Consider the following 57,671-nt stretch of genomic DNA (forward strand, 5'->3'; position numbering starts at 1 on the left):
TCTTCCCATGATCAACGTGACCAATCGTACCAATATTAACATGCGGTTTTGTTCGTTCAAACTTGCTCTTCGCCATCTGAGCTCTCCATTTTCCGTCCAAGCCAAGGACTAAGTTAAAAATTAATTACCAACCTGAAATTACGCGTATTTCTTTTGAATCTCCAAAGCAACAGCCGAAGGTACAGGCTCGTAATGATCAAACTGCATTGTATACTGTGCACGCCCCTGACTCATAGAGCGAAGGGTATTCACATAACCAAACATATTTGCCAAAGGAACCATTGCATTCACAACCGTTGCAATACCGCGCGCTTCAGTTCCCGAAATCTGTCCTCGACGAGAATTGAGATCACCAATAACATCACCAACATAATCATCTGGTGTAACAACTTCCACCTTCATGATCGGTTCAAGAAGCTGCGCACCAGCCTTCTTTGCTCCATCACGAAAAGCTGCACGAGCAGCAATTTCAAAAGCCAAAACCGAGGAATCAACATCGTGATAGCCACCATCAATGAGTGTCGCTTTTACACCAAGCATAGGAAAGCCCGCAAGAGGACCTGACCCCATAACACTTTCAATCCCTTTTTGGACACCAGGAATATATTCTTTAGGAACAGCACCACCAACAATCTTTGACTCAAAAATAAAGTCATCACCATCATGAGGCTCAAAAATAATTTTTACACGAGCAAATTGACCAGCACCACCCGATTGTTTCTTATGCGTATAATCAATTTCCGCCATTTTAGTAATTGACTCACGATAAGCAACTTGAGGCTGCCCAACATTTGCTTCAACCTTAAATTCACGGCGCATACGGTCAACAATAATATCAAGATGAAGCTCACCCATTCCAGCTATAATAGTCTGACCAGATTCCTCATCCGATTTAACACGAAATGAAGGATCTTCGGCTGCCAGACGATTAAGAGCAATACCCATTTTTTCTTGATCTGCTTTTGTTTTCGGTTCAATTGCAATCTCAATAACGGGCTCTGGAAATTCCATCCGCTCCAAAATAACAGGCTTCAAAGGATCACAAAGAGTGTCACCTGTTGTCGTCTCCTTAAGTCCTGCGAGAGCAACAATATCACCAGCAAAGGCTTCTTCAATATCCTCACGAGAATTTGAATGCATTTGAAGCATACGCCCCAAACGCTCTTTCTTCTTTTTCACAGTATTCTCAAGAGAAATACCTTTCTGAACTTTACCTGAGTAAATACGACAGAACGTCAACGAACCAACAAAAGGATCATTCATAATTTTAAAAGCAAGCATAGATAGTGGAGCATCATCTGAAGATTCGCGTGTCGTCTCAGTCTCAGTCTTCACATCAATACCACTAATTGCCGGAACATCAACTGGAGAAGGAAGATAAGAAACAACAGCATCCAAAAGCGGCTGAATTCCCTTGTTTTTAAAAGCTGTACCACAAAGAACCGGATGAAACTGAACTTCTACTGTCCCCCTACGAATGAGAGAAACAAGCTGTTCATTGGTTGGCATAACACCTTCCAAATAAGCCTCTGTCGCAGCTTCATCAACCTCCACAGCCATCTCAATCAATTTCTCGCGATATTCTTCAGCTTTCTCCTTTAAATCAGAGGGAATTTCACTTATCACCGCCGAGGCACCAATAGAACCATCCCACTTTAAAGCCTTCATTTCTACAAGATCAACAACGCCTTCAAAGTCATTTTCAGCACCAATCGGCAACTGCAAAACAAGCGCTTTAGCACCCAACCGAGAACCAACCATCTCCACACTACGATAGAAGTCAGCTCCTATTTTGTCCATTTTATTAACAAAAACCATACGAGGCACACGATATTTCTCAGCCTGCCGCCAAACAGTTTCCGTCTGAGGCTCCACACCAGCATTTGCATCCAACAAGGCTATCGCACCATCAAGAACACGCAAAGAGCGCTCAACTTCAATCGTAAAATCAACGTGCCCTGGCGTATCAATAATATTAAAGCGACGCTTCCGACCATCACGCCCTTCCCAAAACGTCGTTGTCGCAGCAGACGTAATCGTAATACCGCGCTCCTGCTCCTGCTCCATCCAATCCATCGTAGAAGCACCATCATGGGTCTCGCCAATTTTATGATTCTTACCGGTATAGAACAGAATACGTTCAGTCATCGTAGTCTTACCAGCATCAATATGCGCCATAATACCAAAATTACGATAATCTTCAATTTTATATTCGCGAGCCATTATATTTGCCTTAGTTTAAAACTTCTACCAGCGATAGTGAGAAAAAGCACGATTAGCCTCAGCCATACGATGAACATCTTCACGCTTTTTCACGGCAGAACCGCGATTATTAGCCGCATCCATCAATTCACCAGATAAACGCTCAATCATCGTCGTTTCATTCCGACCACGTGCCGCAGCAATCAACCAACGAATAGCAAGAGCCTGACGACGATCAGGACGAACATCAATCGGAACTTGATAAGTAGCACCACCAACACGGCGTGAGCGAACCTCAATATGAGGAGCAACATTCTCTAAGGCCCGATGAAATAGAGCCACAGGATCTGTTTTTACTCTTTTTTCTACAGAATCGAGCGCACCATAAACAATACGCTCTGCAACTGATTTTTTACCATCAAACATAATGGCATTCATAAATTTCATAATAACCAAATCACCAAACTTAGGATCTGGATTAATTTCACGCTTTTCTGCTCTATGACGACGGGACATTAGCTTTGTCTCTCAATATTATTTTGGACGCTTTGCGCCATACTTTGAACGACGCTGTTTACGATTCTTGACACCCTGCGTATCAAGCAAACCACGAATAATGTGATAACGAACTCCTGGCAAATCTTTCACACGACCACCACGAATCATCACAACAGAGTGCTCTTGAAGATTATGTCCCTCTCCAGGAATATAACCAATCACCTCAAATCCATTCGTCAAGCGAATCTTAGCAACTTTACGAAGAGCAGAATTAGGTTTCTTCGGCGTTGTTGTATAAACACGCGTACAAACACCACGCTTCTGTGGATTCGACTGCAGAGCAGGAACCTTATTACGTTTAACTGGCGCTACACGCGGTTTGCGAATCAACTGGTTTACGGTAGGCATGCAACCTTCCTCTTTTCGATCTATATTCGTCTCACCCAATCGGGCTTTTCTATTTCATTTCTATCCACTCCAACAAAATTGGAACAGATATCTAAGTCTACACACAAAATCGGGCACACCTGCAAATAACAGTTCACCCGACCACAAGCAGAGAAGGCAATAGCCTTTTGCACTAGCATTTGCTTTTAATCTTCTTAACACCTGTGAATAATCTTCCGGTTCATATCCAAAACACCTGATCACATCCACATCGGTTATGTCCATCTCTAATAGCGAGAACACTTACATTCGTCAAGAACTAAACAGCAGAAAGTTTTTAAAAATGAAAATAAATTAAATTTTAAAACTTTAAATTTGCTTTTACCGCTACTCTTGATAAATCAATTTACCATAGTAATATCCCTATAAATAAAAGAAGCAGCAATGTGACTGTAATAAAACATGAATGCAGTAAATTAAATTGAATTACATGCTTGATATCTAATGATGAGCGCCATGAAAATAGTAACGTGGAATATTGCTGGAATAAAAGCACGACATGAAACATTATGTCAATGGCTGCAGCAAAGCCAGCCGGACATAGTCTGTTTACAGGAAATTAAAAGTATTGATGAAAATTTTCCACGCGATGCAATTGAAAATTTAGGTTACCACATAGAAACACACGGACAAAAAAGTTTTAATGGTGTTGCGATTCTCTCTAAAAAAACACCGGATGAAGTGATCCGTCGATTACCAGGCAATGATAATGATGAGCAAACACGTTACATTGAAGCTGTTTATTCAACAAACAAAGGTGTTGTTCGTGTTGCATCTCTCTATTTACCAAATGGGAATCCTATTGAGAGTGAAAAATATTCCTATAAAATAGAATGGATGGAAAGATTATATACACATGCAAAATCATTGCTTGCGTATGAAGAACCCCTTATTCTAGCAGGTGATTATAATGTCATCCCCGCTCCATTAGATGCAAAAAAACCTCAAGAATGGTGTCAAGATGCCTTGTTTCTTCAAGAAACAAGAAAAGTATTTCAACGTATTCTTAATTTAGGTCTTTACGATGCTATCCGGAATGTCACCGATACTCCCTCCTTCAGTTTTTGGGATTTTCAGGCGGGTGCTTGGCCTAAGAATAATGGGATTCGCATTGATCATTTATTATTATCACCAGAAGCTGTTGATCAACTTATTTGCGCTCATAGTCAAACAGAAGTAAGGGGATATCAAAAACCGTCCGACCACGTTCCCGTTTGGATTCACCTTAATATCAATTAAGAAAGTCCAACCCCCATTATGAAACACCAAAAAAATTCCACTCAAACATAATAACTATGCTACACCATGTAAACAGTATATCTTAAACAGCTAAAGTAAAGATAAATGAATGGAGTCCATAAATGAAGAAATCATTATTAATGTTTATTGCAGCAACGGCCATTGGATTCACAAGCATCGCGCATGCTGAACATGATACTCTTGAAAAAATAAAACGAACAGGGGAAATTACTTTAGGTGTCCGTGAATCATCTGGTTTAGGCTACGCCCTTGGTAATAATAAATATGTAGGTTTTCATACAGAAATGGCAGAACGTATCATTGATGATATCTCAAAAAAAATTGGTAAACCAATTAAAATTCATTATCTTCCCATCACTTCTCAAAATAGAATTCCTCTCTTAAAAAATAAAACCTATGATTTTGAGTGCGGCTCAACAACAAATGATATTGCCCGCAGTAAAGAAGCAGCATTTGCTTATACGACATACATTGAAGAGGTCCGGATTGCTGTAAAGAAAAACTCTAACATTAAATCTCTTGACGATTTAAATGGAAAAACAGTTGCAACGACCACCGGTACAACATCTGTTCAACTTATTCGTAAAAACAAACGTGCAAAAAACATTCAGTTTAAAGTTTTAAAGGGGAAAGATCACGGAGATAGTTTTTTATTATTAGAATCTGGTAAGGCAGATGCTTTTGTTATGGATGCTTCAATTCTTGCTGGACATATTGCTAAATCAAAGAATCCATCTGATTATGTCATTCTTAATACTGTACTTTCAGTCGAACCTATCGCCTGTATGCTCAGATTAAATGACAAAAAATTTGAACAAACAATCAACGATAGTATCGTACGTCAAATTAAAGATGAATCACTTGAAAAGCTTTATAATAAGTGGTTTATGAAACCGATCCCACCCGCTAACACTGTTATGAACCTTCCCTTGTCAAAAAAAACAAGATATGCTTGGGATCACCCAAATAATAAGCCTCGAGAAAGCTACACAGAAAAAGATTTATAAAATTTAATAAAAAAGAACCACACTCTTTAAAAATTGAGTGTGGTTTATATTTTAATTCACTTTTTTATAAATTTGCCCTATGTAGATGCGCTTAGTTTATTGTCTTATTTGTGAATGACTAATTTGAGGGAATATCAATTAATGGACTTTTCTTTCCTTTGTAGAGATGACCTTACCCAAACACTGGTAACAGGATGCTTGGGAACTCCCGGCGTGAGTCATACCTATTTAGATACACTCCTCGATGGCTTAAAAAATACAGTTATATTGTCTATCACTTCACTTATATTAGCTGTATTGTGTGGTGTTATTATAGGAACAATGCGCACTTTACCAAAAACATCTATAATCAATTATATATTTCGCATTATCGGTACTATTTGGGTAGAGATTATGCGTAATATTCCCCTTCTTGTACAAGTATTTTTGTGGTATTTTGTTGTTCCTAAGATTTATCCACCAGCGATGAAATTTTCCCCCATTCTCTTAATAACATGCGCATTGGGATTCTTTACATCTGCACGCATTGCAGAACAGGTTCGTTCAGGCATTGAAGCGATTCCTTCTGGACAACGTTATGCTGCTATGGCAATGGGATTTACAACTTATCAAAGTTATCGCTATATAATACTACCACGTGCTATACGTACAATTATGCCGCCTCTTACTTCAGAAGCAATGGGCATTGTAAAAAATTCATCTATAGCATTCGCCGTTTCAATAAACGAGCTCATGCAATTTCAATACCAAGCAATTGAAGAGGTAAGCCATGTTTACGAAAACTATTTGCTTGTTACGATTCTTTATATTCTAATAGCCTTATTCGTATTCATTGTGATGACCGTCATTGAACAAATACTCAAAATTCCTAATTTTCAAACAAAGGGAAATTGAAAATGATGAATTTCATAAGCTCTCAGTTTGGACTTTATTTTCCTTTCAATTTTTCCGACTTTGATTTTTCCTTTTTTACCTTTGATGTATTTCGTTCTTACATTTTATCAGGTTTGCTCTTTAGCGTTTTTCTAACTCTTTTTGCAACGGTATTGGGGTTTGTTTTCGGCACCCTTTTAGCAATGATGCGCCTTTCTTCCATAAAACTTCTTTCTTGGTTTGCAATCGTTTACATAACAGCTATGCGTTCAATACCACTTGTGATGGTTATCTTATGGTTTTTCGTGCTTTTGCCTTTTTTAACCGGTACATCCATCGGTGCAAATAAATCAGCACTCATTACCTTTACCGCATTTGAAACGGCTTATTTTGCAGAAATTATGCGTGCTGGCATAAACTCAGTTTCGCAAGGACAAAAATATGCGGGACAAGCTCTCGGAATGACATATTGGCAAAGTATGTACATTGTCATTCTTCCTCAAGCCTTTAGGGACATGCTACCAGTTTTTTTAACACAAGTTATTATCCTTTTTCAGGATACAACCCTTGTTTATGCAATCAGTGGCAACAGTCTTTTAAATGGTTTTGATATTGCTGCTAATAATTTTGGTGTAAAGCAAGAAGCTTATATCTTAGCAGCTGTTTTCTATTTTGTTATCTGTTTTACACTGTCACAAATAGTTTTGTATTTACAAAAAAAAGTATCCATTATTCGCTAATAGGAAAAAAAATGTCTACTCATATGATCGAAATAAAAAATGTTTCTAATTGGTATGGCGAAATTAACGTCCTTAAAAACTGTACAACCAACATTAATAAAGGAGAGGTCGTTGTCGTTTGTGGTCCATCAGGATCAGGAAAGTCAACACTCATTAAAACTATTAACGCTCTCGTTCCTTTTCAAAAAGGTGAAATTTGGATTAACGGAGTACCAGTTCATTCAAAAAAAACGAATCTGCCTAAATTGCGAAGTCAGGTGGGAATGGTATTTCAACACTTCGAGCTTTTCCCCCATTTATCTGTCACAGAAAATTTGACAATTGCGCAAATCAAAGTCCTAAAACGAAGCAAAAAAGAAGCACTTGAACGTGGATTGTTGTATCTTGAACGCGTTGGGCTGATTGAACACAAAGATAAATATCCTGGTCAACTTTCTGGAGGGCAACAACAACGTGTTGCTATTGCACGTGCCTTAACTATGGATCCACTTGTCATGCTTTTTGATGAACCAACATCTGCTCTAGATCCTGAAATGGTAGGTGAAGTGCTCGATGTCATGATTAGCTTAGCAGAAGAAGGTATGACGATGATTTGTGTAACCCATGAAATGGGGTTTGCACAAAAAGTCTCGGAGCGTGTTATTTTCATAGATCAAGGAACAATTCTTGAAGACTGTTCATCTAAAGAGTTCTTTTCTGATCCACAAGCGAGAACACCAAGAACGCAAGAATTTTTGTCTAAAATCTTAAGTCATTAGCCGTTATATTATCACAAAAAGCTATCTCTACTGTAAACTTAGACACAAGACAGTAGAGTTTAATAACGGATGAGAGAATGTAAAAATATTACAATCAGATGTTTAAAAACTGTTATTTTTTAAAATATCAGCAACCAGTGAAATTGCTGTACGTCTCTCAAATTCATTACAAAGAGCAAAAGCCTGTTCTTGCAAAGGGCGAATCCAATTTCTGTCTTTTACATTAGCTTTTTCATAGGCAGCAGTTAACAATGCTGCCCCACGGACAATTTTTCCTTCTTGAAGCAGCATATTTCCAAGCATTGCTTGGGCGGAAGGATTTCCTTTTTTTGCTGAAAGTTGAAACCATCGTGCTGCTTGTATAAGATTCTTCTCCCTTCCCTCTCCCTTTAAAAATATTTTTCCTAAATGATACTGAGCTTTAGAATTTCCATAGTTCACCGCAGCCTGCATATAAAGATGAGCAGCATAAGAAGGATCAGGTTTCACAGGTGATTGAGGAATACCTTTTTTTATATATCCCGCAAGTTTAACCAATGCATCAGAAACATAACTTTCATCCTCTGAACCAAGATCAGTGCCTTTTTCAACAATATATGCAAAAAAATAATATGCCTTATAATCATTTTTAGGGACACCATCACCATTTGCATAGATAGAGCCTAGTTTCCAATTCGCACCAATATGGCCTCTCTTAGCCGCACGACGTAATGCTGCAATAGCCTGATTTATATGCCCATCTTTATAAGCAGACATACCACGTTTAAAAAAATAAAACGCACCATCATTCGCTTCTTGCAAGCTATTGACATCTATTGCATAAACAGTCGAAAAAAATCCCCCTAAAATCACAACAATAGTGGCTTTTTTCCATATCTGAAACCTATTAACCATTTCCCCCCTATCTCAATTTTAATGATTATATCTGTTACAAATTTCTTTGTAGATATTTAAACCCTTTTTCTTAGTAAAAAGCACACGCGATTTCAAAATAAAAATTTTAAAAGAAAAGATCAATAAATAAAAACCATCCAAAATGTTCGATAAAATTAAGTATCCATTTTTATATATAACAAATTGATTTTTAAATATAAATCATTATCCTATATTTTGTAACACCTCCTTTAACATTCTAGGATTTATTGATTTTAAAATTTTATACGTATAAGTAAAAATCGCTCAATAAAATAACGTGCATTAAACAGCAACTTGAGAACGAAGAGAATACATGATGAATGGTAAGCATTTAAGTATAAAAAACAATACGAAAGATAGATAAATATAATGATGATCGTTAACTTATAACTTCACAACTGCCTTACCACCTTAAAGATGAAGTTTTTTGCCACCGTCAATCTATAAACAATACAGCTTTTTGCTTAACAGATTCCACCTAACATCATTTCACATGGAATTACTTCATACTTTATACACAAGCCCTACCTCAGAATACTCACCATTACATACAACAAAAATACCACATGTGTAATTTTACATGCCTTATATTGCTACTCTAAATGATGATGTTTTACAGTAATAAAACAACGTACTGATTTATAATGATAATTTACTTTTTTGCATATTGAATGAGTCCCTCGAATATCGTAAGATTCTCTTATTCAAAACCTGTTCCATGTTGAATCAATCAAAACCATCCGCTTGCACATTACAAGCAGAGAGAGCTATGTGGATAAAAACTCTGTGTAAGAAAGAACTAACAATGCCTCTCATGAACGGTCTTAAGTGCCAAGTCCTTGTCCGGATTGGGGCGGGATAGCGCCACAGCGCTTGTTACTTTACAAGCGTAAAGAAGGGGAGCTCAATAGATTTACCGTTATACTATTCATGATCTCCGTCATGAGATAGGCTTGGGTACCTTAAAAGATGTTTTTTTAATGATAAACAGAAAACTATGGATTTCAGTAGAGATTTTATGATCGTTCATGAAAAACTAACAAAAGAAAAAGTCTCTTTAAAGAAGATCTATACCAAACCTAATGGTATGAAATCATCCACAAAAAAGTAAAAAGTTGAAATCAATCCAACCGCTCTAAAGCAACAAATATCTTCTTCTGCGCTGCACGCAGTTCTACAACCCTGTTCCGTTCACGCTCAACAATTTCTGCTTTCGCATTTGCTATAAATTTGGGGTTGTTTAACTTAAGCGATATTTTCTCAATATCTTGTTCAATTTTACTGACATCTTTCCTCAAACGAACACGTTCAGCCTCCAAATCGATCAACTGTCCTAATGGTAAACAAAAAACAGCCTCTCCCAAAATCATTTGTGCCGACACTTCCGGAACTTTATCAGAGAAATCAATAACTTCAATACGCGATAATTTTTTAAGAAGTGCATCATAACGCTTCACACGCTCTCGCGTTACTTCCCCTCCTTCAACAACAACAAGAGGTGCTTGTGTTGCCACTGGAATATTCATTTCAAAACGTACAGACCGAATCCCTGTAACGACATCAATAAGCCAATTAATATCATCAGCAGCTTCTTCATCTATCAATGTTTCCTCTGGCCATTTTGTCAATGCGAGCATATCCTCACGCTTGATGGCTTGCGTTTCTGTAAGAGACCACAACTCTTCCGTCATATGAGGCATAAAAGGATGAAGAAGTTTATAAACTTCATCTAAAACCCAAGCAGTACAAGCTTGAACCTCATTTTTAGCATCTTCATTTTCCCCCTGAAAAATAGGTTTGAGAAGCTCCAAATACCAATCACATAATGTATTCCAAACGAAACGGTAAAGTGTGGCAGCAGACTCATTAAATTTATAGTGTTCAATACCAGTCGTCACTGCTGAAATCGTTTTAGATAACTCTGTTAAAATCCAACGATTAAGCGCCAATTTTGCTTGTTCTGGCTTAAAAGTTGGATCATGCTTCACACCATTCATCTGTGCAAATCGGGTAGCATTCCACAATTTCGTAGCAAAATTACGATAACCAGCAATACGAGAAGCGTCAAGTTTTACATCACGACCTTGTGCTGCCATAATAGCTAAAGTAAACCGAAGTGCATCAGCACTATATTGATCAATAAGCTCTAAGGGATCAATAATATTTCCCTTTGATTTTGACATCTTCGCACCCTTTTGATCCCGAACAAGAGCGTGCACATAGACCGTTGGAAAAGGAACGTCACCCATAAAGTGAAGTCCCATCATCATCATACGAGCAACCCAGAAAAAAATAATATCAAATCCTGTCACAGACAAAGATGTTGGGTAAAAAGTAGATAATTCAGTCGTTTTATTTGGCCATCCTAATGTTGAAAAAGGCCAGAGAGCTGATGAAAACCAAGTATCTAAAACATCCGGATCACGGATTAATTCAACAACCTCACCATAATGAGCATAAGCTGAATCTAAAGCCTCTTTTTCACTTTTTTCAACAAAAACCGTCCCATCAGGACCATACCAAGCAGGAATCTGATGTCCCCACCACAATTGGCGAGAAATGCACCAAGGTTGAATATTTTCCATCCAATTGAAGTAAGTCTTTTTCCAGCTATCAGGAACGAACCGCGTTTTGCCTTGTTGAACAGCCTCTATCGCTGGCTTTGCTAATTCAGCAGCATGAACATACCATTGATCTGTCAAAAACGGCTCAATAAGAACACCACTGCGATCTCCATGAGGAACCATATGGGTATGATCATCAACAGAGGCTAAATATCCCTGTTCTTCCATCAAAGAAACAATCTTCTGGCGCGCAACAAAACGATCAGATTTATCGAGATTTTCTACTAACATTTTTAATTCATCTGACAAAATCAAACCATCAAAAAAGGCTTCATTTTCACGGAGAAAAATCTCGGCTTTTTGGGTAAAAATATTGATCAAGCGTAAATGATTACGCTGTCCTACTTCAAAGTCATTAAAGTCATGAGCTGGTGTGATTTTTACAGCACCACTTCCAGCTTCAGGATCAGCATGCGTATCACCAACAATTAATAACCTACGACCAACAAGTGGCAAAAGAGCATTTTTACCGATAAGATTTTTATAACGCTCATCTTCAGGATTAACAGCAATTCCTGTATCACCAAGCATTGTTTCTGGTCGTGTTGTCGCCACTGTTATAAAAGTTGTCGCATCATTTGGATCAAAAATTTTACCCTCAAGTGGATATCTAAAGTGCCACAAATGTCCTTGAACTTCTTTTTGCTCAACTTCAAGATCTGAAATAGCTGTCAACAATTTAGGATCCCAATTGACGAGGCGCTTATCCCTATATATCAACCCTTGCTTATAAAGCGTGACAAAGACTTCACGAACTGCCTGCGACAACCCCTCATCCATTGTAAACCGCTCACGCGACCAATCACATGAAACCCCAAGGCGACGCAACTGGTTTGAAATAACGCCTCCAGTTTCATAACGCCACTCCCAAATACGCTCAATAAACTTTTCTCTCCCCATTTCTTGACGCGTTGGCTCTTGGCGTTCTGCAAGTTGACGCTCTACAACCATTTGTGTAGCAATCCCAGCATGATCCATACCAGGCTGCCACAAGACGTTTCTGCCACGCATCCGCTGAAATCTAACTATTATATCTTGAATTGTCGTATTGAGCGCGTGCCCCATATGAAGTGAACCCGTAACATTAGGAGGTGGAAGCATAACGCAAAAAGGTTCTGCACCGCTTTTAGAACCAGCTCCCACTTTAAAGGCCCCACGAGTCTCCCATCTCTTTGCAACCCGTTGCTCTATAGAGGCAGCATCATAGTTTTTTTCTAACATTCTATCCATCCATAACGCCGCTGAAAAACACAATACATGATCAAATCCCGATCAAAAACCCGTGATTTTCAGCCATTCACTAGAAAGCTCGCAAAATCGCAAACAAAATTCTCATAAAATGAAAAACATAAAAATAATTAAGATGATTTTTTAATCGCTTTCACAATCTCTTCACGCAAAATATCTTCCAGCAAAATAGGCAATTTAGACTGTAACCATTCTGCTATAGCCGGACGCAACACATCCTTTGCAATCTTTTCTGCAGAAGAAATACAATATGCAGACAATTCCACATGACCATCCCCTCTAGCTTCTGACTGTGATTTCCTTATCTCATCTTCATATTCTTTTGCTTTATAAACAGAATTCCGTTCTTCAGAAGAAAGCTTCATCTTTTGCATATCCATACCAACTGTATTATTCTCTGCCTCTATATCCTCTTTCTCTTGCGTTATCTTCCCCCCTTGATTTTCAGAAGAAAGACCAATACGATCAGCTAAAGCTTTCATAGCATCATCAACCGATAAGGTTGTATCATAAATACCTCCTGATGCAGCTTCTGAACGACCTTCCGAAGCATTCACTGCAACATCTTCATTTAAAAAGTGATCAGATTGAACCGCATTTTCTTCGATTATTTCACGAATAGATGTTAAAATTTCATCCATACTTGGCTCACGTAAAACGCTTGAACTCTGTACCATACTTTACAACCTCTCAAAGACGCAACAACAAATAGAATCATACTTTCAGTGTATGCAAAAGAATCATAAGATCAACATGCCTCTCGGGATATTTTCAAATATGCTTGTCATAAAGAGGACGCTACACACAATTTTCTACACTTATAAAAATAACATCTCACCGTTCTATTTTTAAACATACTCAACTATTGATTTACCAATCTTTTAAAAACTAAAATAATTTAAGATTAAAGAAATACTTTTATGTATTATCGGATATATTTAATTGTTTTTAAACCTAAATAATTTGCAGTCAATCTACCAATAGAAGATTGAACACTATAGCTTGCCACAACAGCATTACGCTCCGCCATTGCAAGCGCAATCTGAGCATTAATCAATTGAGTACGAGAATTTAAAACATCCAGCGTCGTTGCTTGCCCTACGCGATTTTCTTGAACACGGCCTTTCAGAGCAATTTCAGCAGCACGAACACTTTCACGGTAAGCAAGAACAGATGAGCGTGCGCCCTCCAACTGAAACCAAGCAGAGGTAAGTACTTGCCTAGTATTACTATGCGCCAAATCGAGTTGAAGCTGCGCCTGTCCAAGCTGTTCCCTTGATTGACGAATTTGCGCAGACGTACGCCCTCCTTCAAAGATTGGGACACTTACTGACAATCCTATTGATTTAGAAACTCCATCCTCTCCAGCACCGCTGTAGATTCGATTATAAGATGCTGTTGCAGAAAAATCAACTTTAGGGAGCAATGCTCCTTCTTTCGCCTTTACATTGTAAACACTTGCATCGACTAAATATTTAGCATAAAGGATTGCTGGATGCATCACAACGCTCATTTGGTAAGCCATATCAAGGTTGACGGGAAAATCTTTGGCTAGGGGTGGGCGTTTTAACTTTTCAGGATCAGAACCAATAACTTGTCGATACACTGCCTCTGCTGCTTTTACATCAGCACGAGCAAGACTCAGCTCTGAAACAGCCACAGAACGTGCAGCTTGAGCTTGAGCAAGATCAACATGCCCTCCTTCACCCACATCAAATTTTGCTTTATTGGAACGAACTTGTTCTTCAAGAGCTGCCAAATTTTCTCTCCGAAGATCGGCAACACGACGTGCGTGATAGACATTAGCATAAGCGGTCACTGTCTCCAGAAACGTATTTTGTTCAACATTACGAAGATATTCACGCTGAGCCTGCAACTTAATTTGAGCTGAAGAAAAGATATTTTGCGTGATAAAACCATCAAATAATCTTTGATTTAATCTCACGCCTATAGATCCAGAAGTGACATAAGGACCTGTAAAAGACTTATTCCGACCATAGTTCCCAACCCCCTCAACTTGTGGCAATAACCCTGATCGGGCAATGACAACATCATCACTGGATATACGGACAGCTGCACGTTCACTATTCAACTTAGCATTATGCTTATAAGCCTTAGAAAAGGCATCCATCAATGTTTCAGCACAAACAGTATCTGATAGTAAAATACTCAACCCCAGTAATAAAGACACCTGAAACTTTTTGTTTACTCTAAACACAATACACACAATAACAAACCCCAAATAAATTACGAAATTATCTTTTATTCACAAAACAAACAAGCACTAAAACACAAAACCAGGTGTTTTTAAAAAGCAAGGAAGAGGCTTTACAGCGAGGTTAAAAGCACAACGTGCCGAAATGATCCCATCTTCTTTTATATAGATTTGTGCAACAGCAGCATTTCCGTACCCTTCAACCACAACAAGACGTCCACAGTCTTTCATTTGATCAAAGATACCTTGTGGAATAAAATCAACAGATCCCTCAATGAAAATCACATCATAAGGTCCCTCAACGGCATATCCTTGCTCTAATGGACCATGAACGACAACCACATTATCACATTGATTACGTTCTAAAGCTTCAAGAGCACGTTCAAAAAGAGATTTATTACTTTCCAACGCAATCACAGACCCTGCAAGTTTTGCAAGCAACGCTGCACAATAACCACTATTTGCACCAATATCTAAAACAACATCTGATGATTTTACAGCGGCAAGCTGTAGTAATTTCGCTAGAGATGCAGGTTTCATCAAATAGCGTGCAGGAACCCCATCTTGTACTGGACATAGAACAATGTCGGTATCAAGATAACTTAATACTTTCATATCTTCCGATACAAAATCTTCACGAGATACCGTTAAAAACGCTTCAAGAACTGATAAATCCGTTACATCAACTGTACGAATTTGATTGTCAACCATTTTGCGACGAAGCTCAGCAAAATCTGCAACCATAACGAATATTTTCTCCTAACCTACAAAAAACAAACAAAACAGCGACAAAGATGGACGAAGATCTCTTAAACTATGAGCGTTACGAAAAAGGGTGCTCCAGTCAACAATTAGATTTTAACTGTATGATCTCTCATAAAAAAATGTCTTCACAACTATAGAGGGAAATAATCTATTTTCCTATACCTCATCTCCCCTAAAAGCCGTTTCGTTTAAAATCGGCTGGAGGCCTCGCCCGGAATCGAACCGGGATACAAGGATTTGCAGTCCTCTGCGTAACCATTCCGCCACGAGGCCTCGTCAACAAACATAAAGGTTTCAATAAGGGAAGGCAACGCATCCGTCAAGGTGTAGAAATCTTCTCTCGCCTTTTTTCCTCTTATTACACAATTTATCATATTTTTTTAAAAAAAGTAATTTTATCCTTTGCAAATCAGTATTGCTTTGCTATAGCCTTTTCAACTAAATGATTGGGCACCATTCCCCGGTAGCTCAGCGGTAGAGCAACCGGCTGTTAACCGGTTGGTCGCTGGTTCGAATCCGGCCCGGGGAGCCACATTCTTTTCTATCACAAATAACTTATTGATTTTCCGTATGTTTTTTACAGTGAGGGATTCGTTAATAAAAGCTATGGAATAAGGTTTTTACAATAAAGTAGAAACGCAATATCCTACGGGATGTATTTTTTTCAATGAACGCAAAAAACCATTGATTCATTTTAAAATAGCACAAATAAGATTACTTTTTTCAAACTACCGCGCCTTTATCAGAGAGCGCTGCAATTATTTGCACATTATAAAATATGGCTTCTTTCACGAGAAGGAATTATTAAGCGCCATCAGCAATGAAAAAAATCTCATATAATTTTTTGTCCAAGGAAAAATGATTTGTACTCCATAAAGCAATTAAACTTAAAAACCTGCTCATGAAGCAATCATTTTGAAAAATGGAAGAAACAAGAATCAGGGAATATATTATCTCCATATATCCCACATAACCTCCTCCCCATCCTAAAAGCAAAAAACATCAAACAAGTCTGTAAACATTCCGGCGTCTTATCTAACAGGTTGTTCCTCCTGCTAACCACTTCAACGCTTTACAAACAACCTTGCCCTGGATATTTCATCCCACTGTCATAAAACATTTAATACATAAAGTCTTATCGGCTTTAAATTGTTAAGAATCCTGAGAAAGCCTTCAGAAATCATGACATTCTTGCTATTGTATTATGCAGTCACACGCTTTTCTAAAGAGATATCTCTTAAATTTCCCCCAAGCCCATTTCACAATAACTCCCGCAAATGATATAAAATGAAATCGATTAATCATCCCATCTTTATTTATAATAAAAGCCATACCATCATACTATTTTCCAACTCTCAATCTTAGCAATACCCCTCGCCTTTGAAAGAGTTTATAAGTATCATTTTATTTATTTCTCAAATGTTTATCTATACGATAATTTCACATATAACGTGCAAATGAATACTTTTGATTGATCCACATAAATAGCTTAAAAATGAAAAATTTTTACGATATAATGAATTATTTATATATAAAACAATGGCTTATTATTAGAAATCAATTTTTAAAATTAAAAGTTATCATTAAAGATAAAATACATCTTTTAAAAAATAATTTTATATAAATAAAATCTATTTTCATTCCCATTTTAAAAATGGAAATAAAGAAAATAAATAATCGCCTCTACAATAATAATTTCTTTTTAAAAGATTTTTAAATAATCCAAACACTTAGAGGTTTTCATTTTTTAGAAATGAAAACCTCTAAAAGACCTTCTTATTTTGGCAAGAGTATTTTATACCTCTTTTCAATTGAGAATAAATCAACAAAAGTAAAAAATCTCCAGTACATAATCTTTTTTCAAGACTTTATCTAGGCAGCCTTCTTAACTGATTTTCGAAAACGAAAAGGCTTTGCACGCTTTGCCACCGCTTTTGCTTTTTTATGCCTCTCATTTGGAGATGAAGAATTCTTTCGCTGCAACTGTGCGGCATCATCTTTTCGACCTAAAAACTGTTTTTGACGTTTAGATTTTTTAAAACGGCGTTCCTTATCGTTTTCTTTTTCTCTACTTTCTGGCAAAATTGGCTTTTCTGGAAACACTGCAAATTGTTCTGGAACTGACTCAACCGCCAATTTCATACGAATCAAGCGCTCTATAGCACGCAACCGTTCCCTTTCTATCTTCTCATCAAAAAGTGTAAGTGCTTCGCCAGATGCACCATTACGTCCTGTACGACCAATACGATGTACATAACTTTCAGCTTCATCTGGTAAGTCATAATTAATAACGTGGCTTATCCCTGGTATATCAATACCGCGTGCAGCAATATCTGTTGCCACAAGGATCCGCACAGATCTTTCACGAAAAGCTTTTAAAGCAGACTGGCGAGCACCTTGTGATTTATTCCCATGAATTGTTGCGACTGAATACCCTATCTTTGCCAAACTACGTGTAACAGAATCAGCCCCATGTTTAGTTCGGGTAAAAACAATAACCGAATTAAAAGCTGGATTTGTCAAAAGTTTACTTAAAACATTCTTTTTTTCATTCGTAGGAACACAATATAATTTTTGGCAAATCTCTACAGCCGTAGTACCTTGAGGAACAACTTCAATTTTAACAGGATCATTGAGTAAACATTTTGCAAGCACAGCAATTTCCCTCGGCATTGTTGCAGAAAAGAGTGCTGTCTGACGCTCTTGATGCAAAAGCTTTGCAATTTGCTTGACATCATGAATAAACCCCATGTCCAACATACGATCTGCTTCATCCAAAATCAAAAAACGAGATTGGGAAAGATCAACACACTTTTCACCAACAAGATCTCTCAAACGCCCTGGAGTCGCTATCAAAACATCCACACCTGCTTCCATACGTTTAATTTGTTTTAAACGTGATACGCCCCCAAAAATAAGACATGTTGAAAGATGAGCTCCCTTCGCCACAGTGCGAATCGTTTCATCAATCTGGACAGCAAGTTCACGCGTTGGAGCTAAAATCAAAGCGCGTGCAGTTTTAGGACAGCGTTTATCACCCAAAGCCAAAATCTGACTTAAAATAGGTAAACCAAAAGCCAAGGTTTTTCCAGAACCTGTCTGAGCAACACCTAAAATATCGTGTCCTTTCAACATTACTGGAATAGCTTGTTCTTGTATAGGTTTAGGTTTACTCATCCCAGCAATGAGTAAATTTTTAATCAAAAGAGTAGGCAAACCTAACTTTGTAAAAACATTTTCTTCTTTTATAGGCAAAATACAATCTTTCCTCAGCTGAAGAACTCAAAACAAGTAACCAACTGAACTCTCCACTCAAGAATCCGCGCAAGAGAAATCCCTGACATTTTAAATGAAGCAACGCTTTAAAAGCGGCCTGCGCAGCTCATGAGCACCTTGAAATCAAGATAAAGGCGTATAAACTTCACTTTAGAAAAAGCCAACAAACCAGCCTAAATGCCTTCACCCCCATTATCCCTGGATTATGATAAAAAAGCAAGAACTTTACGAAATACATTTATCATGAATAAAAAACAATATTTAGATCGTTTACTTTTTAATGATTGTGTCCATCGGTAAATGTACCTTGATAAAATCAGGATAAATCTCGAGAAAAACTGGATTTTGTAAAGTTTTTTGACCGCCATAAATTAAATACCATTGGGTTTTATCAAAAATCGCCAAAGTTTTATATCGAATGATGCGATCCTTCATCTCAAGAACTGTTGGAATTAAAGCATACAAAGTCCCATTATCAGTTTGTAAATACTCTATATTTTCTTTATCTAAATAATAAGCACCAGAAGGCAAATCCTCAAATTTCCTATGCAACTGTTGAAGAAAATCACTACGTAAAGCACTCTCTGTTGTATTCAATCGATGTGCCATCTCTTTATAAAGTCGCTCAGGCATATAATGAGAAATAGGCGCAAAATCCCTGTTTTTTATAGCATTATTGACATCAACAACAACTTTTGAAAGTTCAGCTTTTTGTATTATTGTGGGCTGAGATGCTAAACTCTGTTGATTAACAATCAAAAAGAAAAACAGACTCAGCAGCAAATAAAAAATAGGTTTCATCATTATGCTTCTTGTTTTAGTAAAATTTCAGTTTCTCAAATAACGAAATCAAATAATGTTTGATCATCAGTAATATCACGATAACGCCAACCTAACGCTTGAAATTTTTCCTCTAAAAGACAAAAATTACCGTATTTTTTTGTTTCAATCGCAACCAATACAGAACCAAAGTTTCTCGCTGATTTTTTAAGATATTCAAAACGTACGATATCATCATCTGGTGATAATGTGGAAAGAAAATGACGCAATGCACCAGGATGTTGCGGAAAACTAAAAATAAAATATTTTCTCAACCCTTGGAAACGTAAAGAACGCTCTTTAATTTCTGGTAAACGCTCAAAATCAAAATTACCTCCTGAAATAACGAGAAGAATTTTTTTCCCCTTTAACTCTTGAGGAGGAATACTGTTAAGCGCGTCAATCGATAAAGCACCAGCCGGTTCAAGGACCACACCTTCAACATTAAGCATTTCAACCATCGTAGAACAAACACGATTTTCAGGAACCGTAATGACAGAATCAGGGGAAAAATTCTTTAGAATTGTATAGTTTAGCGCACCAATTTCAGCCACAGCAGCACCATCTACAAAAGTGTCAATATTTTCAAGCTTGACGCGTTTTCCACTCTCCAAACAAGCAAGCAAACTTGCAGCTCTTTGCGGCTCAACAAAACGAAGCTTTGTTTTCCAACCATATCCATGTAAAAACTTGCTCACCCCACTTGCCAAACCACCACCCCCTACCGGCACAATCATTAAATCTGGCTCACTTTCTCCATTGAGTTTTTTCCATTGTAAAGCAGCTTCACAGAGCACTGTTGCCTGCCCCGTAATAATGCGAATATCATCAAAAGGTGGAGCCATTACACCACCGCTCTCCACGACAAAGGATTGCGCAGCTTCATAACATTGATCAAATGTTTCACCAATTAAACGAATATCAATGAATTCTTTACCAAAAATACGTGTTTTCTCAATTTTTTGTTGTGGCGTTGTCATAGGCATAAAAATCACGCCTTTACGTTTAAAATAACGACAAACAAAAGAAACCCCTTGCGCGTGATTCCCCGCTGAAGCACAAACAAATGCAGAATCTGGTGGTAGACTGCTAAGCATTTCTGAAACAAAATTGAAAGCACCCCGAATCTTATAAGACCGCACCGGTGTTAAATCTTCACGCTTTAAATAAATTTCTGCATCATACTTTTGACTAAGAAAATCATTTCTTTGAAGTGGTGTTTCAGCAAACACGTGATGCAATCCCACCATAGCTTTTGTGACGTCTTGAATAAATTGACTCATAACACTAATCATTTCATGCTTTATTTACATTATAAAAGCTTTTTCTAGCGATAAAGAAAACTATTGTCAGTCAAAATTTCACTAAAAAAATGAAAAATGTTTCTTTTGTCATTAATTCTTGATTCAATAAAAGATATAGCTTATGAGAGAACTCTCATCGCGGACGTGATGAAAACGGTAAACATAGCAGACTTAAAATCTGCCGGTCGAAGACCTTGCGGGTTCAAGTCCCGCCGTCCGCACCAGAATACTTTAATTTCCCTTATTTCCCAATGATTTATTAAAAATCAATAAAAATCAAACCACCCTCTCAACCACCTTTCGCAACGCCATTATAACGCTATCAGACGGCACCACGATGATGCTAAAATACGAATCATTGCTGCTTTTTGAAGTACCTTTTTAGCACTTTGAACTCCTCCTCATCTTTTAGGGTGGAGAGGCAGTCAATCTTGATTTTCTCATCCTTAAGGATGAGGAAATGAGTCATGTTTTTAACGTTAAGCAGCTTTCACAACAGGGCTCGATAAAATTCGCTTAGCTTCTGTTGTAACTGATTTGTAATGCTTAAACTCTTCTTCAAGGTCATTTGCATCTAACAAACGCCTCATCAATAATCCTAAGATTTCTCCAACACCAGCAGCATCATTCACGCTCTTAACAGGAGTAAGATAATACGAAGAAAAGTAAGTGAGGTATAGAATGGAGATAGATCTGAGTTTAGTAATAGCAGTTGTTATTTATTTTATTGCTAATGTGGGGTTGGCTTATACTCTTCATGACTCCTGAAAACAACGCAAAGGCTCAGAAAAGAGATAGATGAAAAAGACAAAATAATAGATAAAGAAGCTGAAATAGTACATGCACAAAAAGATATAAATTAAAAACAAGAAGAATCAATTCGAAGATTAACTGCTTCCAAGCTTATTTTTCCTTGAATGGCAGTTAAAAATTTGGCCAAAAAGTAGTTTTAAGTATTTTCTCACAAACATTTTTCAAGACAGGCAATCACAACACGCTCTGTCATAGCTCACATATAAATTACGCAACAGCCTTAATGGGGGGAACATGATCATCAATACACAAACCATTCTCTGCCTTGATCTAGATACCAAGACAGGCTGGACAATTTCTCGTGTAGACAGCAATATAACGAGTGGCACTGTCAATTTTGAATCCTATCGTTTTGAAAGCAATGCCTCAAAAGGAGAAATGATTAACGCGGCATGTGCAAAAGGACATGCGCTACAAGATCACTTAGAAAACAATCTTTGGGCGAAAGCCAATCTTGTACGCAAGGCTGTTTTGAACACCCGTGAAAAAAATCTGAAAGAAAAGGCAATGAGAGAGAATTCAAGACCACTCACGTTGGTTGAAAAGCAAAAGCTTGAAGGGATTTTAATGATCTTGGAGGAACAATGAAAAACATTGCAGGTTAGCAAACTAGTAAAAATGCTGATCGTTTTGTGATTAGATGTGCGTTTAAATCGACATAAAAGCACCGTACAAAGCGATTCAAGATTTTATGATAAAAAATTTATAATATAAAACGCTCTGTACGGTCAAATTTGAGGCAAATAGACAAATTTGTAAAATTAGAATTAAAGCATATCCATTTTAAAACATCTGTTCTTAAAAAACCGTAAACAGCCCATGCGAAAGAGGTTTGTTGCAACGGCGGTGGGATATGCACCATGGAGGAAACGGAGCAGAGGAGTATTTTTACAACCTCTACGAATATGAAGACGGTACAAGAGAGTGTGAAAAATTTGATACTGATCAGTATTACAAAGCACCTAAGTAATGCGGATTTAGTACCAAAGCGCAAGTAAAAGCATGAGCTTATGGTGGTCTATTCCGAAAAGCGTTCTCAATTACAAACCTCTTATAGACGAGATCAACAGAGAGATCAAAAATTATCGAAAACCGCAGGAAATTAATATGTTTACAGATAAGCAGCTAAGAGCCTTGTTTGGCGTTATAACTTTTATATTTTTTATGTTTTTCAGGAATAAAAATTGACTTTATTCAGAATATTTTGACATTTGCGTTTGTTTCTTTGGTAATAGTCACAACGGTTTTTGCAATTTTATGCAATTCTAATATTCCTTCTGAATTACAGAGCAACCCAAAATACAAATGCGGCAATACAACAGGTTGGAAGACATTAACACGTGATTTACAACAGTACATGCACAGACTCTTAAAGCTAATAAGTTTAGCGCTTGTCGTTTTAATTTTCCCAAGTAGTTATAAAGAAATGGTTTCTTTACCTGTCATTTCTAAGTACGTGGAGTACAAGTTTTATTTTCATTGGATACTGTACTTTTTTAATACTCAGATATTGCTGTTTGGTATTCTCTTTTAGTCTGTGTATTATTTCTTATGTTACGTACACGCAGTTTAATAAATATATCTATTTACACACTACAGTGCTCCATTAAAAAGCCATAGTAAAATTCCGATTTTATAAAACTGTTCAGATTAAATGGCGTTGTCTCTTCTCAACGTTCATAGATAAAATCAACAAGGAGATAAAAAACTATCGGGGGCTGCTTAGCTTCAGAGACTAATTTTCTAAGTGAAGAGAAAGTTCAAGCTGCATCTTTGATTGTAATAATGACTTGCTTGCCAAGAAGACTCAGTGCTTTCTCTAGTGTTTGAAGCTTAGTTGGATAATTTAGATCAAGAATGCGTCTTTACCCAAACAATTGCCAATTCTGTTTTTGTGATATTCGCTTCATTAAAGGCTTCTACTACTGCAAGTTTAAGAGCATTCCACGCATCTACCGTAACCTCTACAAAGTCTTTATACTGTTGTGGCATCGGTAAAGGCAGACCACGCATAGGACAAGCTCCGTAATGCTAACCCTAAAGATTCAACAGCATTCTCTAATGCCTCAGTTCTATTTTCTCCAGCTGTTATTGCTTCTGGTACACCTGGAAAGGTTACAATAAAACTACCATCTGAATCAGATTCCAGTTTTGCTTGATAAGTATATTCCATGTTTATGTCTCCTCGTCATAATCAAAATACTTTTGAAACAAAAAATTTAAGCCTTTGAGAAAACAGCTCATACCCCCAACTACTTTTTTATTATTTTCACATAAAGTGGAGTCAAGTCATCAGATTTTATAACGGTTGTCTTGTCTCCAAAAGTTACCAAATAATGTGACCCTTTGCCTGCATCAGGAGCTTTACTGTAATGAATGCCTCTTTTTCTGGCTTCTTTACGTAATTCCCTAAGCAGCACTTCTCGTTTCATTTAGCCTCACCATTTCTTCATAAAATGAAGATCGAACAAAAAAGTTTAATACAGACTCTTAATGAAATGATATTTACTGAAAAGTTAAAAGCAGAAACAAGAAAGCCGTACCATTTATGTGACATGGTCTTTTGATGCATGATTTGTCAAATAATATTGTAATGTAATACTTTAAAAATATTATTAATAAACTTAAACGATTGAAAAAGTACGAATTATGTTAAGATTTTTACATATTAAATTGCTAATTTAATGGGGCTACAAATATGCTAAATAAAGTGATGTTAATTGACTATTTAGCTGCTAATACCAAAAGCAAAACAATGAATTCTAGAGCCGAGGTAGTCAATTTTCGTATGGCAACTTCTAAGACCTATATAGATAAAAGACCAATCAAAAAGTAGAGAAAACAGAATGGCATTCAGTTGTGATTTTTAATCCATATTTGGCAAAAATTGCACTTCAATATCTAAACAAAGGTTCAAAGATTTACGTAGAAGGCAAATTACAGACACGCAAATGGTAAGATAAAAATGGGCATGACCGTTACTCAACAGAGATTATCTTACCACAATTTAAAGGCGAATTATATTTACTTAATGCAAAGAAAGATTTATCGACATCCCCTACCCCTTCACCCATTACTTCTCAAAATTATGCTATCGTTTCAAAAGCCCGACGCATGAGATTTGGGTCATCACTCAAGTCAACCTTCAGATCTATTTTAGCAAAGGCTTGATGACAGCCTATGATCTTGATTTTATCATCAAGAATAAGTTTATAATTCTCATCTGTTATCAGATGTTGAATGGATTAACTGACTTCCTCTTCATCAACACCCCAAATAATAATCTTATAAGGAGCTAAAAGTTCATTCTTAACGGCTTTGGAGAATGTATAGGTAATAAAGCTCTTTTCCATAGAGCTCTTCTTCGTCCATAGATGCCACAACGGCATTGATCTCATTGGCTTGCTTTTTCTCAAAGCTTTTGAGCATCAGTTGGTAGCTGGTAGAGCGAGATCTGAGACATCGAGCTCGACAGCATCATCTTGTGTTTTACGACGCTTGCCAACTTATGTATCAGAACATACCGCAAAGAAACACAAGGGGGCTTGTGCAGGTGCGATCGCCCTCTCATTCATATTCCTGAAGCCTAAAAGTACTGAGTTTGAATCAGCTTTTTTCGCTTTTAGTGCTCATCGAACTTGGACATAGCAAAATCTCCCAGAATTCTGAGACACCCACAGAGTGGGCTCATTTTATGATCGAACTTTAGGGTTTTCAGACCCTACTGATCGCTGCGTAGACGACCAAAAACACCTTTAAAGTATTGAAGGAATTTCACGCGATTAGCAACCAAAATGAAAGCAGTGTTTCTTATCTCTTAAAGACTGTAAGATTGGGCACTCTTCAAAAGAGAGATAATGCCAAGAACTGTCATCGTGGTTAGTTATCAACCCACACAATACCTCTTGTTCAGAAAACGCACAACACGAGATAAGAAAAAATGTTGTTTGCAAAGTTCTCTCTTACCTATACAAAAAGAAAATAAAAAATTTGGAGGGCTCCTATGATAAATGACATTTACTGTGTTGGACGCAATTATGTTGAACATGTTCATGAACTAGGCAATGTTGTTGAAGATGAACCCGTTATCTTTAGCAAGCCAAACAGTTCACTCGTTTTAGACAATGAAATTTATCTCCCTGATTTTTCAAAAGAAATACATTTTGAAACTGAAATTGTGCTCAAAATCTCAAAGGATGCTTTCATGGTCACGGAGGCAGAAGCAGAAGAATGCTATGATGCCATAGCAATAGGTCTTGATCTCACAGCGCGGGATTTGCAAACAAAACTGAAAGAAAAAAAGCTGCCTTGGCTTTTATCTAAAGGATTTAAAAGCGCCGCATACGTCTCTGACTTCATAAACAAGGAAAAAATAAACAACCCAATAACCTTTGCAATGAAGCTGAATGGCGAAACAAGACAAGTTGGCAATACGCAAAATATGATCTTTAGCTTTGAGAAGATAATATCATTTTTGAGTCACTACATTCAGCTAAGACGTGGTGATCTCATATACACAGGTACTCCACAGGGTGTAGGAAAACTTTCTCAGTTTGACAGAATAGAATTATATCTCAAAGATCAATTAATTTCAGAGCTAAAGGTAAAATGAATCATCAAATACTGACCTTTTTCATTGTTTCATTTTTTTTAGTCATCTCACTTAATTTTAGTCATCTTACTGGGGCCGAATATGGCCCTTATCATCACTAAGACAACGAGATTAGGAAGAAAGAACGCATTTGTAAACGTTTTAGGATTGTGTACAGCAACATATGTGCATGAGACATTTTCCATACCTAAGTGTATCAGCGCTCATTCTCAACAACAAAACACTATTTTTTTAGTAAAATTCATGGGTGGCAGCACTTTATTATACATGGGCTTTAAATCGATTAAATCTGGAAAACACAGCTTAAATTCAAAACAATATCAACAAATGAAAAGAGTGCTATTGGTAAAACAAAACTTTTCACCAGCTATATGGACGGTTTTTTGACACAAATACTAAATCCCAAAGTATCAATATTTTATATAACGGACTTCCCGAAATTTTTGTCTTCTGGCGGTGGAATTAAAAAAGGCTTTGAACTTGTCACAATACATTCTTTCAACATCTTTGCATGGTTTACTTTAACGACCATTTTTATATCATTTGCCAGCTCCGCTTTAAAAAGCGGCGGATAAAAGGCGCGATTAATATAGCGACAGGAACAATTTTATCTTTTGATAACAAATTGCAAAGCTAATAGAGCAATCTTTTCCTGATTCTGTCTCTCACGATGAATAGCTCAACCTCTAACAGAGCTTATACAATCCCCAGTTTTTTTCTTTGTATAACTGAATTCGCTGCATTTCTTTATCATAGTCTCAAGGATTTTTGTGTAAACGATGTGAATTTCTCGCAACCTTTTATAAAATGTTATCACTATCTAAACAAAATCCTTATTCATCACTTTAGAAAAAATAAGCTATGATATTCCTCTTTTCGTTTATGAAACAAAAAAGTGATTTTAAAAATCATTTTAAATTTCTATCATTAAGAACTGTTTCTTAAACTAAGATGAGAACCTTTGAGCGCTATTTGAGCCAAAATTAAAACTCTCACCATTATGAATAATAACAATTAAAAACTCCCTATTCAAATATCTGTTACGTTATTTAAGAGGAAAACATCCTCTTTTTTCAAAACCATATTCTTGTCTTTATCCACACAAAATTATAAAAAACGTTTTTTTCCTTTACACCTCATTTATATCATGCTTCGATACAGAATGATGCATTTTTTAGTGTAATTTAACCTCAAAATAATTAAAGGGAACCCCCAAAAAATGAACTGTAAACAAAATTTAAAAGATGGTCCTAAGATAAAACTACAACGTGGCCTGGATAACCGTCACGTACAACTTATAGCCCTCGGTGGAGCTATTGGAACAGGTCTCTTCATGGGATCAGGAAAAACAATTAGTGTGGCAGGACCTTCCATCATACTCGTTTATGCGATTATTGGATGTGCCCTATACTTTGTAATGCGTGCTATGGGAGAATTATTGCTTTCTAATTCACAATACCGGTCCCTTATTGATTTTTCAACCGATATGCTAGGACCGGGAGTCGCTTTCTTTGTGGGCTGGAACTATTGGTTAAGCTGGGTTGTAACTGGAGCTGCAGATATTATTGCTATCATTAACTATATGCATTTCTGGTGGCCAACACTTAATCCATGGATTGTTGTTTTTGCTTGCATTGGTTTCTTTTTAATCCTTAACCTCCTTGCCGTAAAATTTTTCGGTGAACTTGAATTCTGGTTTGGTCTTATCAAAGTCGTAGCAATTTTGGCATTAGTTATTGTTGGATTCTATATGATCGCTACAGGCTTTACCTCTCCAAATGGTACTGTTGCCTCTCTTAACCATGTATGGAACGATGGAAATATCTTCCCGCGAGGAATTACAGGTTTTTTTGCTGGATTTCAAATTGCCATTTTTTCTTTTGTTGGTATAGAGATTGCTGGAACAACGGCAGCTGAAGTTAAAGAGCCTAAAAAAGTTCTCCCTAAAGCAATTAATGCAATACCAGTGCGTATTGTACTCTTTTACATCCTTTCTCTCGCTGTGATTATGTCCGTTACACCTTGGAATCAAATCGTTCCAGAAAAAAGTCCCTTTGTCTCCATGTTTTGGCTTGCAGGCATTCCAATAGCTGCTGGTTTGGTCAATTTTGTTGTTCTCACCTCCGCTGCCTCTTCAGCAAATAGTGGTATTTTTTCGACTAGCCGCATGATATACGGGCTTGCAACACAAAAAGGTGCTCCTCCAATTTTAGGGAAGCTTTCCAAATACCATGTTCCAGCCAATGCTCTGTTCTTTTCCTGCCTATGTATTTTAGTAGGATATACAATTGCATCATCATCTCCAAGCATCATAAGTGCTTTTACAATTGTGACGAGCATTTCAGCGATTGCATTTTTATTCGTATGGTCCGTCATTTTGATTAGCTATATTGTGTATCGTCGCAATCACCCTCATCTACATGCTGAATCCGTCTACAAAATGCCGGGAGGTGTTATTATGTGCGGAATCGTGTTAGTTTTTTTTGCTTTCATGCTCTATTTGTTGACATTAGAACATGATACCCTAACAGCTTTAAAATACAGTATCTTTTGGTTTATTTTCTTAGGTATAATGTATTTTATATTTATAAGAAAAAAAATCGCTCCAAAGAACAAATAAAATCTATACAAAACATCTCAAAAAAGGGTAACTAAAGTTACCCTTTTTCTACTTAACCTCCTCCTCACACATCAAAAGACGAGGGTTCCTCGCAAGTCTGGGTTTGTAAACAATCCAACTTTGTTAAGGGGGATGCTGCTAACCACTTTATATGGTTCACCTACATAAGGCTCTACGGGCTAACCCCGCCCTAAATACCCCCCCTACATTCTAAAAATACTTAATGTGTAAAATTTTATATGCTTTATATCACTACCCTAAACAACAGTATTTTACTGCATTATAGGATAAGAAACGCGCTATTCTGTAAAGAATTCTCTATAAACTTCACTGACATTGTTTACTAATAAAACATGAGATTTTATCTAAAACCGCCCCCCTAAAATTTATATTCAATTTTTTATCAAAATTAAAAATACAGCTCTAAACAGGATATATCTTAGTAGCTATCTACAATAAAATATATTCTATGAAAATATTTTTCTATTTATAATAAATATTTATAATATATGTATAAAACATAAAAATTATAATATAATTTATATTTTAGTTATTATTTATAAAGTAATTATTCCATTAATTCATAATGTTTTTCTTTGTTCACATATAGTCATAGAAAAAAATTCCTTTACTCCTTAACCATAGTGTGTTCCGATAGAAGGGATTACCTTTTTTAGGATAATTTTTATTTAAAAATAACTTAAGGGGAACTTCCCAAAAATGAATGAACAAAATTTAGAAAAAAAACCTAAGAAAAAATTGCAACGTGGGCTAGATAATCGCCACATCCAACTTATAGCCCTGGGTGGAGCTATTGGAACAGGTCTCTTCATGGGATCAGGAAAAACAATTAGCGTCGCTGGTCCTTCAATCTTATTAGTTTATGCTATTATTGGTTGCGCTATATACTTCGTAATGCGTGCTATGGGAGAATTACTGCTTTCTAATACGCAATATCGATCTTTTATTGATTTTTCAACCGATCTTCTTGGTCCAAGTGTTGGATTTTTTATCGGCTGGACATATTGGTTGTGCTGGATTGTAACCGGAACTGCTGAAATTATTGCTATTGTTAGTTATACGCACTTTTGGTGGCCTGAACTCAATTCGTGGATTCCTGTTCTCATAGGTATCCTTTCCTTTTTAATATTTAACCTCGTAGCCGTAAAACTATTTGGCGAACTCGAATTTTGGTTTGGCCTTATCAAAATCCTAGCAATTTTAGTATTAATTATTGTAGGATTTTACATGATCTTTACTGGCTTTATCTCCCCGAACGGCACCGTTGCCTCCCTTGGCAACATATGGAACGGCGGAAATATCTTTCCTCGAGGCATTACAGGATTTTTTGCCGGATTTCAAATTGTTATTTTTGCTTTTGTTGGCATTGAACTCGCTGGAACAGCTGCAGCTGAAGTCAAAGAACCACAAGAAGTTTTGCCCAAAGCTGTCAATTCGATACCAATCCGTATTATTTTCTTTTATATTTTCTCTCTCATTGTGATTATGTCCGTCACTCCTTGGAATCAAATCATTCCAGAAAAAAGCCCATTTGTAACGATGTATGCACTTATTGGTATTCCAACCGCTGCTGGTTTGATGAACTTTGTTGTTCTAACAGCTGCCGCATCTTCAGCCAATAGTGGTATTTTTTCTACCAGCCGCATGATATACGGTCTCGCAGCGCAAAAGGGAGCACCTAAATTTTTAGGAAAACTTTCTAGCAACCGCGTTCCAGCCAATGCATTACTCTTTTCCTGCTTATGTATCTTATTAGGTTATGCAGTTTTATCGCTATCACCAACAATCATAAGTGCTTTTACAATTGTAACCACAATCGCAGCAATTTTGTTTATATTTGTATGGTCTATAATTTTAATCAGCTATATTGTCTATCGTCGCAACCGTCCTCTCCAACATGCCGTATCTCCTTATAAAATGCCTGGAGGTATTTTTATGTGTTGGACTCTTCTAATCTTCTTTGCATTCATTATTTATTTATTGTCATTAGAAGCTGATACTGCCATAGCTTTAAAATACACTCCAGCGTGGTTCATATTTCTAGGAATTCTATACTTTCTTTTTGGAAAAAAGAATTATGCAAAAAAATAAAAAATAAAGCTTATGTCGCACAAAACATATAAAAAAGGGTAACTAAAGCTACCCTTTTTTGATATTTATCTATAAAATTATAAAAGCTATTGACAAAACATCTCTGTAGAAGCTTCAATTACGCTCTTTATCAACCAAAGCGTTAGATTTTATCCAAGGCATCATAGAACGAAGTTTTTTACCAACTTCTTCAATAGGGTGATTATCATTTAAACGCCGCATACTTTTAAAATGAGCAGCACCAGCTTTATATTCTTGAATCCAATTTGATGTAAATTTACCTGTTTGGATATCTTTCAATATACGTTTCATTTCTGCTCTGGTTTCATCCGTAATTACGCGTGGACCAGACATATATTCGCCCCATTCAGCTGTATTAGAAATCGAATAATTCATATTTGCAATGCCCCCTTCATACATGAGATCAACAATCAGTTTAACTTCATGTAAACACTCGAAATAAGCCATTTCCGGTGCATAACCTGCTTGTGTTAATGTTTCATAACCTGCTCGAATCAGTTCAACAAGACCTCCACAGAGAACCGCTTGTTCACCAAAAAGATCAGTTTCGCACTCTTCTTTAAATGTTGTTTCAATCACCCCAGCACGTCCACCACCAAGACCACATGCATAAGACAATGCTACATCATGAGCATGCCCTGAAGCATCTTGTGCCACCGCTATTAAGCAAGGAACACCACGACCACGTTGGTATTCATGACGAACTGTATGCCCTGGACCTTTAGGAGCAATCATCACGATATCAACGTGTTTTTTAGGTTCAATCAAGCCAAAATGAATGCTCAAACCATGCGCAAAAGCAATCACTGCCCCATCACGTAAATGATCATGAATATGCTCTTTGTAAATATCAGCTTGCAATTCATCTGGTGTTGCCATCATGATGAGATCTGCCCATTTTGCTGCTTCTGCAACACTCACCACTTCAAAACCATCTGCCATAGCTTTCTTAACTGTTTCCGACCCTGAACGCAAAGCTATTTGCACATTTTTTACACCGGAATCTTTCAAATTTAAAGCGTGCGCACGCCCTTGAGAACCATAACCAACAATGGCTACTTTTTTCCCTTTAATAAGATTAACATCCGCATCACGATCATAATAAACAAGCATAAAAACTTCCTTCTTTTTCTATTTAAACTGGATTTCAGATTATTTTTATTAAATAAGAAACATTATCTTCAGTGCATCACACACTTATAAAGACAAAAAACACCGCTTATAAGAACATAGCAATTGAATAATTTTTAAAGTTTACATATTGCATAAAAAAAACTGTAGTCCCCAAACATACCCAAAACATATACAGATCCCCAAATCAACTTCAACTACTATTCTACAAAAAGAATAATTACGCAAAACAAGATTTCTAAAGAAAATATATTTGCTAATATTTTACTCTTCTATCGTGCAACAAAAAACTATATTCTAAAAATTAAGATAAAATATACAATTTTTAACATGAACCAAATCAATACGGATAGCAAGAAAAATTACAAAATAACAAGTATTGTTTTAATACAATATTCAAAAGCATATACAACAATATTTTTAGAATAATAAAGAGAACATTTTAATTTTTACGTTCTTTAATATCCACGCTTCTCACGCGAAAAAGAACACCCCCATACTGCCATTATGTTATTCATTTATGGCGCCTTATAAAGAACTTTTAATGTGCTCGAGCCCTTTTCTAGGCCCCCTATAATCGCCTAAGATTTATTGCACACCACTCTCTTTACTTCATAAAGCTACAAGTCAATATCATCAAAACCCTTATATGCCAAAAACTGCCACAACATTGAATTAGCCAATAAAATGATGATAGCAATAGACTTCATATCATCCATGGATGATTTTACATTATACTATTTACAGATAACCCGTAAAATGAGCTCAAACATCAAGAAAATTTGTGTATTGATCCATAAAAACCCTACGCACTCTTTTACAAGGAAAATACCTTCCAATCCCTATTTCTTCTCCCTAATAGATAGTACAAATAAAAAACATCGCATACACTCAAAAACAAAAGATAGAAAGCAACCAATAAACAGAGCAACAATAGAATATTTATAATGCACGCTAATAGTGCTAGTTATCTAAACATATATTATTTTTTAAGATAAATTGGCAAAGCTTTATAAAAATTTCTCTTTCAATTTCATAGAGAGAAAAAGATTACGATAATAACCGAACAAAACGCTGAACAGTATCACGCATTCCATACTCTAATGCATCGGCAATGAGCCCATGGCCAATAGAAACTTCATCAAGCCAAGGAATACGATTGATAAGAGCAGGAAGATTAGCAATCGTCAAATCGTGACCTGCATTGATACCTAATTGCAGTTCTTTGGCTTTTTTTGCTGCTAAAACAAGTTTATTGAGCTCTTGATCCTGTTTTATTTTTTCCTGAAATGCACCACCGTAAGGTCCCGTATAAAATTCCACACGATCAGCCCCTATTGCTTTAGCAATATCAAGACCGTCGATAGTAGGATTAGCAAAAAGTGATACACGAATCTTTCTTTTTTTCAAACGCTTAACAACGGGTGCCAAAAATTCCGCATCATGAGAAAAATTCCAACCATGATCAGACGTTGGCTGATTTGGATCATCAGGAACAAGGGTAATCTGATCCGCGTAGTTTTCAGCAATATCCAAAAATTGATCACTGGGATAACCTTCAATATTAAACTCAGCCGCAGGAAAATTGTTCTTGATTAAACAGTATATATCTGGCAAATCCGCAAAACGAATATGCCTTTCATCGGGGCGTGGATGAACAGTCAAACCTGCTGCTCCAGCAGCAAGCGCTATATGCCCAATATGCGTGATATTTGGCCACGGAAGATTCCGTCGATTACGCAAAACAGCAACAGCATTAAGATTAACCGAAAGTTTTACCGCCATGCCCATTTCCATTTTTCTATAGTGTGTAACAAGATAGAAAAAAGGCATTTTCCATCTGAAACTTAGATAATATACATATTTTTTCTATCGAACAATCATTAAACGTTCTGCTGCGCGCGTAATTCCCGTATAAAGCCAGCGCGCATACATATCACGAAATGCAAAACTTTCATCAAACAAAACGACGTTATTCCATTGAGAACCTTGCGCTTTATGAACCGTTAATGCATACCCATAATCAAAATCATCATATCGCTTTTTTAATTGCCATGAAATTTCTTGATCAGGGTTTTCAAACGCTGCTTTTAACAGTTTAATCTTTGCTACCCCACGCTCACTTTCTTCTGGTTTCACAAGAAGATTAATACTTGGTTTAACTGTTTCCTTCTGTGAAGTCATCACCTTCCATAAAGAGCCATTCAACAAACCTTTAGTAGGATCATTTCGCAAGCACACAAGCTTGTCTCCTGCTTGCGGATAATCTGCTGTAAATCCTTTTAACACACGCAAACGCTGATTATAAAGGTAGCGCGTACGATTAACCCCTACCAATACCTGATCAGCATCCAAAACCAATTGTTGATTGACCTCTTTACGTGTAACAACGCGCGCTTCTCCATAGTCACCATAAGCAATATCGCGTCCTTCACGCACATCCATAGCAAGACGTATAATCGGATTATCCCGCGCTTGCCGATGAATTTCTGAAAGAAGAAAATCTGGTTCTCCATTAGAAAAAAATCCTCCACCTGATATAGGAGGCAATTGACCTGGATCACCAAGAACAAGAATTGGCGTCCGAAAGCTCATTAAATCACGCGCCAATTTTTCATCTACCATCGAGCACTCATCGACAATAATGAGCTTAGCTTGTGCAGCTGCACTCCTCCGATTTAATGCAAATGTCGGTGCAATAGACTTCTTTCCCGTAACTTCATCGGAAACTTCTTCTTCCCCACGCGGACAATAAATCAACGAATGAATAGTACAAGCATTACTGGCACCTTTAGAGCGCAAAACCTGTGCCGCTTTGCCTGTAAACGCCGCAAACTGAACAGAACCATCAACTGTTTCAGCAAAATAGCGTGCCAGCGTTGTCTTACCCGTCCCCGCATAGCCAAAGAGGCGAAAAAGTGGAGAACGCCCCTCTTTCAACCACGCAGCAACAGCCTTCAATGCATTATCCTGTTCCGGTGAAAACTGCATGACTTACCAACATAAAATTTGCATAAAAAGAGCACTATTTTGAAAAAAACCAACTATCAAGAAAAACTTTTTTATTAAGAATTGCTGACACACGCCCATCTAACAACTTTCATAGCACAATTATCAATTATTTACCCATTGCTTTTTCAAGATATTGTAGCAATCTAAATTTTATCTATACATCGATCTTCTTGGTAACACCTTATACTTATCAAATAAAATATCATTTTTTACAACAGTAACACCAACAATGGAATATGCATGTCTTAAATTTAAAATAATACCTATATACGCTTTTTCTAACCAAAATTTAGAATGAGAAAAAGAGCATTGCAATTGCAAAACCCTCGCTAGAAAAAATGTCCTTAACAGGATAAGAATAATGTAATTTTATGAATACTATTTTACACAATCACTCAGCTTTCTTGCACATAAAAATAAAGTACATCCACTATTACGAAATAATAATTAAATATATCAAAAACCTTTTGGCAGAAATAGAAATAGCTCTCAACAAAACGACTTAACCCTATGATGATACACCTATATATTTCCTATTTCCCTCTTATCACGATTTTAATAAATTTACTCTTCATGCTACAAATAAGTTATATCTCAACGAATAAAGAGAGACATCACGCTTATATAAAGCCCGCTTTATCTTGCACAAATATGTAGCGTTTTCTGTTTCGACAATAAAATCTGGTTCGTAAGTATGGCCTTCTTGGTAGTCTATTATAAGAAAACTGGGACATGGGTTTCAGTCCAGCGTAGCACTTCAGGTCCGTCCTCTAGAATATGAGAAAAGCGCAATTCTCCATCTACTGAGTCAAACTTTTTGTCGCAATGTTTTAAAGTTTATAAAAACTAACTGATTAATGCTATTCTTATTGCTAGAAACAACAATGAAATCAAGGGGTATAATTTGTTAATAGGCTTGGCGTTATGTCAAAATATCAGCGATGAGATTGCTTTTTGGTTGTTTTAGAAATGAAATAATGAGCTCAAATATTGATGAATGAAACGGGAGATTTAAATTGAAAATATTAATTCCAGATGACTATCAAAAAGCTACCCTAACATTACAGTCTATTACAAAATTAATGAAATCGCATGAAGTGCTTGTTATAAATAATTTAGCTAAAGAATGTGATTTAGAAGATAAGCTCAAAGAGATAGATATTCTTATCTTAATCAGAGAGCGGACCATGGTTGATAGAAATCTTCTCCTGAAACTGCCAAATTTAAAATTAATCTGCCAAACAGGCCCCATAGGTTCACATATTGATATAGAAGCTTGTAGAGACTTAGGAATTGAAATATTAGACGGTGGTGGAGATCCAACTTCTGCTGCTGAATTTGCGTGGCTCTTAATTATGTCTGCGCGTAGAAAACTCTGTAAATCTGTGTCTGATATGAAAAAAGGACGATGGCAAACAACATTTGGCAACCAAATGAAAGGGGCTACTCTTGGAATATTCGGGTTTGGGCGTATTGGTAAAATGGTTGCTCAATATGCTCAAGCTTTTGGCATGTCCATTTTGGTTTATGGGAGCGAACGTTCAACGCAAGAAGCAAAAAATTTAGGTTATCATTTTACGCATTCAAAAGATGAATTTTTTACACGTCCTGACATTATATCCGTACATTTACGTTTAAGCGATAAAACCAGAGAAATCATTCAATTAGATGACCTATTGAGCATGAAACCTCATGCTATTTTTGTCAACACAGCGCGTTCAGCTTTGGTTGAAAAAGGGGCGATAGAAAAAATACTAAGTTTGGAAAATTCAACTTACTTTGCACTGGATGTTTATGACAGCGAGCCGGTATATGAGAGCAAATTATTGCAATCAGATAGAGTTCTTTGCACACCGCATCTGGGCTATGTGACTGAAGAAAGCTTTGAGAATTATTTTGAAAAAGCTTGCCAAAATATAGCGTCTTTTATGAAGAGCGCTTAATGCCGGATGAGCCAATGTTTGTAAAATTTATCTTATATCGCTAGCGTATCAAATTTGCACGACACATAATAGCTTATTTCCTTAAATTAAGCATATTCCTTAGCTTTCATATTAAGACCAATCGTATTGACAGATTTTTATGTAATCAGCATAAAATACCTAATTTATTGTTGCAAGCATTATTAAAAAAAGGCTACTTTATTGGAATACACTTTAATTGGAGGGGGCATAGTGAGCAATAATAAATTTATAGAAAAAAATTATTATAGATGGATTATATTGCTTGTTGCCACTATCGCTCAAGCATCAGCTTGCTTCTTTGTTCAAGGGATTGGTCCTTTAGCTGAATTTTTTAAGAAGGATTTCTCGCTTAGTGACTCTCAGATAGGTTTGCTGTCTTCAGCAGCGCAATTCCTACCTATTATTGGGTTACTTGTAGCTGGCGAATTACTAGACATAACGAGCGCTATATTGTTGGAGTTGGAGCGGTCGGTGTTTCTGTCGCTCTTTTGTTGGGAGCAATCGCAGATAACTATATTTCCCTTTTGGTCTGTTTGCTAATTGTAGGGGGATTTTATAGTTCTGCTCAACCCGGTGGCGCTAAATCTGTTTCTTCATGGTTTCCAAAATCGCAGCGCGGATTTGCAATGGGAATAAAGCAAGCGGGGCTACCATTAGGTAGGGGACATTAGCTGGGATGGTTCTTCCTGCTAGTGCGCTTGTCTATGGCATACAAGGTGCGTTTTTGGTCGGTGCCATCGTTTCTTTTTTAGGGGGATGTATCTTTATTATTTTTTATCACGCACCAGAAAAAGTTGTAGCTCTCGTTCCAGAAAGTAAGGCAAGAGTTTCGTTCCATGCAAAGGTATTGTCTCGTCTTGCGATGTTGGCTGCGCCATATATGCCGTATATGAAAAATATTATTTTTTCAGGCGTTTCACTTGTGATAGTTTAATATGTTTTAACCATTTTTATAATGATTTATTTTTATAGAATCTATCACCTGTCTTTAGATAAAAGTGCTTATTTGTTCTTTGTTTCACAGGCTTCTGGTGCCTTAGGAAGAATTATTTTAGCAGCGTGGAGTGATCATTGTAGAAAAGGACGATTTTTTCCTGTCTTCTTTTGCATGATTGCAGTCGTTTTTGGATTTTTAATATTAATTTTGGGTATTAGTGGATCGATAATTTATTTAACTATTTTATCTGCTTGGTTAGGTTTTTTTGGATTAGGATGGTATGGCCCTTGAGTTGCTTATATTGTAGACTCTTCGTCGAAAGAAAGCGTTGGACTTTCTCTGGGTTTAGCAATATATGTAAATCAAATCGCAATTATTACTGCTCCACCATTATTTGGATTAATCCAAGATTTTACAGACACTTATTTACTAACTTTGAGTTGAGCAATGGCGAAAGAGACAAACTTTGGGAGGCTTTAGACCATGTTATTTATGATCCATACGGTGGTATTGAATATTCGGTTAAGCTAAAAAAAATAGCATTTTCGCTGCTACCCCATAGAATATTGACAATTCTTATGAATCAAAAGATGTCTATTACCCCTAGAGCATATTTAAGCTTTGAAAACCTTCCAATTGATAGACAAATTAATACGTCACCTAATCCTTATAATTTAGATGCGTCTTGTAAAAGTGGCTATATTAGCGAAAATTTAATTATGATGTTTTCTTTATTAATCGGAGAGCCTTATTCAATTAAATTTGAAGGCGAACATATAGTAAACAACCTAGTTCCTTTAGAGGATAATAAAAAAGATTATACAGGATTAGGATCTGAAGTTGAGTTAGATTTTCATATAGAAAATACTGCACTAAAATTTATAACGAGTTTAAATTTATCTCCTAACGGGATATTTTTCTGGTGTTCGCAATGATGTTGATGGCCCGTTAACGAGAATATCTGGTGCACATCTAGCTTTAAAACTTTTAAGTGAGAAGGATTTGAGTAGCTTAAGGGATAATTTATATATAATTAATTTTCTCTATAGAGGAGAAATTGGGTAACCTCTACAAGTAAAGTGCCTCCTAGTTCGAGAGGACGGTGAATTCCCAGATATCAGCGCTGTTTTTTATCTGGGCATGTTAGAGCCACAGTCAAAAAAAGCTAAGGAAGCTTTAAATCATTTTTATGAAGCTATGAAGACTGTATCTTTTGGAATTGATGTACAACTAGGAAGATTATTATACATTGATAACAGAATGGCTCTACACTCTGGAGGTAAATTTTTTGGATCATTTGATAGTTATGAAAATCCAATGCGGTGGATTCAAAGAGTGTTTGTGTCTGCAGATTTATGGAATCATAAATATGTAGAACAAATAAAAGAAAGAATATTTGATTTTCAATGTTAATGTCCTGATAATGATACGATGTTGAGTATTATTCCGGTTTATATATATTGACTACACATCTCATATGTATGGATTTCCCCCGCATAATCAGGTGAGATTACTACCTGATTATAAGCTATGGTGGCCAATTGATTTTCTATGGCTGCGTTTGATCTTTGTTATATTTGCCCTTCCTTTCAAGCCGCTAGGGGGATTTTCCTATCAATCCCTTGAAAGAGCGATTTGGAGTAATTTCATAATGCGAAACCAAAACATAGTGACAAACTTTTCTATTGTTTTCACAAGTATGACGGTTTGCATGGTTGCCCCCTTCAAGCACGGTGGCTTTTTTCTTGCACAATGGAATCTTTCATATATGAGACAACATAATTAATTTATAACAGACAATTCAATATATTATCTAAAAAATGCAACGAAATAGCTATTAATGTGAACATATGAATTAAAAAAACAAACATCGCATACAAATAATAATACACCCCATGTCTTTAAACAAAGAATGAAAATCATAAAATGAGCTCTAAGGATAATAGGAACTCTCCACAAAGAAGAGACAGAGATGAAGACTCCAAAGACTTCATCACCATCCTTTACTATTTTGTTAACATATTCATTTTATACAAGAATCTTTCCCTCGGAAGAAACAGCATTTGCAACAGCTTCCTCGCTTGCCTCATCGGGTAATAACATCTCATTATGAGCACATCCCGATGGGATCATAGGAAAACAGTTTTCTAAATGATAAACACGACAATCGAAAAGAACTGGCTTATCACAGTCAATCATCTGCTGAATTTTATTATCAAGTTCATCGGGTTTTGAACAATGAATTCCCACGGCTCCATAAGCTTGTGCCAATTTCACAAAGTCAGGCATAGATTCCGTATAAGAATGAGAAAGACGATTACCATGTAGCAATTGCTGCCACTGGCGAACCATCCCCATATACTGATTATTTAAAATAAAAATTTTCACTGGTGTATCATGCTGAATAGCTGTTGCAAGTTCTTGAATATTCATCTGAATGGAGGCATCACCAGAAATACACACAACAAGCGCATCAGGATGTGCTATTTGAACACCGATAGCCGCCGGAAGACCATACCCCATCGTTCCAAGACCACCAGAAGTCATCCAATGTTTTGGTTCATCAAAATGATAATACTGTGCTGCCCACATCTGATGCTGTCCGACATCCGTTGTGATATAAGCACATGCATCTTTAGTAAGAGCATAAAGTCGTTCAAGAGCATATTGTGGCATGATAACATCTTTTTTTTCCATATATGCCAATGAATTACGAGCTTTCCAGCGATTAATTTGCGTCCACCACGCCTCACGGACTTCACTGTTAAACGCTGGTTTCTGTATCTTTAAGAGTTGCGTCATATCTCCTAAAACACAAGCCACATCACCAATAAGGGGCACTTTCACTTTTACGATCTTATTAATAGAAGAAGGATCAATATCAATATGGATAATACGCGCATGAGGTGCAAATGCATCCAATCGCCCTGTGATACGATCATCAAAGCGCGCACCAACAGCCAACATAACATCACAATCATGCATGGCCATATTAGCCTCATAGGTTCCATGCATCCCAAGCATTCCAAGCCAATTTTTGCCAGAAGCGGGATAAGCACCAAGCCCCATGAGCGTTGATGTAATCGGAAAATCACCCAGTTGAACTAAATCGCGCAAAAGCTTTACAGCTTCCATCCCTGATGAAATAACACCACCACCAGAATAAATAACAGGACGCTTTGCTTCTACTAAGAGAGAAACAGCCTCTTCAATAGCCTGCGCATTCCCTTTCGGCTTTGAATAAGAACGCATAAATGTCGGCGCTTGAGGTGCTCTATAAATTCCTGAAGCAAATTGAACATCCTTAGGAATATCAATCAAAACCGGTCCAGGACGACCTGATTGAGCAAGAGAAAAAGCTTCATGAATAATAGCCGCAAGATCATTGACGTTTTTAACCAGCCAATTACGCTTCGTACAGGGCTTTGTAATTCCAACCGTATCAGCTTCTTGAAAGCCATTTGTTCCGATGATCGTTGTCGCTACCTGACCAGAAAAACAAACAAGAGGTATAGAATCCATAAGAGCATCTTGCAAAGGTGTAACAGCATTCGTTGCGCCTGGACCAGAAGTCACAAGCATAACACCTACCTTTCCAGTACTGCGTGCATAACCTTCAGCAGCATGCCCTGCAGCTTGTTCATGGCGCACCAAAATATGCTGGAGTGTATCTTGGTGATAGAGCACATCAAAAATAGGCAGAACAGCCCCACCAGGATAACCAAAAATATGTTTAACCCCTTGATCTATAAGAGCCTGAATCACTATTTCAGCCCCCGACATTATTTTTCCATCTGCACTCTCTTGCTTTCTTGGATCATTTCTCATTTTTCCCACTCACCTACTTGATAGGACAATAAAAAAGCCCCTAACGGAGCCCATAAAAAAAGACCCCAAAGGAGCCCATTACACAACACATACTGTATGATCACCCCCATTATTCCAACGTATAAAATATATAAAAATTTCCTTGTAGAAAGATTTCTAATTCCATTGATACCATTCGTCAATAAAAAATTATATTTTCTAAAAAAAATCTTATCTTTTATCTTTCGATAAGTTTCTTTGCAAAGCTCTAGCTCTTTTATCAAAAAGTAAGCATCCATTCTTCATCAAATTGATTACGAAACCATGTCATTTGTCTTTTTGCGTATCTCCTCGTTTGTGTTTTCACCGCTTCAAGAGCATTCTCAAAGCTTCTATATCCATCCAAATAAGCCATAAATTCAGGTATACCAATAGCCTTCATTGCTGGTAATGAAGGGGAAAGCTTAAGATTCTTCATAATCATCACCTCTTCTAAAGCTCCTCTTTCAATCATAGAATCCAAGCGTTTATGAATACGTTCATAAAGCAGAAGACGTGGTGGCATGAGAAGAATTTTTTCGATGAAATTCGGCGCTATGAGAGGTGTTGTTTTTTGTTTCTGCCACCAACTGAGCGTCTTACCGGTTGCATCATAAACTTCCAAAGCACGGACAATACGTTGACCATCGTGCGAAGAAATTTTTTCAGCAACAACAGCATCAATCTGCAACAACTGGCGATAAAGATTTGCAACGCCCTCTTTATCAAGCCGAAGTCGCCACTTCTGCCGCACAACATCTGGAACATGAGGGATTTCCGAAATCCCCTCTAAAAGAGCACGAAAATAAAGTCCTGTTCCACCAACAAAAATAACTGATCTTAAAGAAAAAGTAGCCAATAGCTTCTCGACATCACACAACCATTGCCCTACTGAATAATTCAAAGTAGGACTCACATGACCATAAAGATAATGTGGAACAATCGCAGTATCAGCCTCTGTAGGCCGTGCCGTTAAAATATTTAAAACATCATAAACCTGCATTGAATCAGTGTTAATAATGAGAGCATTTTTTTCTTGAGCCATTTTCAAGGCAAGTTCTGACTTCCCACTTGCCGTTGGTCCCGCTATTAATGTAACTGTTCTCTGTGTCATGAATAGCAATTTCTCCCAATCAATAACTTATTGCAACACACAGCCCCCAAAGCCCCCTATGAAACTTATAAAAAAAGAAAAAATTGACTTAATAACGACACCAAAGGAATTTCCAAGCATTTTTGCTATCATAATTCAATAATAAATTACAGCCATAATCATTCTGTCCGTTAGTCCATTAAAAATAAACATATTCTTTGTCATCATTTATGAAAATAATACTGAGCTTAACCTATACAATCAAACAGCTTTATTTTTTCCTATAAAAACAGCATGTTACTCTGGTTTATAATAAGAGATTCAGAAATTGTCTTCTGTACGCTCTCTTTCTTATAACTATTTTTTCATCCATCACCAAGAAAGGTATAAATATATATAACTAATTTAGTCTAATATCATTTTTCTCTAGGATAACTTTTTTCAAAATGAAGTAAAAAAACGTTCTCTATAGCACACAAAGTACAATCACAAAGTTCTAAAAGTCTCACTAAAGAAAACATGATTTATAATAATTGCACCCTTTATTTATAATAGTTGAGCGTTTTGCAACCTGAATAAGAGCTCCCAATATCATAAGATTTTCTCATTTTTATCCTTCTCATAAAGTGCCATATCAATACCATTCACTTGTGCATCAAAAGCAGAGATAAAAATTTGACTTAAACACAAGACATAGATCTTTTATGCAGCACTTCAAAGCCTAGGCTGTTGCAATATTGGGAACTAGCAAATCTATTATGGTACCAACTTGTACTTTTATTTAATGCAAAAATAGAGCTGCCCAACGGATTTTATATTATACAATCCATGCCTTTTTGTCATGAAATGAGCTTGAGAAATATTGGACATCACATGGTTGAGCTACAAAGTAGCCACATACCAAGGCTGATAAAAAACAAAAAATTAATTTTTAAGCCTCAATCCATTGGGGTATCAATCCATTAGGAGCGTTAGGAACCGTAACTCTCCATCTGGACGCGCTACGATGAATAGAGCATTTTTGCGTCCAGCTTCACGTAATTTATGAATACGTTTTTTAGCCTCATCGATTGTTGTGATAGCACTCTGATTAATATCAATAATGACTTCACCAACGCGAATACGCTTTTTATCCGCTGCGCTATTTTGTGCAACAGATGTTACCACTAGTCCTCGAAGTTTATCTGAAATTGAATAACGATGACGCAAATCCTCTGTCAATTCAGATAGCGTCATTCCCATAAATTGCATTGTCACGCTTTTCGACAGATCATTGTCTTTTTTATCATCAACTTCTTCTTCTATATCTTCATTTGCATCTGTTTCAATCAAACGTCCAAGCTTAACTTTTACTGTTTTTTCTTGCCCATTCCGTAAAACAGTAACATCCACCACTTTTCCTTCTGAACTTTCTGCAACTAAACGCGGCAAATCACGTGCATGCTTAATTTTTGCATTACCAAAGGAAAGAATAACATCTCCAGTTTGTAACTGGCTATTATCTACATTATTTTCTTCCGTCTGTTCTATTTTACCAGCCACTAATGCTCCTACAGCATTGTCCAATTTTAAACTTTTTGCAATATCCTCTGTTACCGGCTGAATACGAATAGCCAACCAACCACGCCTTATTTCTCCAAAATCACGCAATTGATTAATAACAGCAAGGGCCATATCCGATGGAATAGCAAACCCAATACCGATAGATCCTCCAGAAGGTGAAACAATTGCTGTATTAATGCCAATGACTTCACCATTTCTATCAAATAACGGACCACCAGAATTGCCCCGATTAATTGCTGCATCTGTTTGAATAAAATTATCATAGGGACCAGCATTAAGATCACGGTTACGTGCAGAAATAATACCAACCGTTACACTTCCACCAAAACCATAAGGATTACCAATAGCCATAACCCAGTCACCAATACGTGCTTTTTCTGAGTCACCAAAACGCACAGCTTTTAATTTTTTACGTCCCGCATCCACTTGAAGTAGTGCCAAATCAGTTTTGCTATCCTTGCCAAGAAGCTTCGCCTTGAGTTTTGTACCATCTGTAAAATTAACTTCAATATCATCAGCATCAACAATAACATGATAATTTGTAACAATAATCCCTTTTTGCGCATCAATCACAAAACCAGACCCCAAAGAACGCACCTTTTGAAATTGACTATTTTTTTGACCATCTTTGGGTGTAAAAAAATCATTAAAATATTCCTCCAGCAATGAATCTTTGGGAATAACGGGTACCGAAGTATTTTCATCCTGTTCGGTTCCTTCAACAGTCTGTGCCGTAGAAATATTCACAACCGTCTCCAAAAGCTCAGAAGCTAAATCAGGAACAGAAAGCAATGTCTTGTTTGTCTCTGCGCTCCAAGACAAATTCACTGATCCTGATAAAAACAAAACCACACACAAAACAACTCTTGTGATAAAAGACTTCAAAAACGTATTTCTACTCACGATACTTCTATCCATGACATGCCTTTAACCAAAGCTGAAAAGAGCCCCACTAAATTTATCTATGTAAAACCAGCACGGCTCGATACTCTCTACGACTTTTATCATAAAAGAAAATGGTCACAGATCATTCTTTTCATGCAAAATCTCGTATCTGCAATCCATTATTTTATCTATTCTCTCCCGATTTTGAATCCGTTTTACTGAGGCCAGTATTCATTGTCGGTAAGAATGATTTATTTGCCTGCGGCGGATTACGAAAATAGAAAAAGAAATCCTCATTTGGTGAAATCACCATCGGAGTATGCTCTAAATTCTTGTATTGTTCCATCGCCAACCAAAAATCGTAAAAAGATGGATTAGCCTCCCTCGCATTCAATAAAAGACGAATACTTTCAGCCTGACCTTCACCACGGGTAATTTCAGCATCACGCTTTGCAGCTGCTACGATTTCTTCATATTCACGATTAGCTTCTGCCACAATACGATCTCGCTCCTGCTGACCACGAGCACGGATATTTTCCGCAGCAGCTTCACGTTCAGCTGCCATTTGCCGATAAACATCTTCTGAAACAGCATCCGTCAAATCGGTTTTACGAATACGCACATCAACAATGGTAATACCCAACGAACCTGCATCTACAGAAAACTGCTTCTGTACTTCAGCCATCATCGCACCTCGTTCATCCGATAAGGCTGCTTTAAATTCTCGCTTGCCATAAACAGCACGTAAAGCGTCAATAAACCGTGGTGCAAGGTTTTCACGTGCCGCAATTTGTGGACGCCCAGAAGCAATGCGCTGTAAAAACAACTTAGGATCTGTAATACGGTAAATAAAGAACGCATCCACCTCATAATACGCACCACCACGAACCTGTACAGATTGTGTAGGAACATCGTAACGCAACAACCGATTATCCACAATGATGATCTTATCTATAAAAGGCGCCTTGAAATAGATTCCAGGGTTAGATTCTACCTGAACAATTTGTCCAAAACGCTTAATTGCTACTTGTTGACGAGGATAGACGATAAAAACGGACATCCACAAAATCATCAAAACAAACACTATAGCACTAAAAACAAACAAAAAACGAGATTGCTGCATAATTAATATCCTCCAGAAATGCGAGAATCCGAAAGCGATGCAGGACGCGCTGATGTTGCCTTCAATTTTTCTGATGAATTGCTACGCAACAATTCGTTCAAAGGTAAATAGGGCACCGCTGGAGAATTTGCCTGATCAAAAACCAACTTATTTGGTGAAGAAAGAATACGCCCCATCGTTTCCATATAGAGACGGTAGCGAGCAGCTTCTGGTGAAATCGCAGCCTCACGAGCTATCGCCTGAAAACGTTCCGCACGCCCTGTTGCCTCTTCAACCATTTGTGCCTTTTCACCTTTTGCGATTTCTCGTGTGCGTGAAGCTTCACCATTTGCTAAACCAATTTTCGTAAAACGCACACGATTCCCCTCTTCAATCATTCTTCCACGTTCCTGCTCCGCCTGCTGAACAGAATTAAACGCAGCAGCAACCTTTGTTGGAGGAGCAGCTTCACTGATAGACACACGGCTTATTTCAACACCAAGTTGATATTTATCTACAGTCAACTGAATAATCTTTCTGACGTCATTAGCAACTTCTTCTTTCTTGTCACGTAAAACATCATCAACCGGCCGCGAACCAATGACCTCACGCATTGCACTCTCAGCAACTTGGCGAACTGTTCCTTCTTGATCATTCACATTGAATAAAAACTGACTAGGGTATGAAATGCGATAGTAAACGGAAAAATTAACATTAACAATGTTCTGATCACTTGAAAGCATTAAGCCATCACTTTGTTGCGCCTGACCAGGCTTCCCACCAATCGCAATTGTTTTTTCCGTTAAAGGTACTTTCATATAGGTCTCAATTGGCCAAAAATGAAAATGCAACCCATCACCAATAATGCCTTCTTTAGGGATGCCAAAGCGCAACTCTACCGCTTGTTCATTTTGCTGAACAATATAAATTGACTGGTATAGCCAAAAAAACACAATAAGCAGAAGGAATAAAACAGAAAAACTGCTTCTCCCGAATTGTTTAAACTGATCCTGCCCTTTGCGCAAAATATCATTAAGATTAGGACCATTTTCGCCACCATTACCGCCACCAGAACCAAAGAGATTCTTAGCTGGTGTTTTTTTGTCACCACTGTTTTTATCGCCACTCCACGGGCCACCACCATTTTGATTTGTCCAGGGCATTATCACCTCTTTAACTGATTACCACTACTCGAACACCAACCATTTGCTTGATCTTATAGGGTGTCTCTTACCTCATTACAATACAACTGATAACCCCTTCCACTTCATATTACAAAAAATTATTTCCGCTCATAAACCACAAAACGTGTCGGATGACTATCTTTTTCTCCTTTTGGAATATCTTGTGTTTCTACAATAGTCCATTTTTCTTTATCAAAAACAGGAAAAAAACTATCCCCTTCTATAGAAGCTAAAACTTCTGTAAGGAATATTTTATCAGCCATATGCAACCCTTGTTGAAAAATTTCACCACCCCCAATAATAAAAACTGCATCTGCACCATTTTGAGAAGCCACACTTTTTGCGATAGAACAGGCTTGCGACAAAGAATGAGCAATAACAGCGCCTTCAGCCGTGAATGCGCAATTACGGGTAATAACAATATTTGTACGCCCTGGTAAAGGACGCCCAAGAGAATCCCATGTTTTTCGCCCCATAATAATGGGGTTACCAAAAGTCAAAGCTTTAAAGCGTTGCAAATCCGTGGATAAATGCCAAGGCATCGCACCTTCACGACCTATAACACCATTTTCTGCAACAGCTGCAATTAAACAAACTGGAAAAGTCATACTGCTACCGGTGCCTTGATATGTGGCTGCGCTTCATAATTAAGCAATTCAAAATCCTCAAATTTAAAAGAAAAAAGATCTGTTACCGCTGAATTTATAAGCATCAACGGCAAAGCATTTGGTATACGAGACAGCTGGTATCTCGCCTGTTCAAAATGGTTAGAATAAAGATGAGCGTCACCCAGAGTATGAATAAAGTCTCCCGCTTTAAGTCCGCTTACTTGGGCAATCATCATCGTCAACAACGCATAGGAAGCAATATTAAACGGAACACCTAAGAAAATATCTGCTGAACGCTGATAAAGCTGACAGGATAGCTTCCCATCAGCAACATAAAATTGAAAAAAACAATGACAAGGAGGCAAAGCCATCTCCTCTATCAGTGCGGGGTTCCAAGCAGATACAATTAAGCGACGAGAATCAGGCGTTTCTTTAATCATCGTCAAAAGATGACTGATTTGATCAATCTGCCGTCCATCGGGAGCAGGCCAAGAGCGCCACTGATAACCATAAACAGGACCAAGGTTCCCTTTCTCATCAGCCCACTCATCCCAAATTGACACACCATGTTCCTTCAACCATGCAATATTTGTATCACCCCTCAAAAACCACAAAAGCTCATAAATGATCGAGCGCAAATGCAATTTCTTCGTTGTTAACAGAGGAAAGCCAGCTTGCAAATCAAACCGCATTTGATACCCAAAAATTGATCGTGTCCCCACACCGGTTCGATCTGTACGATCAATGCCGTTATTTAAAACATGCGATAAAAGATCAAGATAGATTTTCATATAAATATTATGGTTGATTCTTAACGTTACAGGAAATAGAAACTTCAAAATTTATAAAAATACAATTCAAAAAAATCCTCCTCCCAAACATCTTTTATAGGAAATCATTATTATACGATTGCATTTTGATGAATCAAATCGTAAATAAATTTTAAAAGAAACAAGTTAGGTATGATCATAAAAGGGATAAATTTATGGAGAATGAACCAACTTTAGCACCACATGATACAAGAAAACGTATCTGGGCTATCGTGTCCAGTGCATCAGGTAATCTAGTAGAATGGTATGACTTTTATGTTTATTCCTTTACGTCCATTTACTTTGCATCACAATTTTTTCCCTCAGATGGCAATGTCGTTACACAACTTTTAAAAGCGGCTGGTGTCTTTGCTATTGGTTTTCTTATGCGCCCAATCGGCGGATGGCTTTTTGGCTTCATTGCCGATCGTTACGGACGCAAACGCTCAATGCTTATCTCAGTTTTTATGATGTGTGGTGGTTCGTTCTTAATCGCCCTACTCCCTACCTATGAAACCATTGGAGTAGCAGCAGGAATTCTTCTACTTTTACTCAGAATGCTTCAAGGGCTTTCTGTCGGTGGTGAATATGGTACAACAGCAACTTATATGAGTGAAATCGCCCTCAAAAATCGCCGAGGATTTTTTAGCTCTTTCCAATACACCACACTGATTGGTGGTCAACTTCTAGCCAGTCTTGTTATATTCATTTTAGCGCTTTATCTCACTGAAGATCAGCTAAAAGCATGGGGCTGGCGTATCCCATTTGCCATTGGTGGACTAGGAGCAATTGTTGCGATTTATCTACGCCGCACGCTCCATGAGACAACGACCAAAGAAAGTCGTTCTAATGCACAAGCTGGTAGTATTAGGGGACTCTTGAGCAACCACCGAAAAGCTTTTTTTCTAGTTATCGGCTTTACCGCTGGAGGATCGCTCACATTCTACACCTATACGACTTACATGCAGAAATATCTGATTACAACCACCGGCTTTGATAAACATACAGCCACAACTGTGATGACTGCTGCACTCTTTGTTTTCATGTTACTTCAACCTGCATTTGGTTTTATGGCTGATAAAATTGGAACAAGAACTTCACTCCTTATTTGGAGTGTCTTATCTATTATCTTTACCATTCCCGGACTTAATGTGATTGGTAGTACTGATAGTACATGGATTGCTTTATCAGTCATTATTGGAATGCTATGCATTATGAGCTTTTATACATCCATCTCTGGCATTGTAAAATCAGAAATGTTTCCCGCTTCAGTACGAGCAATAGGAGTTGGGCTCTCTTATGCTATTGCCAACGCACTGTTTGGCGGTTCTGCTGAATATGTCGCGCTTGGATTAAAAGATCTTGGATATGAATCTGTCTTCTATTTTTATATAACCGGCATGATGATTATTGCATTCATTTCTGTTCTCTTAATGCCAGATGCCCGGAAAGAGGGTTATCTTCAAGGTGATAGTATCCATTAAATTTTCTAAACTAAATCAAGAATCCCGATTTTTCGGGCTTCTTGATTATGATAATACTGTAAAATCAATTTATAGACATGCCTTTCATATCATAAACATCTCTCGTGTCATAAAGGAGAGATATCCTCTTCTTTGATATAAACCATGATGAATAAAGTACCTCATGCCATGACCCTATATTTTTCATGATACCAATAAATCCAGTACACTTAGCTTTAAAACATCAAATCTGCTTTAATTAATATCCTCTTTTCTTTATCAAAAATAAGCAAAACATCGTTTCCTTATTTGTCTAATAATGGACATTAAAGCGCATCTATTATCACCAATCAATCATCTCTCAACCCCCCTTCTGATCTGAATGATCGATGACACCGTTAAAGATACAATAAAAATCTAAACATATCCTCCTATAAATATGAGCACTGTTTTTGTTCTATGACAAAAATAAAAACTGGAAACATCATGAAAATAAGCCGCTTCCACCCCCTCTTTTTTTAAGAAACATCTTTTAAGAAACATCGCAATACAATTGAATTTTTATGGCTTAAACTGTAAACAACTTTAAAGAGAAGAAAAGTTATAGATCTAAAAGGGGAATACTTCATGAATAATCAAACAACTTTAGATCCACATGATACAAGGAAACGTATTTTTGCTATCATATCCAGTGCATCAGGAAATCTGGTAGAATGGTACGACTTTTATGCTTACTCCTTTGCATCGGTTTATTTTGCATCACAATTTTTTCCTGAAGATGAAGATATCGTTACACAACTTTTAAAAACTGCAGGAATCTTTTTTATTGGCTTTCTTATGCGTCCAATTGGAGCATGGCTCTTTGGATTCATTGCGGATCGTTATGGACGTAAACGCTCAATGCTTATTTCTGTTTTTATGATGTGTGGTGGCTCTTTTCTCATTGCCATACTTCCCACTTATAAAACCTTGGGAATAACAGCAGCATTCCTCCTCCTTTTAGTCCGCATGTTTCAAGGACTTTCCGTTGGCGGTGAATATGGTACAGCAGCAACTTATATGAGCGAAGTTGCACCCAAAAATCGTCGTGGGCTCTTTGCATCTTTTCAATATGCAACAACGATCACAGGTCAACTTCTCGCAAGTTTTATAATATTTATTTTATCCCTTTACCTTACGGAAGATCAGTTAAAAGCGTGGGGCTGGCGTATTCCTTTTGTGATTGGTGGCTTTGGAGCAATTGTTGCAATTTATCTGCGTAGTTTGCTCCATGAAACAACAACCCACAAAAGCCGCTCTGAACAAAATGCTGGTAGTCTTAGAGAACTTTTTCGCAATCACAAAAAAGCTTTCTTTTTGGTTGTTGGCTTTACAGCTGGTGGATCACTCACATTTTATACATACACCACTTATATGCAAAAATATCTGATCACAACCACGGGCTTTGATAAACAAACCGCAACAACGATAATGACTGCCGCCCTCTTTATTTTTGTGCTACTCCAACCCCTTTTTGGTTCCATAGCCGATAAAATTGGAGCAAGAGCTTCACTCATTAGTTGGAGTACTTTATCCATTATCTGCACCATTCCTGTACTTAAAATGATTGGGAATGCCCATAATGCATGGGCAGCACTCTTAATCATCATTGGAATACTCTGTGTTATGAGTTTTTATACGTCCATTGCTGGTATCATAAAAGCAGAATTGTTCCCAGCCTCAATCCGCGCAATTGGTGTTGGATTTGCTTTTGCCATTGGGAATGCACTATTTGGCGGTTCTGCTGAATATGTAGCGCTTGGATTAAAAAATATGGGATACGAATCTGTTTTCTTTTTTTACATAGTTGGTATGATGGTCATTGCACTCATCTCTATTCTCCTTATGCCCGATATAGATAAAGGAGGATATCTCGATAAAGACAATAAACTTCATTAAACTTATTTTCTGGATAAAAAAGCCCAAGAAATTGGGCTTTTTTTGATCTCCTCTCCACCCTAATAAAGAACGAAAAGTCCGCCCCGCATTCGTCTTATAAACAACACAGTTTCTCTTAAATTGTCTATAGTTACTGCCTTCTTTATGTAATTTACTTGATAAGATTCTATGCAAGCCCTATCCTAAATATTTATCACGATATCTAAAAAACACCTTATACGGAAAACCTTATCTGAGCCTTACCTCACCCTCCTAAATGATGATGTGTTATGATACAACAAGATAAGTAAGGACACAAAAATGCCCTTTTACATTATTTAAGCTTTATACAATGTCTTCAGTTTTTAGGCTTTCTGCTCATAAAGACCATCTCTTCTATGATCTTCCCGTATGCCAATAATTGCATTCTTCTCATAAAGTTTAAAGGTATCTTGATCTACTTTTCAATGTTCTCTCCCTTTAAATGCAACGTGATAACTTTTTATTCTATAACACAAGTAAAAATCTTAAAACGAATGACAACCTGACTCTAATAAATCATCTTAAAGAGTTTCCCTAAGAATTATTATAATACAATTGAATTTTTCTGGAAATCATAAACAATTAGGTTTAGAAAATATAAACTATAAATACAAAAGGGGAACAATTCATGAAAAATGAAACAACTTCAGCATCACAGGATGCAAGAAAACGCGTTTTTGCTATTATAGCAAGCGCATCAGGAAATCTCGTAGAATGGTATGATTTTTACGTTTACTCATTTGCATCGATTTATTTTGCATCACAATTCTTTCCCTCCGATGGTGATACGATTACGCCACTGTTAAAAACCGCGGGTGTTTTTTTTATTGGCTTTCTTATGCGCCCTATTGGAGCTTGGTTTTTAGGATTTGTCGCCGATCGTTATGGACGTAAACGCTCGATGCTTATATCCATTTTTATGATGTGTGGTGGCTCTTTTTTCATCGCCATACTTCCCACCTATGAAACCTTAGGAATAACATCAGCAATCCTTTTACTTTTAGCTCGGATGATGCAAGGACTTTCAGCGGGTGGTGAATATGGTACAGCAGCCACTTATATGAGCGAAGTTGCCCTCAAAAAACATCGTGGGCTTTTTGCTTCTTTCCAATCTGCCACCCTTATTACAGGTCAACTTGTTGCTAGCTTCATTATATTTATTCTAGCATCTTATCTCTCTGAAGATCAGTTAAAAGCATGGGGATGGCGCATTCCTTTTGTGATTGGTGGTTTCGGGGCAGTGATTGCGATTTATCTGCGTCGTTCTCTCCACGAAACAACCACGAAAGAAAGCCGCTCTCACAAACACTCTGGCAGTCTTAAGGAACTTCTCACCAAGCATACAAAAGCCGTTGTCGTAATTGCATGCTTTGCATCAGGAGGATCACTCACATTTTACACCTTTACAACTTATATGCAAAAATATCTGATCACAACCACCGGCTTTGATAAACATACCGCAACAACGATTATGACAGCTGTACTATTTATTTTTATCCTATTCCAACCCATAGCTGGTATCATAGCCGATAAAATTGGAACAAAAACTTTACTTATCATTTGGAGTATACTCTCTGTCATCTTTACATTTCCTGGACTCTGGATAATCGGTAATACGCATAGTATATGGGTTGCCTTTTCCGTCATTATTGGCTTGCTCTTCATTATGAGCATGTATACATCCATCTCTGGTGTCGTAAAATCAGCAATGTTTCCCTCTTCAATACGCGCATTAGGCGTTAGCATCTCTCATGCCATTGGCAACGCCTTATTTGGTGGTTCTGCTGAATACGTTGCGCTTGGATTAAAAAAGTATGGTCATGAATCACTCTTTTATTTTTATATAACCGTTGTGATGATCATGGCATTCATTGCTCTTCTCTTTGTCCCGAGTATGCGTAAAGGGGGATACCTCCAAGAGGATGAAAAACATTAAACCTTTTTATCAACGAAAAAGCCCAAGAAATTGGGCTTTTTTATCATTATCACAAATTTAATATTGTTTAAATTTTATGAAGTGCATTAAGGTGCTTAGCAACTAGATAATAAAAAGTCATACGACTTTTTCTACGCTCTCCAGACATCATTTCAGCCACTTTTGAGACAGCCATTTTAGCACTCTTCTCATCAGCTTCTAAAACATCTTGAACCCATTTTTCAACCTGCTCTAACTCTTTTGGATCCGATGTAGCAACAAGTGATGCATCTTGTTTTTTCATCACTAAAGCTAAACGACGGCTAAGTCGTTCTATTGCTGCTTCATCGGGATTTGAATCATATAATTTAATATCTGCTAGATTATTTGTCATTTTGCATCATCTCCTCTCCAAAAATCAGCGGACTATACTTTACAGCCGCGTCATATAGCTCCATAAATAATTAGAGCATTAAAAATATTAACAACCCCCCCTTTTCCTAAGACTGTTCTTCATCTATATTTAAAGAGCTGGTTTACCAGCTATGGTAATAAATGGACAATGAAATAAACTCATTGGACCCGGGGGCGGTACCCGGCGCCTCCACCAAAATATAAGAGGCCAAAATTATATTTTGGTGGGGGCGAAATAGGATCGACAAGGGCGTAAAGATTGCTCTTTTACTCGGCATAGTACCACCGTTATCGGACTAAATGAGTAGTTGCAAATGACAACTATGCGGAAGCACGTCTCGCTGCTTAATGCAGTGCGAATGTTTCAATTTAAGTCTTAAACCATCGCAGGTTTAAGCGGGGTTCGGAGGCACCTGGCAACAGAAGCCTTCACTTTTTTAAATGTTATTGATTGATCTTTCAGACATTATCAGACATTATTTACCATAGAGTTTCGTATTTATTCGATTTATTGAGGTGCATCGTAGACAAAATATTGCTAATTTTAAAACGTATTCTATCACACAATATCAATACGCCCCGTTCTGCTACGTGAAATAAAAGGAATAAACTTCGATGGTTAAAGATCAAATCCGTTACGATATTCTCGTTCAGGATGCGCTTCGTGGAGTTATCCGTAAAGTTTTATCGGAAGTTAGCAAAGCAGGTCTTCCGGGAAATCATCATTTTTTTATAACTTTTTTGACGAATGCCCCAGGCGTTAAAATTTCTCCTCGGCTAAAAAATCGCTATCCCGAGCAAATGACAATCGTTTTACAACATCAGTTTAGAGATCTCAGTGTTTCAGAAACAGCTTTCGAAGTAACCCTCTCCTTCAGGGAAATAAACGAAAAGCTCGTGATTCCTTTTACTTCCATTCAGGTCTTTTATGATCCTATAGCAGCATTTGAAGCAGCATTTGATCTGCCCTCAAATCCTGCCTCTGGAGAAAGTGAAAATTCAGAAAATACCTCAACTACGCCCATTACCTTATCAAACACACAAAAAAAAGAAAATACGCTTACAAAAGAACAAAATTTCAGTACAAATAAAGAATCTTCAAATAACGATACAAAACAAAGTGCTGATGTTGTCTCTTTAGACTCTTTTCGGAAAAAGTAAATTTTTTCATGACTGAATTGATTAATCTTCGCCAATTTCGAAAACAAAAAAAACGTACAGAAAAATCTCTTCGTGCTGAGCAAAATCGTTATCGTTTTGGACGAACAAAAACTGAAAAATTTTTTGAGCAACAAAAATCTTTAAAAACGCAAAAATTTCTTGATCAAAATCGTTTACGAAACGACGAATAAAGGTGGAAAAATGCACGAAAATAATTCTATCGATTGGTCAAAAGTCATTCCACGAAAGATATCTGTTCGCGTTGATGGACACGCAACAAGCGTCTCTTTAGAACCACCATTTTTAGATATTCTAAAAGATATAGCCCGCAAAAAAGGACAATCTTTAGCCTTTATTATCACTGATATTGATAGCAAAAGACCACAACAAGTCAATCTTTCGGCTTCGTTACGCGTTTATGCCCTTCAAAGCGTTCTCACCCAACGCCTTTAATGTTTATGCTTATTTTTTACGTTCTCTTTTTGTTTATTCAACTGAAGCTGTTGTGACTTTTTTAAGAGAAGTTTTTTTAATCTAGAACTTCAATGAAAAAAAGACTACAAAAGAGATATAATGAGTAATTTTTCTGATCACAACATACCTTTCTTTGAAGAAGATTCCCCTCCAGACCATGATAAGAAGAGCTCTGGTTTTTTCTCCCATACTCTAAAAGAACAAAAATCATATAACACGGACTATTTAGAACAACTCAATCCAGAACAGCAACAAGCTGTTATGAATACTGAGGGAGCTCTTTTAGTTCTTGCGGGTGCAGGTACAGGAAAAACGCGCGTTTTAACAACCCGTATTTCTCACATTTTACGCTCTGGACTTGCCTCTCCTCAGCAAATACTTGCTGTCACTTTCACCAACAAAGCAGCACGTGAAATGAAAATACGTATTGGTGAACTTATTGGAGAAATTGTTGAAGGTATGCCTTGGCTTGGAACTTTTCACTCCACTGGTGCTAAAATTTTACGCCGTCACGCAGAGCTTGTTGGTTTAAAAAGAAACTTTACAATTCTTGATAGCGATGATGTTCTTCGACTTTTAAAACAGCTTATTCAAGCTGAGGGACTAGACGATAAGCGTTGGCCCGCACGAAACCTTGCCACGATGATTGATTCTTGGAAAAATCAAGGACTTTCACCAGAACATATCTCAAAAAGTGATGCTCATTCCTTTGGCAACGGCATGGGACGCGAACTTTATCACAGTTATCAAAATCGATTAAAAGATCTTAATGCTTGTGATTTTGGCGATCTTCTGCTTCATTCTATCTCTATCTTCCAACATAATCCAGATATTCTTCGCGAATATCATTCTCAATTTCGCTATATTCTTGTCGATGAATATCAAGATACAAATACAGCACAATATCTTTGGCTTCGCCTTTTGGCACAACATCCCCAAGGTCAACATGTTAATCTTTGTTGTGTTGGCGATGATGATCAATCCATTTATGGATGGCGTGGTGCAAAAGTCGAGAATATATT

The 57,671-nt window shown here is 37.1% G+C and carries 47 protein-coding genes, 3 tRNA genes, 1 other RNA gene and 6 pseudogenes (1 of these 57 running past the window's edge); 29 read left to right on the plus strand and 28 right to left on the minus strand.

Annotated features, from left to right (window positions below; translation table 11 throughout):
* From ACFIKH_RS04060 to rpsL, 4 genes and pseudogenes are all read right to left on the minus strand, one after another.
* Positions 1-76, minus strand: a pseudogene (locus tag ACFIKH_RS04060) (elongation factor Tu); the annotation flags it as partial.
* 62 nt (positions 77-138) lie between these two features.
* Positions 139-2,223 (minus strand): elongation factor G, encoded by a 2,085-nt coding sequence (gene fusA, locus ACFIKH_RS04065; protein ID WP_375671058.1) that lies wholly within the window; start codon positions 2,221-2,223, stop codon positions 139-141.
* A gap of 24 nt (positions 2,224-2,247) precedes the next feature.
* Complete coding sequence (gene rpsG / locus ACFIKH_RS04070; RefSeq protein WP_015856589.1) at positions 2,248-2,718, minus strand: 30S ribosomal protein S7; 471 nt, start codon at positions 2,716-2,718, stop codon at positions 2,248-2,250.
* 18 nt (positions 2,719-2,736) lie between these two features.
* Positions 2,737-3,108 (minus strand): 30S ribosomal protein S12, encoded by a 372-nt coding sequence (gene rpsL, locus ACFIKH_RS04075; protein ID WP_005773262.1) that lies wholly within the window; start codon positions 3,106-3,108, stop codon positions 2,737-2,739.
* 495 nt (positions 3,109-3,603) lie between these two features.
* Between rpsL and xth the strand changes: the two genes are divergently transcribed.
* The 5 genes from xth to ACFIKH_RS04100 all read left to right on the plus strand — a co-directional run bounded on the left by xth (position 3,604) and on the right by ACFIKH_RS04100 (position 7,785).
* Positions 3,604-4,386, plus strand: a complete 783-nt coding sequence (gene xth, locus ACFIKH_RS04080; RefSeq protein WP_375626583.1) for an exodeoxyribonuclease III — start codon at positions 3,604-3,606, stop codon at positions 4,384-4,386.
* Between the two features lie 122 nt (positions 4,387-4,508).
* Positions 4,509-5,414, plus strand: coding sequence for a transporter substrate-binding domain-containing protein (locus ACFIKH_RS04085; RefSeq protein WP_375671060.1), 906 nt, complete (start codon positions 4,509-4,511; stop codon positions 5,412-5,414).
* A gap of 141 nt (positions 5,415-5,555) precedes the next feature.
* Positions 5,556-6,308: an amino acid ABC transporter permease gene (locus ACFIKH_RS04090; protein WP_375670317.1), complete on the plus strand. Its 753-nt coding sequence runs from the start codon at positions 5,556-5,558 to the stop codon at positions 6,306-6,308.
* A gap of 2 nt (positions 6,309-6,310) precedes the next feature.
* Positions 6,311-7,027: an amino acid ABC transporter permease gene (locus ACFIKH_RS04095; protein ID WP_273788550.1), complete on the plus strand. Its 717-nt coding sequence runs from the start codon at positions 6,311-6,313 to the stop codon at positions 7,025-7,027.
* Between the two features lie 11 nt (positions 7,028-7,038).
* Positions 7,039-7,785, plus strand: coding sequence for an amino acid ABC transporter ATP-binding protein (locus ACFIKH_RS04100; RefSeq protein ID WP_375626577.1), 747 nt, complete (start codon positions 7,039-7,041; stop codon positions 7,783-7,785).
* Positions 7,786-7,887: 102 nt separating this feature from the next.
* Here ACFIKH_RS04100 and ACFIKH_RS04105 read toward each other — a convergent pair whose 3' ends face one another.
* The 6 genes from ACFIKH_RS04105 to ACFIKH_RS04130 all read right to left on the minus strand — a co-directional run bounded on the left by ACFIKH_RS04105 (position 7,888) and on the right by ACFIKH_RS04130 (position 15,825).
* Positions 7,888-8,679, minus strand: a complete 792-nt coding sequence (locus ACFIKH_RS04105) for a tetratricopeptide repeat protein (RefSeq protein ID WP_375627143.1) — start codon at positions 8,677-8,679, stop codon at positions 7,888-7,890.
* 1,142 nt (positions 8,680-9,821) lie between these two features.
* Complete coding sequence (locus ACFIKH_RS04110; RefSeq protein ID WP_375671062.1) at positions 9,822-12,545, minus strand: valine--tRNA ligase; 2,724 nt, start codon at positions 12,543-12,545, stop codon at positions 9,822-9,824.
* A 137-nt stretch (positions 12,546-12,682) separates the two neighbouring features.
* Complete coding sequence (locus ACFIKH_RS04115) at positions 12,683-13,249, minus strand: DUF2497 domain-containing protein (protein ID WP_375626573.1); 567 nt, start codon at positions 13,247-13,249, stop codon at positions 12,683-12,685.
* Positions 13,250-13,497: 248 nt separating this feature from the next.
* Positions 13,498-14,703 (minus strand): TolC family outer membrane protein, encoded by a 1,206-nt coding sequence (locus ACFIKH_RS04120; protein WP_375651881.1) that lies wholly within the window; start codon positions 14,701-14,703, stop codon positions 13,498-13,500.
* Positions 14,704-14,856: 153 nt separating this feature from the next.
* Positions 14,857-15,531, minus strand: coding sequence for a protein-L-isoaspartate O-methyltransferase (locus ACFIKH_RS04125; protein WP_375651853.1), 675 nt, complete (start codon positions 15,529-15,531; stop codon positions 14,857-14,859).
* Between the two features lie 220 nt (positions 15,532-15,751).
* A tRNA-Cys gene (locus ACFIKH_RS04130) sits at positions 15,752-15,825 on the minus strand.
* A 184-nt stretch (positions 15,826-16,009) separates the two neighbouring features.
* Between ACFIKH_RS04130 and ACFIKH_RS04135 the strand changes: the two genes are divergently transcribed.
* Positions 16,010-16,084: transfer RNA gene (locus ACFIKH_RS04135), tRNA-Asn, on the plus strand.
* A 1,340-nt stretch (positions 16,085-17,424) separates the two neighbouring features.
* Here the strand turns inward: ACFIKH_RS04135 and ACFIKH_RS04140 are convergent.
* The 3 genes from ACFIKH_RS04140 to ilvA all read right to left on the minus strand — a co-directional run bounded on the left by ACFIKH_RS04140 (position 17,425) and on the right by ilvA (position 20,942).
* Entirely contained in the window at positions 17,425-18,807 is a 1,383-nt protein-coding gene (locus ACFIKH_RS04140; RefSeq protein ID WP_375626569.1) for a DEAD/DEAH box helicase, read from the minus strand.
* Between the two features lie 291 nt (positions 18,808-19,098).
* Positions 19,099-19,629 (minus strand): hypothetical protein, encoded by a 531-nt coding sequence (locus ACFIKH_RS04145; RefSeq protein ID WP_375626588.1) that lies wholly within the window; start codon positions 19,627-19,629, stop codon positions 19,099-19,101.
* A 35-nt stretch (positions 19,630-19,664) separates the two neighbouring features.
* Positions 19,665-20,942: a threonine ammonia-lyase IlvA gene (gene ilvA, locus ACFIKH_RS04150; protein WP_375651855.1), complete on the minus strand. Its 1,278-nt coding sequence runs from the start codon at positions 20,940-20,942 to the stop codon at positions 19,665-19,667.
* A 147-nt stretch (positions 20,943-21,089) separates the two neighbouring features.
* Between ilvA and ACFIKH_RS04155 the strand changes: the two genes are divergently transcribed.
* Positions 21,090-21,175: transfer RNA gene (locus tag ACFIKH_RS04155), tRNA-Leu, on the plus strand.
* Positions 21,176-21,430: 255 nt separating this feature from the next.
* Here ACFIKH_RS04155 and ACFIKH_RS04160 read toward each other — a convergent pair.
* Entirely contained in the window at positions 21,431-21,583 is a 153-nt protein-coding gene (locus ACFIKH_RS04160) for a hypothetical protein (RefSeq protein WP_375648425.1), read from the minus strand.
* 415 nt (positions 21,584-21,998) lie between these two features.
* On the opposite strand from ACFIKH_RS04160, the gene ACFIKH_RS04165 reads away from it, so the two are divergent.
* From ACFIKH_RS04165 to ACFIKH_RS04175, 3 genes and pseudogenes are all read left to right on the plus strand, one after another.
* The gene (locus ACFIKH_RS04165; RefSeq protein WP_375626565.1) at positions 21,999-22,352 is read left to right on the plus strand and encodes a hypothetical protein; all 354 of its coding nucleotides are present in this window, start codon (positions 21,999-22,001) and stop codon (positions 22,350-22,352) included.
* Between the two features lie 186 nt (positions 22,353-22,538).
* Positions 22,539-22,859, plus strand: a pseudogene (locus tag ACFIKH_RS04170) (hypothetical protein); the annotation flags it as partial.
* Positions 22,860-22,871: 12 nt separating this feature from the next.
* A pseudogene (locus tag ACFIKH_RS04175) lies at positions 22,872-23,384 on the plus strand (hypothetical protein).
* Between the two features lie 140 nt (positions 23,385-23,524).
* On the opposite strand, the pseudogene ACFIKH_RS04180 reads toward ACFIKH_RS04175, so the two are convergent.
* Positions 23,525-23,937: pseudogene (locus ACFIKH_RS04180) on the minus strand (type II toxin-antitoxin system HicB family antitoxin).
* Positions 23,938-24,016: 79 nt separating this feature from the next.
* The gene (locus ACFIKH_RS04185; protein WP_375626563.1) at positions 24,017-24,196 is read right to left on the minus strand and encodes a hypothetical protein; all 180 of its coding nucleotides are present in this window, start codon (positions 24,194-24,196) and stop codon (positions 24,017-24,019) included.
* A 266-nt stretch (positions 24,197-24,462) separates the two neighbouring features.
* On the opposite strand from ACFIKH_RS04185, the pseudogene ssb reads away from it, so the two are divergent.
* Positions 24,463-24,935 (plus strand): annotated as a pseudogene (gene ssb, locus ACFIKH_RS04190) (single-stranded DNA-binding protein).
* Here the strand turns inward: ssb and ACFIKH_RS04195 are convergent.
* Positions 24,869-25,175: pseudogene (locus ACFIKH_RS04195) on the minus strand (hypothetical protein); the annotation flags it as partial. The pseudogenes ssb and ACFIKH_RS04195 overlap by 67 nt on opposite strands.
* Before the next feature lie 592 nt (positions 25,176-25,767).
* On the opposite strand from ACFIKH_RS04195, the gene ACFIKH_RS04200 reads away from it, so the two are divergent.
* The 4 genes from ACFIKH_RS04200 (at position 25,768) to ACFIKH_RS04215 (ending at position 31,108) form a co-directional block, all read left to right on the plus strand.
* Positions 25,768-26,376, plus strand: coding sequence for a fumarylacetoacetate hydrolase family protein (locus ACFIKH_RS04200; RefSeq protein ID WP_375627129.1), 609 nt, complete (start codon positions 25,768-25,770; stop codon positions 26,374-26,376).
* Between the two features lie 81 nt (positions 26,377-26,457).
* The gene (locus ACFIKH_RS04205) at positions 26,458-26,763 is read left to right on the plus strand and encodes a hypothetical protein (RefSeq protein ID WP_375651857.1); all 306 of its coding nucleotides are present in this window, start codon (positions 26,458-26,460) and stop codon (positions 26,761-26,763) included.
* A gap of 832 nt (positions 26,764-27,595) precedes the next feature.
* Entirely contained in the window at positions 27,596-28,996 is a 1,401-nt protein-coding gene (locus ACFIKH_RS04210) for an amino acid permease (protein ID WP_375627125.1), read from the plus strand.
* 720 nt (positions 28,997-29,716) lie between these two features.
* Positions 29,717-31,108: an amino acid permease gene (locus ACFIKH_RS04215; RefSeq protein WP_375627123.1), complete on the plus strand. Its 1,392-nt coding sequence runs from the start codon at positions 29,717-29,719 to the stop codon at positions 31,106-31,108.
* A 114-nt stretch (positions 31,109-31,222) separates the two neighbouring features.
* Here the strand turns inward: ACFIKH_RS04215 and ilvC are convergent, their stop codons facing one another.
* The 3 genes from ilvC to ACFIKH_RS04230 form a co-directional block, all read right to left on the minus strand.
* Positions 31,223-32,242, minus strand: a complete 1,020-nt coding sequence (gene ilvC, locus ACFIKH_RS04220) for a ketol-acid reductoisomerase (RefSeq protein ID WP_375627121.1) — start codon at positions 32,240-32,242, stop codon at positions 31,223-31,225.
* A gap of 1,068 nt (positions 32,243-33,310) precedes the next feature.
* On the minus strand, positions 33,311-34,045 hold the full coding sequence (locus ACFIKH_RS04225; protein ID WP_375626555.1) for a pyridoxine 5'-phosphate synthase: 735 nt from the start codon (positions 34,043-34,045) through the stop codon (positions 33,311-33,313).
* An 84-nt stretch (positions 34,046-34,129) separates the two neighbouring features.
* Positions 34,130-35,251 carry an ATP-dependent RecD-like DNA helicase gene (locus ACFIKH_RS04230; RefSeq protein ID WP_375627119.1) on the minus strand — a complete coding sequence of 374 codons (1,122 nt, stop codon included), beginning with the start codon at positions 35,249-35,251 and terminating at the stop codon, positions 34,130-34,132.
* Positions 35,252-36,288: 1,037 nt separating this feature from the next.
* Here ACFIKH_RS04230 and ACFIKH_RS04235 point away from each other — a divergent pair.
* The 6 genes from ACFIKH_RS04235 (at position 36,289) to ACFIKH_RS04260 (ending at position 39,586) form a co-directional block, all read left to right on the plus strand.
* Positions 36,289-37,215 carry a D-2-hydroxyacid dehydrogenase family protein gene (locus ACFIKH_RS04235; protein WP_375627117.1) on the plus strand — a complete coding sequence of 309 codons (927 nt, stop codon included), beginning with the start codon at positions 36,289-36,291 and terminating at the stop codon, positions 37,213-37,215.
* 470 nt (positions 37,216-37,685) lie between these two features.
* Positions 37,686-37,907 carry an MFS transporter gene (locus ACFIKH_RS04240; RefSeq protein ID WP_375648644.1) on the plus strand — a complete coding sequence of 74 codons (222 nt, stop codon included), beginning with the start codon at positions 37,686-37,688 and terminating at the stop codon, positions 37,905-37,907.
* A 5-nt stretch (positions 37,908-37,912) separates the two neighbouring features.
* Positions 37,913-38,170 (plus strand): hypothetical protein, encoded by a 258-nt coding sequence (locus ACFIKH_RS04245; RefSeq protein ID WP_375648638.1) that lies wholly within the window; start codon positions 37,913-37,915, stop codon positions 38,168-38,170.
* A gap of 72 nt (positions 38,171-38,242) precedes the next feature.
* A complete protein-coding gene (locus ACFIKH_RS04250) occupies positions 38,243-38,464 on the plus strand; it encodes a hypothetical protein (RefSeq protein WP_375648639.1) in 222 nt (73 codons plus the stop codon).
* Between the two features lie 149 nt (positions 38,465-38,613).
* Positions 38,614-39,108, plus strand: coding sequence for a hypothetical protein (locus tag ACFIKH_RS04255; RefSeq protein ID WP_375671065.1), 495 nt, complete (start codon positions 38,614-38,616; stop codon positions 39,106-39,108).
* 205 nt (positions 39,109-39,313) lie between these two features.
* Positions 39,314-39,586 carry a hypothetical protein gene (locus ACFIKH_RS04260; RefSeq protein WP_375627113.1) on the plus strand — a complete coding sequence of 91 codons (273 nt, stop codon included), beginning with the start codon at positions 39,314-39,316 and terminating at the stop codon, positions 39,584-39,586.
* Between the two features lie 615 nt (positions 39,587-40,201).
* Here the strand turns inward: ACFIKH_RS04260 and ACFIKH_RS04265 are convergent.
* From ACFIKH_RS04265 to ACFIKH_RS04295, 7 genes are all read right to left on the minus strand, one after another.
* Complete coding sequence (locus ACFIKH_RS04265; protein ID WP_375627111.1) at positions 40,202-42,001, minus strand: acetolactate synthase 3 large subunit; 1,800 nt, start codon at positions 41,999-42,001, stop codon at positions 40,202-40,204.
* A gap of 259 nt (positions 42,002-42,260) precedes the next feature.
* A complete protein-coding gene (gene miaA, locus ACFIKH_RS04270) occupies positions 42,261-43,133 on the minus strand; it encodes a tRNA (adenosine(37)-N6)-dimethylallyltransferase MiaA (protein WP_375651859.1) in 873 nt (290 codons plus the stop codon).
* Between the two features lie 933 nt (positions 43,134-44,066).
* Positions 44,067-45,593, minus strand: coding sequence for a Do family serine endopeptidase (locus ACFIKH_RS04275; RefSeq protein ID WP_375627107.1), 1,527 nt, complete (start codon positions 45,591-45,593; stop codon positions 44,067-44,069).
* A 151-nt stretch (positions 45,594-45,744) separates the two neighbouring features.
* Positions 45,745-46,683, minus strand: coding sequence for a protease modulator HflC (hflC, locus tag ACFIKH_RS04280; RefSeq protein ID WP_375627105.1), 939 nt, complete (start codon positions 46,681-46,683; stop codon positions 45,745-45,747).
* Between the two features lie 2 nt (positions 46,684-46,685).
* A complete protein-coding gene (gene hflK, locus ACFIKH_RS04285) occupies positions 46,686-47,825 on the minus strand; it encodes an FtsH protease activity modulator HflK (RefSeq protein ID WP_375626085.1) in 1,140 nt (379 codons plus the stop codon).
* A gap of 119 nt (positions 47,826-47,944) precedes the next feature.
* The gene (locus ACFIKH_RS04290) at positions 47,945-48,454 is read right to left on the minus strand and encodes a dihydrofolate reductase (protein ID WP_375651861.1); all 510 of its coding nucleotides are present in this window, start codon (positions 48,452-48,454) and stop codon (positions 47,945-47,947) included.
* Entirely contained in the window at positions 48,451-49,245 is a 795-nt protein-coding gene (locus ACFIKH_RS04295) for a thymidylate synthase (RefSeq protein ID WP_375627102.1), read from the minus strand. Before ACFIKH_RS04295 ends, ACFIKH_RS04290 begins: the two co-directional genes overlap by 4 nt.
* Positions 49,246-49,439: 194 nt before the next feature.
* Here ACFIKH_RS04295 and ACFIKH_RS04300 point away from each other — a divergent pair, with 194 nt between their 5' ends.
* The 3 genes from ACFIKH_RS04300 to ACFIKH_RS04310 all read left to right on the plus strand — a co-directional run bounded on the left by ACFIKH_RS04300 (position 49,440) and on the right by ACFIKH_RS04310 (position 54,621).
* Entirely contained in the window at positions 49,440-50,747 is a 1,308-nt protein-coding gene (locus tag ACFIKH_RS04300) for an MFS family transporter (RefSeq protein ID WP_375626091.1), read from the plus strand.
* Positions 50,748-51,353: 606 nt separating this feature from the next.
* On the plus strand, positions 51,354-52,664 hold the full coding sequence (locus ACFIKH_RS04305; protein ID WP_375626092.1) for an MFS family transporter: 1,311 nt from the start codon (positions 51,354-51,356) through the stop codon (positions 52,662-52,664).
* Between the two features lie 649 nt (positions 52,665-53,313).
* Positions 53,314-54,621 (plus strand): MFS transporter, encoded by a 1,308-nt coding sequence (locus tag ACFIKH_RS04310; RefSeq protein ID WP_375626094.1) that lies wholly within the window; start codon positions 53,314-53,316, stop codon positions 54,619-54,621.
* Positions 54,622-54,688: 67 nt separating this feature from the next.
* On the opposite strand, the gene ACFIKH_RS04315 is transcribed toward ACFIKH_RS04310, so the two are convergent.
* Complete coding sequence (locus tag ACFIKH_RS04315) at positions 54,689-54,994, minus strand: DUF2853 family protein (protein WP_375627097.1); 306 nt, start codon at positions 54,992-54,994, stop codon at positions 54,689-54,691.
* 97 nt (positions 54,995-55,091) lie between these two features.
* On the opposite strand from ACFIKH_RS04315, the gene ssrA reads away from it, so the two are divergent.
* The 5 genes from ssrA to ACFIKH_RS04340 all read left to right on the plus strand — a co-directional run.
* Positions 55,092-55,448, plus strand: a transfer-messenger RNA (tmRNA) gene (ssrA, locus tag ACFIKH_RS04320).
* Between the two features lie 181 nt (positions 55,449-55,629).
* Positions 55,630-56,175: an SspB family protein gene (locus ACFIKH_RS04325; protein ID WP_375648164.1), complete on the plus strand. Its 546-nt coding sequence runs from the start codon at positions 55,630-55,632 to the stop codon at positions 56,173-56,175.
* A gap of 8 nt (positions 56,176-56,183) precedes the next feature.
* Entirely contained in the window at positions 56,184-56,366 is a 183-nt protein-coding gene (locus ACFIKH_RS04330) for a DUF4169 family protein (protein WP_273788068.1), read from the plus strand.
* 10 nt (positions 56,367-56,376) lie between these two features.
* Entirely contained in the window at positions 56,377-56,628 is a 252-nt protein-coding gene (locus tag ACFIKH_RS04335; RefSeq protein ID WP_273788067.1) for a ribbon-helix-helix domain-containing protein, read from the plus strand.
* 120 nt (positions 56,629-56,748) lie between these two features.
* Positions 56,749-57,671: the start of an ATP-dependent helicase gene (locus ACFIKH_RS04340; protein WP_375651862.1), read on the plus strand. The gene runs 1,417 nt beyond the window's last position; only the first 923 of its 2,340 coding nucleotides appear in the window; it begins with the start codon at positions 56,749-56,751; its stop codon lies beyond the right edge, outside the window.

Origin of the sequence: Bartonella sp. SD1336NMGDW (assembly GCF_042193565.1) — a bacterium.
GTDB lineage: Bacteria > Pseudomonadota > Alphaproteobacteria > Rhizobiales > Rhizobiaceae > Bartonella > Bartonella grahamii.

Excerpts from the sequence above, each read along its gene's own strand:
- fusA (WP_375671058.1), bottom strand. The coding sequence starts at position 2,223 with ATGGCTCGCGAATATAAAATTGAAGATTATCGTAATTTTGGTATTATG.
- rpsG (WP_015856589.1), bottom strand. The coding sequence starts at position 2,718 with ATGTCCCGTCGTCATAGAGCAGAAAAGCGTGAAATTAATCCAGATCCT.
- rpsL (WP_005773262.1), bottom strand. The coding sequence starts at position 3,108 with ATGCCTACCGTAAACCAGTTGATTCGCAAACCGCGTGTAGCGCCAGTT.
- xth (WP_375626583.1), top strand. The coding sequence starts at position 3,604 with ATGAAAATAGTAACGTGGAATATTGCTGGAATAAAAGCACGACATGAA.
- ACFIKH_RS04085 (WP_375671060.1), top strand. The coding sequence starts at position 4,509 with ATGAAGAAATCATTATTAATGTTTATTGCAGCAACGGCCATTGGATTC.
- ACFIKH_RS04090 (WP_375670317.1), top strand. The coding sequence starts at position 5,556 with ATGGACTTTTCTTTCCTTTGTAGAGATGACCTTACCCAAACACTGGTA.
- ACFIKH_RS04095 (WP_273788550.1), top strand. The coding sequence starts at position 6,311 with ATGATGAATTTCATAAGCTCTCAGTTTGGACTTTATTTTCCTTTCAAT.
- ACFIKH_RS04100 (WP_375626577.1), top strand. The coding sequence starts at position 7,039 with ATGTCTACTCATATGATCGAAATAAAAAATGTTTCTAATTGGTATGGC.
- ACFIKH_RS04105 (WP_375627143.1), bottom strand. The coding sequence starts at position 8,679 with ATGGTTAATAGGTTTCAGATATGGAAAAAAGCCACTATTGTTGTGATT.
- ACFIKH_RS04110 (WP_375671062.1), bottom strand. The coding sequence starts at position 12,545 with ATGTTAGAAAAAAACTATGATGCTGCCTCTATAGAGCAACGGGTTGCA.
- ACFIKH_RS04115 (WP_375626573.1), bottom strand. The coding sequence starts at position 13,249 with ATGGTACAGAGTTCAAGCGTTTTACGTGAGCCAAGTATGGATGAAATT.
- ACFIKH_RS04120 (WP_375651881.1), bottom strand. The coding sequence starts at position 14,703 with ATGGATGCCTTTTCTAAGGCTTATAAGCATAATGCTAAGTTGAATAGT.
- ACFIKH_RS04125 (WP_375651853.1), bottom strand. The coding sequence starts at position 15,531 with ATGGTTGCAGATTTTGCTGAGCTTCGTCGCAAAATGGTTGACAATCAA.
- ACFIKH_RS04145 (WP_375626588.1), bottom strand. The coding sequence starts at position 19,629 with ATGAAACCTATTTTTTATTTGCTGCTGAGTCTGTTTTTCTTTTTGATT.
- ilvA (WP_375651855.1), bottom strand. The coding sequence starts at position 20,942 with ATGATTAGTGTTATGAGTCAATTTATTCAAGACGTCACAAAAGCTATG.
- ACFIKH_RS04165 (WP_375626565.1), top strand. The coding sequence starts at position 21,999 with ATGATCATCAATACACAAACCATTCTCTGCCTTGATCTAGATACCAAG.
- ACFIKH_RS04185 (WP_375626563.1), bottom strand. The coding sequence starts at position 24,196 with ATGAAACGAGAAGTGCTGCTTAGGGAATTACGTAAAGAAGCCAGAAAA.
- ACFIKH_RS04200 (WP_375627129.1), top strand. The coding sequence starts at position 25,768 with ATGATAAATGACATTTACTGTGTTGGACGCAATTATGTTGAACATGTT.
- ACFIKH_RS04205 (WP_375651857.1), top strand. The coding sequence starts at position 26,458 with ATGGCCCTTATCATCACTAAGACAACGAGATTAGGAAGAAAGAACGCA.
- ACFIKH_RS04210 (WP_375627125.1), top strand. The coding sequence starts at position 27,596 with ATGAACTGTAAACAAAATTTAAAAGATGGTCCTAAGATAAAACTACAA.
- ACFIKH_RS04215 (WP_375627123.1), top strand. The coding sequence starts at position 29,717 with ATGAATGAACAAAATTTAGAAAAAAAACCTAAGAAAAAATTGCAACGT.
- ilvC (WP_375627121.1), bottom strand. The coding sequence starts at position 32,242 with ATGCTTGTTTATTATGATCGTGATGCGGATGTTAATCTTATTAAAGGG.
- ACFIKH_RS04225 (WP_375626555.1), bottom strand. The coding sequence starts at position 34,045 with ATGGCGGTAAAACTTTCGGTTAATCTTAATGCTGTTGCTGTTTTGCGT.
- ACFIKH_RS04230 (WP_375627119.1), bottom strand. The coding sequence starts at position 35,251 with ATGCAGTTTTCACCGGAACAGGATAATGCATTGAAGGCTGTTGCTGCG.
- ACFIKH_RS04245 (WP_375648638.1), top strand. The coding sequence starts at position 37,913 with ATGGTTCTTCCTGCTAGTGCGCTTGTCTATGGCATACAAGGTGCGTTT.
- ACFIKH_RS04260 (WP_375627113.1), top strand. The coding sequence starts at position 39,314 with ATGTTAGAGCCACAGTCAAAAAAAGCTAAGGAAGCTTTAAATCATTTT.
- ACFIKH_RS04265 (WP_375627111.1), bottom strand. The coding sequence starts at position 42,001 with ATGAGAAATGATCCAAGAAAGCAAGAGAGTGCAGATGGAAAAATAATG.
- miaA (WP_375651859.1), bottom strand. The coding sequence starts at position 43,133 with ATGACACAGAGAACAGTTACATTAATAGCGGGACCAACGGCAAGTGGG.
- ACFIKH_RS04275 (WP_375627107.1), bottom strand. The coding sequence starts at position 45,593 with ATGGATAGAAGTATCGTGAGTAGAAATACGTTTTTGAAGTCTTTTATC.
- hflC (WP_375627105.1), bottom strand. The coding sequence starts at position 46,683 with ATGCAGCAATCTCGTTTTTTGTTTGTTTTTAGTGCTATAGTGTTTGTT.
- hflK (WP_375626085.1), bottom strand. The coding sequence starts at position 47,825 with ATGCCCTGGACAAATCAAAATGGTGGTGGCCCGTGGAGTGGCGATAAA.
- ACFIKH_RS04290 (WP_375651861.1), bottom strand. The coding sequence starts at position 48,454 with ATGACTTTTCCAGTTTGTTTAATTGCAGCTGTTGCAGAAAATGGTGTT.
- ACFIKH_RS04295 (WP_375627102.1), bottom strand. The coding sequence starts at position 49,245 with ATGAAAATCTATCTTGATCTTTTATCGCATGTTTTAAATAACGGCATT.
- ACFIKH_RS04300 (WP_375626091.1), top strand. The coding sequence starts at position 49,440 with ATGGAGAATGAACCAACTTTAGCACCACATGATACAAGAAAACGTATC.
- ACFIKH_RS04305 (WP_375626092.1), top strand. The coding sequence starts at position 51,354 with ATGAATAATCAAACAACTTTAGATCCACATGATACAAGGAAACGTATT.
- ACFIKH_RS04310 (WP_375626094.1), top strand. The coding sequence starts at position 53,314 with ATGAAAAATGAAACAACTTCAGCATCACAGGATGCAAGAAAACGCGTT.
- ACFIKH_RS04315 (WP_375627097.1), bottom strand. The coding sequence starts at position 54,994 with ATGACAAATAATCTAGCAGATATTAAATTATATGATTCAAATCCCGAT.
- ACFIKH_RS04325 (WP_375648164.1), top strand. The coding sequence starts at position 55,630 with ATGGTTAAAGATCAAATCCGTTACGATATTCTCGTTCAGGATGCGCTT.
- ACFIKH_RS04330 (WP_273788068.1), top strand. The coding sequence starts at position 56,184 with ATGACTGAATTGATTAATCTTCGCCAATTTCGAAAACAAAAAAAACGT.
- ACFIKH_RS04335 (WP_273788067.1), top strand. The coding sequence starts at position 56,377 with ATGCACGAAAATAATTCTATCGATTGGTCAAAAGTCATTCCACGAAAG.